This is a genomic window from Nocardia sp. NPDC059154 (genome assembly GCF_042755705.1).
Lineage (GTDB): Bacteria > Actinomycetota > Actinomycetes > Mycobacteriales > Mycobacteriaceae > Nocardia.
In genome coordinates this window covers 183745-239494 of the sequence record NZ_JBHZCS010000002.1, presented here as the reverse complement: position 1 = coordinate 239494, position 55750 = coordinate 183745, and the positions used below count along the sequence as shown (strand labels likewise).

The window sequence follows — 55750 nt, the reverse complement described above, 5'->3', positions numbered from 1 at the left end:
GGCGACCAGCGTGGTGGTGCCGCGGCGGCGATGGAAGTTCGCGGCAGCGGCCACGCCCCCGGGATCGGTTTCCGGGAAGCCGAATCCGCCGCCGCCGTGACAGTGCACGTCGATCAGCCCCGGCAGGATGATCGGCGGCTCGTCCGGTAGGTCCGGCAGGTCACCGCCGAATCCCGTTGCCGGGCCCACATAGTCGAGGCGTGCCCCGTCGAACGACACCACCCCGTCGGCGAGCTCGCCCGCCTCGGTGAGGGTGACGACCCGGCCGCGCAGGGTGGTCGTCACGTATCTCGCCCCAATGCCCGGCGCGCGGCCTGGTGCGCGTCGTCGGCGGTGCGGGCCGACAGCACCGCTGCCGCCGCCGCTCTGCACTGCTCCAGGGTGACCTCGCCGAGCTGGGCCCGGACGCCCGCGATCGATCGGGGCGCCATGGACAGGGTCTCGACGCCGAGACCCACCAGCACACAGGCGAATTCGGGATTCGACGCGGATTCGCCGCAGACGCCGACCTTGACGCCGCGCTTGCGTGCCCCGGTCACCGTCATGGCGACGGTCGCGGCCAGCGCGGGCTGCCACGGATTGTGCAGCGCCGCCAGCGACGATGCCATGCGGTCCGCGCCGAACAGGTACTGCGACAGGTCGTTGGTGCCGATGGAGAAGAAGTCCACCTCCGCGCCGAGCTGCTCCGAACACAGTGCGGCGGCGGGGATTTCGACCATGATGCCGCAGGTGCCGATCCCGGCGTCGCGGGCGCGGGCGGCGAAGTACCCCGCCTCCTCCGCGGTGGCGACCATCGGCGCCATCACCTGTACCGGCGTGCCGGTCTGCCTGGCCGCGGTGTCGATGGCCGTGAGCTGGTCGAGCAGCGTCCCCTCATCGACAGTGCTCAATCGCAGACCGCGCACGCCCAGCGCCGGGTTCTCCTCATCCGGCAGGTCGAGGAACGGCAGCGGCTTGTCGGATCCGGCATCGAGGGTGCGGACCGTGACGGGCCGGTCGCCCATGACTCGGAAGATCTCGGCGTATTGCTCGGTCTGCTCGGCCACCGTCGGGGCCGACTTGCGGTCCAGGAACAGGAATTCGGTCCGGAACAGGCCGACACCCTCGGCGCCGAGTTCGACCGCCAGCCGCGCATCGGCCGCGGAGCCGACATTGGCCAGCAGCGGTACGGCCTGCCCGTCGGCGGTCCGGCCGGGACCGGTCGGCGCGGCCGCCTGCCGGGCGCGCAGCGCGAGCACTTCCTCGCGACGCGCCGCGGTCGGCTCGACCTCGACCACGCCGGCCGTGCCGTCGAGCACGACTTCGGTGTCCTCGGCGATCCCGGCCGCGTCCGGTGCGGCGACCACGGCCGGAATACCCAGCGCCTTGGCCAGAATGGCGGTGTGCGAGGTCGGCCCGCCCGCCACCGTGAGCAGCCCGATGACCCGCTCCGGGTCCAGCGTCGCGGTATCGGCGGGCGCCAGATCCTGTGCGGCGAGCACGAAAGGCGTTGCACTGTCCGGGATCCCGGGCGGATCCACCCCGAGCAACTCGGCCACCACCCGCTGGCCCACATCGCGCAGATCCGAGGCCCGTTCGGCCATCATGCCGCCGAGTGCGGCCAGCTGCGCGCCGAAATGCGCCACCGCCTCGGTCACCGAGTGCGCGGTCGGCGTCCCGCCCCGGATCTCGGCGCGCACCTGATCCAGCAGTGCCGGATCCGCGGCCAGCGCCGAGGTCATGAACAGGATGTCCGCCGCCGGGCCCTGCGCGTCGAGGGCCTGCGCGGAATACCGGCCGGCGACCGTCTCGAAAGCGGCCTCCGCGCGGGCGATTTCGGCCTCGATGTCACTCCCGGGCGCGTCGTCCCGGCTGGTGACCGGCGCGGGCGCCAGCCACTTCACCGATCCGACGGCGATCCCGGGAGCGGCGGCGACACCGCGCACCTCACGCGTCAAGATCTGTCTCCAGCATCGCGACCAGCGTATCGAGGGCCGCATCGGCGCCGTCCTCGGCGTGCAGGGTGACGGTGTCGCCCTGCTTGACGCCCAGGGTCATCACCTGCAGCAGGCTGTTGGCGGCGACGGGGTCCTTGTCGCCGACCGAGATCTGGACGGGGACACCGGCTTCCCCGGCGGCCTTGGCGAACAGGGCAGCAGGACGGGCGTGCAGTCCGGTCTCGGACGCGACTACGGCGGTGCGGGTGATCATGCTGCGATGTTCTCCTTCTCGAACTCGGACTCGTCCGGTTCCCGGCCGGGTGTCGGCAGGTTCCAGCGCTTGATGATGAAGCTGAAGGTGACGTAGTACAGGGCCGCGTAGCCGAGTCCGATCGGAATCAGCAGCAGCGGATGGGTGGCCTTGCCGAAGTTCAGCAGATAGTCGATGGCACCGGCCGAGAAGGTGAACCCGTCGTGGATCCCGAGCGCATTGGTGAGCGCCAGCGAGGTGCCGGTGAAGAAGGCGTGGATCACCAGCAGCGGCCAGGCCACGAAGATGAACGAGAACTCCAGCGGCTCGGTGATGCCGGTCAGGAACGCGGTCAGACCGGTGGACAGCATGATGCCGCCGATCATCTTGCGGTGCTCGGGGCGGGCGTGGCGCCAGATGGCGATGGCCGCGGCGGGCAGGCCGAACATCATGATCGGGAAGAAGCCGGTCATGAAGGTGCCGGCCGAGGGGTCGCCGGCCAGGAAGCGCGGGATGTCGCCGTGCGCGCCGTGGTAGTCGCCGATGACGAACCAGACCACCGAGTTGATGATGTGGTGCAGGCCCAGCGGCAGCAGCATGCGGTTGGCGAAGCCGAAGATGCCGCCGCCCGCGACCGAGTTGTCGGCGACGGTGGTGCCCAGCCAGGTCAGCGCGGAGTTGAAGGCGGGGTAGATGAACGACATGAGCACGCCGATCACGACGGCCGCGCATGCGGTCAGGATCGGCACCAGTCGGCGGCCGGAGAAGAAGCCCAGGTAGTCGGGCAGCTGGGTGCGGTGGAAGCGCTGCCACAGCGTGGCCGCGGTCAGGCCCATCACGATGCCGCCGAGGACGCCGAAGTTGACGAGCTGTGCGGCCGGGGCCTTTGCGACGTCCACGACCGGGCAGTTCCAGTGCGCCGCCCGGAACAGCCAGCCCAGGACCGGGCCGCAGCTACCGTCCAGCACCACCGGTGACATGGCCTTGAGGACACCGGTGAAGGCGAGGTAGCCGACCACCGCCGCGAGCGCGGTGGAACCGTCGGCCTTCTTCGCCCAGCCGATGGCGATGCCGACCGCGAACAGCAGCGGCAGGTTGTCGATGAGGGTGCCGCCCGCACCGGCGAGTACGGCGGCGGCGGACCGCATCGGCGAGAACCGGCCGAGCATGTCGTCCTGTCCTAGCCGGAGCAACAGTCCGGCAGCGGGTAGCGTGGCGATCGGCAGCATCAAGCTGCGGCCGAGCTTCTGCAGTCCGGATAGATCGAGCTTCTTGCGGGAGCTCTCGACGGCATCGGCCATGGATGGTCCTCAGTCTGTGAATGGAGTCACGCGTACTGTTCACGATCAGCTAGCGTCACTGGTTATAACCAGACATATACTGGTTATAACCAGCTTTGTCTACTCGACACGCACGGAGGAAAAATGTCGAAAGTGGATCAGATCATCGCCGGACTGGGTGGCGCGGGCAACATCGTCGAGGTGGAGGGCTGCATCACCCGCCTGCGCTGCGAAGTGAAGGATGCGAACCTGGTCGACGAGAAGGCGCTGAAGGCCGCGGGCGCGCACGGCGTCGTCAAGATGGGTGACGCGGTTCAGGTCGTGGTCGGGCCGAGCGCCGACGCCCTGGCCGAAGACATCAACGACTTGATCTGACCGCCATGAGCACCGAGATTCTCGCGCCGCTCGACGGCCGCGCCATGCCCCTGTCCGAGGTCCCCGATCCGGTCTTCTCGGCCGAGATGGTGGGCGCGGGCGTGGCCATCGAACCCCTCGACACCGATGCCGCCACCACCGTGGTCGCCCCCGTCACCGGATCGCTCGTGAAGCTGCACCCGCACGCCGCGGTCATCGTCACCGACGACGGCGCCGGCGTGCTGCTGCACGTCGGCATCGACACCGTCGGCAAGCCGGACCTCTTCGAGGTGAAGGCCGCCGAGGGCGATCGGGTCACCGCGGGTGATCCGCTGATCTCCTTCTCCCCCAACGCCGTTCGCCGCCTCGGCCTGAGCGCGGCCGTGCCGGTGGTGGTCATGGACAGCAGCCCGGGATCGGCGCGGAACGCGCTCACCGGCCCGGTCACCGCGGGCTCGGTGCTGTTCTCCATGTGAGAAGGGAAGAACTCCGCCAGACCGGAAAAGAATTGAGCCGCTGCCCGATCGGGCGGCGGCTCATTCCTTGCCGGTAGGCCGGTCAGCTGTCCTCGGCCGAGACGGTCATGTAGACCTGGTACCGATCGGCCCGGTACCAGGACTGCGCGTGCTCCACGGCCCGGTCGCGCGAATACGAGATCCGGTCGAAAGCCAGTAGCGGCGAACCGGTTTCGGTGCCCAGCCAGCCCGCGTGCCGCTCGTCGGCGGCCACCGCGCGCACGCTCTGCTCGGCCCGGTCGATCGGGCAGTCGTACTCGCGGGAGAACAGCGCGTAGAGCGACTGCGTCAGTTCGTGATCCAGCAGTTCCGGCAGCAGATCGGCGCGGTACCAGCCGTCGTCGATGGACATGGGTAGCCCGTCGGCCAGCCGCAGCCGAACCAGGTGGTACGCCTTGGTATTCGCGGTCAGCCCCAGCGCCGTCGCCGAGGCCGGGGGCGGCACCGCATGATCGGTGTGCAGCACCACCGTGCTCGGGGTGCGGCCCAGCCGGCGCATGTCGTCGGTGAACGAGGCCATGTGCAGCCGGGAACGGGCCACCCGCTCGGCCACGAAGGTGCCCTTGCCGGGGACGCGCGTGATGACGCCTTCGGATTCGAGCTGACCCAGTACCTCGCGCACGGTCATGCGGCTGACCCGGTAGTCGTCGCACAACTGGCGTTCGCTGGGCAGCATTTCACCGGGACGCAGATTCGCGCACAGGGTGGTGAGCGCCGAACGCAGTTGCGCTTGCTTGGTCACGCGCCCTGACACGTCGATCCGGTCCTTTCCGCCCCCGCCGGCTGCGGGCGCGGTCACTTCTCGTTGCGCGCCTTGGGGAATCGCTTCTGGTGTGCGACCCAGCCTGCCATCTTGGCCCAGTGGCCCTTCGCCGGGGTGACCTTGGAGATGAGCTCGCGGTCCCACTCCTCGGTCTCGGACAGGCCGTTCACGGTCTCCACGAGGGACTTGGCGGCCGCCATGGACCCGACGACGCGGTCACCCAGGACGCCGTCGGCGCCGACCAGGGTGATGCGGACGCCGACGCGGCCGATGGGCTGCAGCACCGCGGTCGCGGAACCGCCATGCTCGGCGACGAATCCCTTCACAGAATCCACGACGGACGGCGACAGCTTCTCGGATGCCGGGGCGGTGGTAGCGCTCATGCGCTGCAGTTTACCCACGGGTAATTCAGCGTCCATGAACCGCCGCACATCTCACACTCCGTGAGCCGCCGCGCGCCGCGTGGCGGCGGCGATGTAAGACTGACTCCATGCGCGCCATCCAGGTTTCCGAGCACGGCGGTCCCGAAGTCCTGCGGTACGTGGAGGTGCCGGACCCGCAGGCCGGGCCCGGGCAGTTGCTGGTGCGGACGCAGGCGAGCGGAATCAACTTCATCGACACCTACATTCGGACCGGGCGGTACCCGCAGGCGGTGCCCTACATTCCGGGATCCGAGGGCAGCGGTGTGGTCACCGCGGTCGGGCCCGGCGTCACCGAGTTCCGGGTCGGGGATCGGGTGGCGTGGGCGGCCGCGCCGGCCAGTTACGCCGAGCGGGTGGTCGTGCCTGCGGCCGTGGCGATTCCGGTGCCGGACGGCGTGGACGCGCCGGTGGCGGCGTCGGCGCTGTTGCAGGGTATGACGGCGCACTATCTGATCGAGTCCATCTACAAGCCCGAGCCGGGCGAGAGCGTGCTGGTGCATGCCGGAGCCGGTGGTGTCGGGCTGATCCTGACGCAGCTGCTGGCGGCGCGCGGGGTCCGGGTGATCACCACGGTGTCGACCGACGACAAGGAGAAGCTGTCGCGGGACGCCGGGGCGGCCGAGGTGCTGCGCTATGACGAGGACATCGCGGCGCGGGCGCGGGAGCTGACCGACGGGGCGGGCGTCGCCGCGACCTACGACGGCGTGGGCGCCTCCACCTTCGAGTCCAGCCTGGCCGCCACCCGGATTCGCGGCATGGTGGCGCTGTTCGGCGCGGCCAGCGGGCCGGTGCCGCCGTTCGATCTGCAGCGGCTCAATCCGCTGGGCTCGCTGTTCGTGACCCGTCCCACGCTGGCGCACTACACCCGGGATCGGGCCGAATTGCTGTGGCGCGCAGGCGACATCATGAACGCCATCGCCGACGGCACGCTGCACATCCGGGTCGGCGGCAGCTATCCGCTGGCGCAGGCCGAGCAGGCGCACCGGGATCTGGAGGGACGCCGGACCACCGGTTCGATCGTGTTGGTGCCCTGAGGTTTTCGTCAGTCGAGATCGCGGCCGGTGAGGCCGCGATTAACGAATCGGGTGAGGGCGTCCACGGCCTGCTCGTCGGTGAGCGCCAGGCCGCCCTCCTCCACCGCCTACAACAGGCCGGTGGCCGCCATGACCATCATCGCTAGGCTGGCGTCGGCGGAGCCAGGTAGGCGCAGGCCGGGGGCGAAACCGTCGAGGTGATGGACCACCAGGAGAATCTCGAGCCCTCTGGCAGTCTGTGTCGTTTGGTGTTGTTCGATGCCGTTTCCTATGTGAATTTGTGAATGTCATTGGCGTGTCCTCTGTTTGGGTTACCGTGTCGCGGCCAGTTTGCCTAACCTCGAACACGTGAGCGAATCCGGGTCCGCGCCTATGCCGTCCAGTGAGACTGCGGGGACGACGGTGTCGGCCTACCGCTTCGTATTGGAGCCGACGTTCGACCAAGAGGAGGCGTTGCGGTCGCATTGTGGCGCAGCACGTTTCGCCTACAACTGGGGCATTCGCAAGGTTCTCGCCAATTGGAACCAGCGCCGCGCGGAGGCCTCCTACGGCATCCCCGACGACGAGTTGACTCCGTGGATCGACCTGTCTGCTTATGGTTTGCGCAAGGCTTGGAACGCGGAGAAGGAGCGTGTCGCGCCGTGGTGGCGTGAGAACAGCAAGGAAGCCTACGCATCCGGGCTGGCGCAGCTGGCCGACGCGTTCGCAAACCACCGCAAGTCCAAGCGGGGCACCCGATCCGGGCCGCCGATGGGCTTGCCCCGTCACAAGAAGAAGCATGCACGGCAATCGTTTACCGTCACCACCGGCTCCTACGGTCTCGACGACGGGTACCGTCGCGTGAAGATTCCCCGTATTGGGTCCGTCCGCACCGGCGAATCGACCCGGAAACTGGGGCTGCGCTTGGCGAACGAGACCGCGCGGCTGGGGTCGATGACGATCTCGTACTCCAGGGGACGCTGGTGGGTGTCGTTCACCGTGCGTCTGGTGCACTCCGACCGGCAACCGGTCCACCCCGATGCCCGGGTCGGAGTGGACTTGGGGCTGAAGTGCCTTGCAGTTACCTCACAGGAGGTGCCCGGTGTTACCGATGCAGAGGGCAGGGTCGCGAATTCGCGGCACTATCAGCGAGCGCAACGGCACCGATGTCGCCTGGCCCGCGCGTGTGCCCGTCGCCGCGGGCCCGACCATCAGCGCGGGGTGGCGCCGTCGAAGCGGTGGCTGAAGGCCAACGCCAAAGCTGCCCGGCTCGAACATCGGGTTGCGGCGATGCGTCGCGACGGTGTGCACAAACTCACGACCGCGCTGGCCTCCCGTTGCGGGGTCGTCGTCGTGGAAGACCTCAATGTGGCTGGCATGCTGAAGAATCGGCGTCTTGCCAAGCACATCGCCGACGCTGGGTTCGGTGAGCTGCGGCGCCAGCTGGGCTATAAGACCCGCCGCCACGGCGGCACACTGGTGGTGGCGGATCGGTTCTATCCCAGTTCCAAGACCTGCTCGTCGTGTGGGTTCGTGAAAGCCAAACTGACCCTGTCCGAGCGGATATTCGTCTGCGGTCGATGCGGACTCGTGCTCGATCGTGATCTCAACGCCGCCAGAAACCTGGCGAAGTTGGCGTCCACGCAGAGTTGCGGCGGGACGGTAAACATGCCCGATGGAAACCGTGTCAGACCCGGCTCGCCGGGCAGTGGTACCGCCACGGGAAGACCCGAAACCGCGGTTGCGGGCCGACCCTGCCTGAGCAATCAGGCAGGTCACGGGACACGACAATCCGTGAACGGCACCCACCAGCTCGACATCAGCTACCGGGACACCGGCGACGACGCGGCAGGGCTCCGGGCCGGCGATCGCGCCCCCGACGCACCCCTGGTCGATGCCAACGGAAAGACCGTGCGGTTGTTCGACCTGTTCCGCGGTCCCCACGCCACGCTGTTGCTGTTCGGCCCGGACACGACCGCCGATCAGGCCGGATCCCCCGCGACGGACCTGCGGACCGTGCGCGTGGTCCGGTCGGAATCCGCCTCCGGCAATGGTGAATTCACCGACGCCGCGGGGGACGCGCGGCGGGCCTACGATGCGGCCGACGGCAGTTGGGTGCTCGTCCGCCCCGACGGATATGTCGGATCCCGTAGCACGCCTACCGATCGGTAACTGCCGGAGTTCGCATTCCGGGCGTATCGGGGCGAAAGCCCCTGGGATCCCGAGTCCCGGGCCGACCGTGCAGAATGATCATGCTGCCGCGCAAGACGATTCGCTGAGACCGTACATTTTCGGCCACACGAGGGTGCCGCGACCCCGTAAGGTGGTCGCGGCGAGGGTTCGGGCGGCCGGCAGGTAGAGGCGCATCGGTCAGAGGTGGTTCTGGGATGTTGGTGAAGGTCCGTAACGACGATCCGTCGCGGCTGTCGAGCACCGAACGCACCGTGGTGAACTGGCTCAAATCCTGGAGCGGGCCGCACGCCGTGCCCGGTATCGCGGTCGTGCAGTGCCAGGACGCCGATGTGGTGGTGTGGACGCCGCAGACCTGCGTGGTGGTCGGCGTGCACGGTTTCACCGAGCGGGTGACCGGAACCCTGGCGTGCGCGCAGGATCAGCCGTGGACCGTGGACGGCAAGCCCGCACCCATCGACGGGGACGCCGATCCGCTGGAGCGGGTGCGCCGCCAGACCGTGGACCTCGCCGGGCAATTGCGCTCCGCACCGGGACGCGAGCATGTACCGGTCAGCGGGCTGGTGCTGCTGGTGCCGCAGCTGGGCAGTCGCGTGAAGCTGGAGAAGGGCGCGCTGCCCGCCGGTATCGACGTGCTGATCGGCGACGGGCCGTCGTCGCTGCGGGCCTATTTCACCACGCTGGCCGAGGGCGCCAGGGCGTCGTGGGATGCGGGACAGGTCGGGCAGGCGCTGGGGTCGCTCGGGTTCGCCGCCGCCGCAACCTATTCCGACCTGGTGTCGGAGGGATTCCCGGTGCCGGACTCGGCACGCGACGCTCCCCTGCCGTTCGCGAACCGGCCGACCGAGGTGATGGTGCCGTCGGTCCCGTCGGTGCCCGTCCATTCCGGCGAGGGCACGGGCGGGAGCGGCCCGGCCGAGCCGGGACCCGCTGCCGAATCTGCGAGCGGCGGTGATCGTCCTGTCGTACAGCAGGATCCGGCGCGCCGCACCGGCGGAGGCAGTGCCGCCGCGGCCGCGTTCGCGGGTGCCACCTCGGCGACTGCGGCCGAGCGGGCCTACCGCGCGCTGGCGGGCAGGTCCGAGCCGAAGGCGCCGAGCCGGGGCACGCCACCGCCTCCGACACCGATCCCGGGCGCGGCCCCGGCCGGGCGGCCGACGCAGTCCGCGCCGACCCAGCCCCTGCCCGCGCCGCCCGGTGCGCCGCAGTTCGGGCAACCGCCGCAGCCGCGTCAACCCGCGCCGCCGGGTTTCGGGCCGGGCCCCCAGTCCTGGCCGCAGCCCGGTCCTTCCGGTCCGTCGCAGGAGCGCGAGAGGTTCCCGCTGTGGAACGAGCGGCAGGCCACGAGCGGGACCGGGAAGAAGCGGCGCAAGGATCTGCCGATCATCGGCGGCCTGGTGCTGGCGGTGATCATCCTGGTCGTCGCCATCGCCTGCACGGGCCGGACCACGCCGTCGCCCAGCAAACAGCAGTCGCCGCACTCCACGGTCGTCCAGGCGACCACCTCGACGCACTCGGTGGACCCGACGCTGCCGTCGACGACCATCGCGCCCGCCTGTTTCCCGTTGCAGCCCTGCAACTGACCGCTCCCTGCGCCGGAATCCGGTGCGGGGCTACGGAAGCCGGAAGGTCTCCACGCCGGCCGTGGTGCCGAGGATGAGCACGCCGTTCCCGACCGCGGGGGTGGCGAAGTGCGGAACCGGCCCGGTTCCGTACTGGGCGAGCACCTTTCCGGTGGCCGGGTCGAGGGCGTAGAGCATGCCGGCGTGCCAATCGGTCGCCCAGACGCGCCCGGCGGCGACCACCGGCGGGCCGTTCGCGGGAGCGGTGGTGCGCCACAGCACCGTGGCAGCGCCCGGGGCGGTCACGCGAATCGCCATGGTGCCGTTGGCACACGGCAGGTAGGCCACATCACCCGCGGCCGCGGCCGGGCCGAAGGCGCGGCACCCGGTGAAAGCCGGTGCGGCCGAGGAGATTCCGCCCAGGTGTGCGGGATCGAGAACGTAGCCGTCGCCGGATTTCCCGGCCATGACCAGGCGGCCCTGGACCAGCACCGGGTTCATGCTGCCCAGATCGTGGTCGGCGGCATTGTCCTGGGCCCAGCCAGCGGGGGCGAAGAAGTCGGTCCGGCGCAGGTCGGGGGTCAGGCCGATGACCGAGTCGGTGTCGTCGTAGGCGTCTCCCGGTTCGGCGTCGCCATTGCCGACCGAGTAGTACAGGAGCCCATCGGCTTCGGCCGCCGCGCCGGGCGCCCAGATGCCGCCCCGGCCGGTCGTCGAGGCCCGGTACCACTCGACCGTGCTGGTCGAAACATCCACGGCGGCAACCGCTCCCGTATAAGTGCCGCAGTCGCCGTAGTTACCGCCGAAGGCGGCGTAGACCCGGCCGCCGCGCACCGTCAGGGCGGGACGTTGCAGCGTGGCGGGCGGATCGCTGAATGGCGGGTCGACGGGAACGCGGAGGGTGACCGCGCCGGTGCCGGAATCGAGGCCGTAGAGGGTCTTGTGCGCGCCCGCGGATTCGGCGACGACGTAAAGGCGGTGTGTCGCATCGTCGTACGCCGGCCGGCCGGTGATGCCGACCGGGTCGATGTCACCGCACGGGAGGTCCGAACCCGCGATCGGGTCGGCGAGGTGGGTGCGCCACCGGACGTCGCCGTTGGCGATCGCGTAGACCGAATCGTTCTCGGTGGCAGCGAAGACCGTGTCTCCGGCCACGATCGGCTGACCGTAGACGGCGCCGTCGAGGGTCATGGTGGTGCCCGCCGGGGGTGCGGTGGTCGCCGGGGGCTTCGTGGCCGAACCGCCACACGCGGTCGCCGACAGGAGCACTCCGCAGAGCCCGAGCGCTGTCATCGTGTTCCGAATTCCGTGCGCCATCATCACCGCTCATTCGTCGGCCCGGCTGTACTCCGCCATCGTGACACACCGCCGCGGAGCCACCGATGAATTCCGCCACGCGGTACCGTCCCTACCGATATGACCGAACACATCCTCGAAACACCCGAAGCCGATCTCGCCTACGACCTGCTGGGACCCGCGCCGTCCGCGAGCGCGCACCGGCCGCTCATGATGATCGGCCAGCCCATGACCGCCGACGGATTCGCCACGCTGGCTTCGTATTTCCCGGAGCGGACCGTGATCACCTACGACCCGCGCGGGCTCGGCCGCAGCGTCCGCAAGGACGGGCGCACCGACAATTCGCCGACCGTCCAGGCCGAGGATGTGCACGCGCTGATCACCGCGCTCGGCGTGGGCCCGGTGGACCTGTTCGCCAGCAGTGGCGGCGCGGTCACCGCGCTGGCCCTGGTCACCGCACATCCGGACGATGTGGCCACACTGGTGGCGCACGAGCCGCCGATGATCCCGGTGCTGCCCGACGCGGCGGCCGCCGAGCGCGCCCGCGCCGCGGTCCGCGACGCCTACCAGGCCAAGGGATCCTTCGCGGGCATGGCGGCGTTCATCGCCTGGACCTCATGGCAGGGCGAGCTCACCGACGCCTACTTCGCCCAGCCGCCGGCCGATCCGGCCATGTTCGGCATGCCCACCATCGACGACGGCACCCGCGACGACCCGCTGCTGTCGGAAGCCTCCTGGGCGGTGACCGACTATGCCCCCGATGTCGCGGCGCTGCAGGCGGCGAGCACGCGGGTGCTGATCGCCGTGGGCGAGGAGTCCAAGGGCGTCTTCACCGGCCGCACCGCCGAGGCCACCGCGGCCATCCTGGGCAGCAGCCCGATCGTGTTCCCCAGTCACCACGGCGGATTCACCGGTCCCGACGGCGGCTACCCGGGGCAGCCGGAGGCCTTCGCCGACCGACTGCGCGAGGTCCTCGACGAGAGCTGACGGGCTCAGGCATAGTCCGGTAGCGGATATTCGCCCTGCTTGCCGATCAGATGGGTGAGCAGGGCGCGCACCGGGTGCAACGGTCGCGACACCAGCACCCGCATCAGGATCTGCATGATCGCTACGCCGCGGCGGGTTTCGGGATGGCGGAGCCGCACCGATTTCTCGGTGCCCTTCTGCACCTCGGTCACCAGCGGCCGCAGGGTCTGCTCGTATCGCTCGAAGGCCCGCTCGAAATCCGCAGGCGCGCTGAGGAGTTCACCCGCGAGCAGGTACGCGCCGATCAGTGCGAGCGCGGTGCCCATACCGGTCATCGGCGATCCGCAGTAGGCGGCGTCGCCGAGCAGCACCACCCGGCCCTGCGACCAGCGCGGCATCCGGACCCGGGCCACCTCGTCGAAGTAGAAGTCGGGCGCCGCGGGCATGGCGTCCAGAATCGCCGGAATCACCCAGCCGTGACCGGTCAGCCGTTCGCGAATCAGGTACTGCTGCATCGTGATATCCCCGCGCAGTGCGGGATCGGCGGGTACCCGGGTGGAGAAGATGGCCATCGAGGTCGCCGGATCCGGATCGGGCCGCAGTGCGACCATGCTGCCCGGCACGGGCAGCAACCCGACCCAACCGGTTTCCAGACCGGTGCCCGGCGGCGTCCGAATGGTGAAGAAGGCGATGTAGGCCCCGAGATACTCGGAGTACCGCTCCTCCGGGCCGAACACCCGTTCCCGCAGGGCCGAATGCAGTCCGTCCGCGCCGATCACCACATCGAACTCGTCCGTCGCGCCGGAGGCGAACCGGACCTTCACCCGGTCGCCGTCCTGCTCCAGCTCCTCGACCCATTCCCCGTATCGATAGTCGAGTACCCCGGATTCCGCAGGCAGACCGGCGATCTCGTCGAGCAGCACCTGATTGAGCTCGCCGCGGGCGATCTCGATATCGGCGACGGGCCCCTCGCCGCCGAACATCTCCGCCGGCATCCGGGAGCGCTGCCGGCCCGCCTCGTCGACGAACACCATCCCCCGCTCGTCGAGCTGCCGCTTGCGGATCCCGGGCATCAGCCCCATCCGCTCGGCCACCTTGCGGCTGGGCCCGCGCAGGTCGACGGCCTGCCCACCCGGGCGCGGGACCGGCGCCCGCTCCACGACGGTGACGGCCGTCCCGCCCCGCAACAGCTGCAACGCGACCGCGTTCCCCGCGATCCCGCCGCCACACACCAGAATTCGAACCGGCCGAGACATGCCGAACCCTCCCTCGTAATTCGGTGAAGCCGACGTTCCAGGAGTCGAGCCAAGTCAGTGTTCCAGCGAATTCCGAATCGGATCAATCGATTATCCGCCGCTCCCCTCGCCACACCGGCGCCGGCCACCCCTCGGGCGTGCCTGTCTCCGCGGGCTGCTACTGGACTTCGGGCGACTCCCAGTGCCCAGGGCCAGGTGGGATGGTCGACGCGAAAAGCGAAGGGCTGCTATCGGTTACATGCTCAGCGAGTCGTCCGGGAGGCCATCCGTACGGTCGCCCGTCGCACCCTCCGGCGGGCGACCTCGGCGGTCAGCGGCTGGGGCGTGGGCCGATGATGGAGGCGCGCTCCATGATCCGCACCTGCGGCCAGTAGTCGCTGGCGGCGTAGTGCTGGACGGCACGGTTGTCCCAGAAGGCGACCGTGTGGGGCTCCCAGTGCAGGCGGACCTGGTGTTCGGGGGCGTCGGCGGTGCGGCACAGGCGATCGATGAGGGCGCGGCTCTCGTCGAGGTCGAGGCCGTGGATGTGGTCGGCGAAAACGCGGTTGACGTAGAGGTGTTTGCGACCGGTGACCGCGTGTGTGCAGACCACGGGGTGGCGGACCGCCGGATGCTCCGCGCGCATCTTCTCCCGCTGTTCGTCGTTGAGCGTGTGGCCGAAGGCGCGAGTGAAATCGTGGACGGCGTCGAGGGTTTCGATGCGTGCGCGGGTCTCGGCGTCGAGTGCGTCGTAGGCGGCGTACATGTCGGCGAACAGGGTGTCGCCGCCGATCGCGGGAACCGAGATCGCGTGCAGGACAGCGCCCATCGAGGGCTGCTCGCGCCAGGTGACGTCGTGATGCCAGGCATTCTCGAATCCGCTGACCTGAGCGCTCTTCTCGAAGCGGACGAGCTCGGGGCAGCTGGTGTTGGAGGGGATGAAGGGGTGGACCTCGAGCTCGCCGAAGCGGCGCGCGAAGGCCACGTGCTGCTGCGGGGTGAGCGGCTGGTCACGGAAGAACAGCACCTTGTACTCGTGCAGCGCCCGCCGCACCTCGGCGATCACCGCGTCCGGTTGCTCGCGGGTCAGATCGACGCCGGAGATCTCGGCGCCCAGCGTGGCACCCACCGGGCGGACGTCGAAACTCTGCCAGCGCAGCCCGGCCAGCCGGTCGCGTTCGGCGGCGAGGTGGGTGAACGGGCCCGACCACACCGGATATCCAGGGAGCTGAACGGTTCGGGGCGCGAAATCGGCGGCGGGGTCTTTGTCGGCGATCACAGTCATGACGGTCTTCCTTCGCTGATCGAATGGACTGTAGTCAATTGACTACACCTGATGTGCGCTACTGTAGTCGCATGACTACACCCGCCGCAAGGACTTCCTCGGACGAAGGCGGACCGCTCGGGCGCGACGCCGTCGTCTCGGCCGTGCTCACCCACGCCGCCGACCTGTTCGCCGAGCGCGGCCCGGCCGCGACCTCCATCCGCGATATCGCCGACCGGGCCGGGGTCAACCACGGATTGGTCTTCCGCCACCTCGGCGCCAAGGACAAAGTGGTGACGGCCGTGCTCGATCACCTGGCCGCCGAAACCGCGGCACTGGCCGCGGCGGGCGCGCTCTCACCGGACGACCCGCGCCTGCGCCGGCACTGGAGTGTGCTGGCCCGTGCGATCCTCGACGGCTACCCGGTCGGGCAGATGCAGAGCCGGTTCCCTGTCATCGAATCCCTGATCGATCAGGCTCGGACGCAGCACGCCGACGACCGGGACGCCGCCATGGCCGTCGCGAATGTGGCCGCGTTCATGCTCGGCTGGCAGCTGTTCGAACCGTTCCTGCGCAATGCCGCCGGACTCGACGACATGCCGACCGAGCAACTGCGACGAGCCGTCGGCACCGAGGCGGCGGCGATCCTGCGCGGTCCGCTCCCCCGCCCCGGCACCGCGAGTGAATGAGCCGGTGCGCGAACAGGCCCTGCGCGCCCGCGCCTATTGCCTGGTGAACCAGAGGTGGGTGACGGCCCTGGTACTGATCAGGTCCGACAGGCGGTAACCGGGCAGGGTGCCGAGGTCCTGGAACAGCCGTTCGCCGGACCCGAGCAGGATCGGGACCTGCACCACGTGCAGTTCGTCGATCAGGCCCGCCGCCAGGAACTGGCGTATTGTGCCCGCGCCGCCGCCCAGGCGGACATCCTGACCTCCGGCCGCCTCGCAAGCCTGCTTCAGGACGGCTTCGGGGGTGTCGGAGACGAAGTGGAAGGTGGTGCCGCCCTGCATCGGAAGCGCAGGGCGGGGGTGATGGGTCATGACGAAGGTGTCGTGGTGATATGGCGGATTGTCGCCCCACCAGCCGGTCCAGGAGTGGTCGGGCCAGTCGCCGCGGATCGGGCCGAACATGTTGCGGCCCATGATGGTGGCCCCGATACCGCGGTCTCCCGCGGCGAGGAGATCGTTGTCGGCGCCGAGGTCGCCGCCGCTCTCGCCGATCATCTCGCGGCCGTATCGGGTCCGGAAGACCCAGTCGTGCAGGCGTTCACCGCCGATCCCCAGCGGGGCGTCGGGGCCCTGCTCGGGTCCGGCGGCGAAACCGTCCAGGGAGACGGCGAAATTGTGGACGCGAAGTTTCGGCATGACGCGGTCCTCTCGGGTGAGTGGGCGGCGGTTCCGCCCCTACCCTGTCATCGAACGGCCGGGAGCCGGATCGACACGCGCGTCGGGATCAGCCGAAGAGGGTGTGGCCGATGGTGTGCCAGCCGAGCACCGAGTCGACGGCCAGGCCGCAGAACACGACGGCCAGATAGTTGTTGGACTGCAGGAACAGTCGCAGGGGCTTGACCGATTCGCCCTTGCGCACACCGGAGTACAGCTGGTGGGCCATGAGCAGGAACCAGGCGCCGGCCACCAGCGCGACGGCGGCGTAGATCACACCGGCGGCGGGGACCAGGGCGAGGGTGGCCAGGACGGTCAGCCAGGTGTAGATGACGATCTGCTTGGTGACCGTCTGCTCGGTGGCGACGACCGGGAGCATCGGCACGCCCGCGGCCTTGTAGTCCTCCTTGTACCGCATGGCGAGCGCCCAGGTGTGCGGCGGCGTCCAGAAGAAGATCACCAGGAACAGCACGATGGCGGGCCAGCCGATGTTTCCGGTCACCGCGGACCAGCCGACCAGGGCGGGCATGCAGCCGGCGGCCCCGCCCCACACCACGTTCTGCGAGGTCCGGCGCTTGAGGCCGAGGGTGTAGACGAAGACGTAGAACAGGATGGTCGCCACGACCAGCGCGCCCGAGAGCAGATTGGCCTGCCACCACAGCCAGGCGAAGGAGGCCAGGCCGAGGGTGACGCCGAAGACGAAGGCATTGCGGGTGGGTACGGCCTCGCGGGCCAGCGGACGCTTGGAGGTCCGCTTCATCACCTTGTCGATGTCGGCGTCGGCGACGCAGTTGAGGGTGTTGGCGCTGGCCGCGCCCATCCAGCCGCCGAACAGGGTGACCAGGATGAGCCGGATGTCGACGTGGCCGCGGTCGGCCAGCAGCATGGTGGGAATCGTTGCGACGAGCAGCAATTCGATGACCCGGGGCTTGGTCAGCGCGATGTAGGCGAGCACCCGCCTGGCCGCCGCCGACAGCGGGCCGCTGCCCGTGACACGGTCGGCGAGCACCGCCCCGGAGGAGCCGTGAGCGCCACCCGGCTGTTGCCCAATCCCCACTGTTTCTCCTCGCACGCCGTGCATTATCCGATCCGGTCTGGAACTAGCAGCGCGCTCTGCCGATCTCCAGACACAGCCCAGTGCGGCGCGGCCACTACTACAGAGCATGGTAGACCCACGGCGACCATGCTCCCGACCAGGTCCACCCCGGCGCGGCCCGAGACCGGTTCGCGATGCGTACACCGGGCAGTCACGAACAGGTCCGGGAAACGCCACGAACCAGAGACGCGGCGGGCAGTGATTGCGGGTTCCCGTATGACCACGAAACGCCGCCCTTTAGGGTGGTTGTAGATCGGTGCGGCCGCGTCGCACCCGGATCGAACGCAGCGAATCCCCCGCCGCCCACAACCGCATCGTTTGACGAGAAGGTCAGGAGAACCTCGGTCGTGTCAGTCACAGACGACATCCGCGCGCTCACTCAGCCGAACCACCCCACCGACTGGACCGATCTGGATACCAGAGCCGTCGATACGGCGCGGGTCCTCGCCGCCGATGCGGTCCAGAACACCGGCAACGGCCATCCGGGCACCGCGATGAGCCTGGCCCCGCTGGCCTACACGCTGTTCCAGCGTGTGATGCGGCTGGATCCGAGTGATCCGGCCTGGGCGGGCCGCGACCGTTTCGTGCTCTCCTGCGGTCACTCCAGCCTCACCCTGTACATCCAGCTGTACCTGGCGGGCATGGGTCTCGAGCTGACCGACCTCGAGCACCTGCGCAAGTGGGGTTCACTGACCCCGGGTCACCCGGAGTACCGCCACACCGACCATGTCGAGATCACCACCGGCCCGCTGGGCCAGGGCCTGGCGTCGGCGGTCGGCATGGCGATGGCGGCGCGGCGCGAGCGCGGGCTGTTCGATCCCGAAGCGGCACAGGGCAAGTCGCCGTTCGACCACTTCATCTACGTGGTGGCCTCCGACGGTGACATGGAGGAGGGCGTCACCTCCGAGGCGTCCTCGCTGGCGGGCACCCAGCAGCTGGGCAACCTGATCGTCTTCTACGACGACAACAAGATCTCCATCGAGGACGACACCCGCATCGCCTTCACCGAGGACACCGCCGCGCGCTACCGCGCCTACGGCTGGCACGTGCAGACCGTCGAGGGCGGCGAGGACGTGACCGGCATCGAGGCGGCCATCGCCGCGGCGCAGGCCGTGACCGACAAGCCGTCGATCATTCTGCTGCGCACCATCATCGGCTACCCGGCCCCGAACAAGATGAACACCGGCTCCTCGCACGGCGCCGCGCTGGGCGCCGAGGAGGTCGCGGCCACCAAGAAGATCCTGGGCTTCGACCCGGAGAAGAGCTTCGACGTGGACGGCGCGGTCATCGCGCACTCGCGCGGCAATGTCGCCGACCGCGCCAAGGCCGTGCGTGCCGTCTGGCAGGAGCAGTACGACGCCTGGGCCGCCGCCAACCCGGAGAACAAGGCGCTGTTCGACCGCCTGCAGGAGCGCCGTCTGCCCGAGGGCTGGGCCGAGACCCTGCCGACCTACGAGGCGGACCCGAAGGGCATGGCCACCCGCAAGGCTTCCGGCAAGGTGCTCGCCGCGCTGGCGCCGGTGCTGCCGGAGCTGTGGGGCGGTTCGGCCGACCTGGCCGAGTCCAACAACACCACCATGCCGGGTGTGCCGTCGTTCGGCCCGGAGTCCATCTCCACCGGTGCGTGGAAGGCCAACCCGTACGGCCGCACCCTGCACTTCGGTGTGCGTGAGCACGCGATGGGCTCGATCCTGAACGGCATCGCGCTGCACGGACCGACCCGTCCGTACGGTGGCACCTTCCTGGTGTTCTCCGACTACATGCGCCCGGCCGTGCGCCTGGGCGCGCTCATGCGCACCCCGGTCACCTACGTGTGGACCCACGACTCCATCGGCCTCGGCGAGGACGGCCCGACCCACCAGCCGATCGAGCACCTCGCCGCGCTGCGCGCCATCCCGGGCCTGAACGTGGTCCGCCCCGGCGACGCCAACGAGACCACCTACGCCTGGCGCACCATCCTGGAACGCGATAGCGCCGAACGGCATTCGCACTTCCTGGTCTCCGAGCCGCCGCACCAGGACGGCCCGTCCGCGCTGGCCCTGACCCGCCAGGACCTGCCGATCCAGGAGGGCACCAGCTACGAGGGCGTCCGCAAGGGCGGCTACATCCTGGCCGAATCCTCCACCGCCGCACCGCAGGTAATCCTGATCGCCACCGGTTCGGAACTGCAGCTCGCCGTCGAGGCGCGCGCTACGCTCGAGGCACAGGGCGTCGGCACCCGCGTGGTGTCCATGCCGTGTGTGGAGTGGTTCGACGCGCAGGAGCAGTCCTACCGCGACGAGGTCCTCCCGCCGTCGGTGCGGGCCCGCGTCTCGGTGGAGGCCGGTATCGCGATGCCGTGGCACCGTTTCACCGGTGACGCCGGTGAGAACGTGTCCATCGAGCACTTCGGTGCCTCGGCCGACTACAAGACGTTGTTCCGCGAGTTCGGCATCACCGCCGATGCCGTCGCCGCCGCTGCCACCCGCTCGCTTGCCAAGGTGAAGGGATAGTCCTCATGACCCAGAACGCGAACACCGCGGCCCTGTCGGCCGCCGGGGTTTCGGTGTGGCTGGACGACCTGTCGCGTGATCGCATCAAGTCCGGAAACCTCCAGGGCCTGATCGACTCTCGCAATGTCGTCGGTGTCACCACCAACCCGACCATTTTCCAGGGCGCGCTCTCCAAGGGCCACGCCTACGACGAGCAGGTCACCGAGCTCGCCGCCCGCGGGGCCGATGTGGATTCGGCCATCCGCACCATCACCACCGATGATGTGCGGGCCGCCTGCGACGTGTTCGCCGAGGTCTTCGCCGCGAGCAACGGCGTCGACGGCCGGGTTTCGATCGAGGTCGACCCGCGCCTGGCCTTCGACACCGACGGCACGGTGGCCCAGGCCATCGAGCTGTGGAAGATCGTGGACCGGCCCAACCTGTTCATCAAGATTCCTGCCACCGAGGCCGGTCTCCCGGCCATCACCCGGGTGATCTCCGAGGGCATCAGCGTGAACGTGACGCTGATCTTCTCGGTGCAGCGCTACATCTCGGTGATGGGCGCCTACCTCGACGGTCTGCGCAATGCCGCGACCGCCGGGCACGACATCGCCAAGATCCAGTCCGTCGCCTCGTTCTTCGTCTCCCGCGTGGACACCGAGATCGACAAGCGTCTGGAAGCCATCGGCACCCCGGAGGCGCTGGCATTGCGCGGCAAGGCCGGAATCGCCAACGCGCAGTTGGCCTATGCGGCCTACCAGGATGTGTTCGACGGCGGCAAGCACACCGACGTCTACGCCAAGCTGGCGTCGGCGGGCGGCAACAAGCAGCGCGCGCTGTGGGCCTCGACCGGTGTGAAGAACCCGGAATACCCGGACACCATGTACGTCACCGACCTGGTCGCCCCCGACACGGTGAACACGCTCCCGGAGAAGACACTCGAGGCAGTCGCCGACCACGCCGAGATCGTGCCGAAGGCGGCCGTCGGCAAGGCGGCCGAGGCGCAGGCGATCTTCGATCAGCTGGTCGCGGTCGGTGTCGACCTGGACGACGTGTTCGGTGTGCTCGAGACCGAGGGCGTCGACAAGTTCGTCGCCTCCTGGCAGGAACTGCTCGCGGCCACCACCGAAAAACTGCAGGTCGCGGGAGGAAACTGACGGTGGCAGGCGCGGCGACGACGGTCGCGACGCCGAACCCGCTGCGCGATTCACGCGACAGCCGGGTTCCGCGCATCGCTGGACCGTGCAACGTGGTGATATTCGGCGCAACCGGCGACCTGTCGCGCCGCAAAGTGCTGCCGGCCATCTATGACCTGGCGAACCGGGGGCTGCTGCCCCCGGGCTTCTCGCTGGTCGGCTTCGCGCGCCGGGACTGGACCGATGAGGACTTCGCGAACCTGGTTCACGAGTCGGTGTCCTCCTCGGCGCGCACTCCCTTCCGGGAGGAGGTGTGGCAGCAGCTGAAGGCGGGTCTGCGTTTCGTTCGCGGCACGTTCGAGGACGACGCGGCCTTCCACAAGCTGGCCACCACCCTCAAGGATCTGGACCGGGATCGCGGGACGGGCGGCAATACCGCCTTCTACCTGTCGATCCCGCCCAGTGACTTCCCGATCGTGCTCGAACAGCTGTCGAAGAACGGACTGGCCAAGCCCTCGGATTCGCCTGCGGGACAGCCCGATCCGTGGCGGCGGGTGGTGATCGAGAAGCCCTTCGGGCACGACCTGAAGAGCGCCCAGGAGCTCAATGCCCTGGTGAACACGGTGTTCCCGGAGCGGTCGGTGTTCCGCATCGACCACTACCTGGGCAAGGAGACGGTGCAGAACATTCTGGCGCTGCGCTTCGCCAACCAGCTGTGGGATCCCATCTGGAACGCCAACTACGTGGACCATGTGCAGATCACCATGGCCGAGGACATCGGCCTGGGTGGTCGCGCCGGCTACTACGACGGCATCGGCGCGGCCCGCGACGTCATCCAGAACCACCTGCTGCAGCTGCTGGCGCTGACGGCCATGGAAGAGCCCGTGAGCTTCCAGCCCAAGCAGCTGCAGATCGAGAAGATCAAGGTGCTCTCGGCGACGAAACTCGTCGAGCCGCTCGACGAGACGACGGCGCGCGGCCAGTACACCGCGGGCTGGCAGGGCAGTGAGCCGGTGGTGGGCCTGCTGCAGGAGGAGGGTTTCGACCCCAACTCCCGCACCGAGACCTACGCGGCCATCACCCTGGCCGTGGAGACCCGCCGGTGGGCGGGCGTGCCGTTCTATCTGCGCACCGGAAAACGGCTGGGCCGCCGCGTCACCGAGATCGCGGTGGTGTTCAAGCGGGCACCGCACCTGCCGTTCGACCAGACCATGACCGAGGAGCTCGGCCAGAACGCGCTGGTCATCCGGGTGCAGCCGGATGAGGGCATCACCATGCGATTCGGGTCCAAGGTGCCCGGGTCGTCGATGGAGGTGCGCGACGTGAACATGGACTTCAGCTACGGCGAGGCCTTCACCGAGGACTCCCCCGAGGCCTACGAGCGGCTCATCCTGGACGTGCTGCTCGGGGTGCCGTCGCTGTTCCCGGTCAACGAGGAGGTCGAATTGTCCTGGCGCATCCTCGATCCCGCGCTCGTGCACTGGGCCGAGACCGGCAAGCCCGACCCGTACGAGGCGGGCGGCTGGGGCCCGGAATCCGCCGACGAGATGCTCGCGCGCAGCGGGCGGGAATGGCGGCGGCCGTGATCATCGACATGCCCGACACCGACACCCGCGAGGTGTCGAAACGTCTTGTGCAGCTGCGGGAATCCAATGGCGTGGTGACCATGGGGCGGGTACTCACCCTGGTGGTGTGCACGCTGGACAGCTCCGAGGCCGAGGACGCCATCGACGCCGCCAACGACGCCAGCCGGGAGCACCCGTGCCGGGTGATCGTGCTGGCGCGCGGTGACCGCATGGCTCCGACCCGGCTGGATGCGCAGATCCGCGTCGGCGGGGACGCCGGGGCGGCCGAGGTGATAGTGCTTCGGCTGCAAGGGGATCTGGTGCCGCACGAGTCGAGTGTGGTGATCCCGTTCCTGCTGCCCGACACCCCCGTGGTGGCGTGGTGGCCGCGGGGCGCGCCGGAGTTCCCGTCCAAGGATTCGGTGGGCCGCCTGGCGACCCGCCGCATCACCGACGCGACCTTCGCCTCGGATCCGCAGGAGACCATCAAGGGCCGGCGGCAGTCCTACGCGCCCGGCGACACCGATCTGGCCTGGAGCCGGGTCACCTACTGGCGGGCGCTGCTGGCGGCGGCGCTGGACGAGGCTCCGTTCGAACCCGTCGAGTCCGTGACGATTTCGGGCCTGCAGGAAGAGCCGGCGCTCGACATGCTGGCGGGCTGGCTGGCCGCGCGGCTGGACTGCCCGGTATTGCGGCGCACCGGCGAGCTCAAGGTGGAGATGCACCGGCCCACGGTGTCGATCTCCATTGCGCGTCCACAGCACGGCCGCACCGCGACGCTCACCCGGACCGGGGAACCCGACCAGAGTTTCGCGCTGGCCCGTCGCGAGACCAAGGACTGCCTGGCCGAGGAACTGCGCCACCTCGACGCGGACGACATCTACGCCGAGGCCCTCACCGGAATCGAAAGGGTGACCTATGAGTAAGCCCGCCGTCGAAACCTTCGCCACCACCGACGAACTCGTCCAGGCTGCGGCCGCGAAGTTCGTCGCCCAGGTGGTGGAGGCGCAGCGTCTGCGCGGCTCCGCCTCGGTGGTCCTGACCGGTGGTGGCACCGGTATCGCCCTGCTGGAATGGGTCCGCAAGGCCCCCGGCGACATCGACTGGTCCAAACTCGACGTCTTCTGGGGCGACGAGCGTTTCGTCCCCACCGGCGACGCCGAACGCAACGAACTCCAGGCCCGCCGGGCCCTGCTGGACCACGTCCCGGTCGACCCGGCCCGCGTCCACCCCACCGAGACCTCCAGCGGCGACTACCCCGACCCGCTCGAGGCTGCCGGCGAGTACTCGGCCACCGTCCACGCCCACCTGGCCGAACACGGCGCCTTCGACCTGCACCTGCTGGGCATGGGCGGTGAGGGCCACATCAATTCGCTGTTCCCCCACACCCCCGCCACCCGCGAGGAACACGAACTGGTTGTGGCCGAAACCAATTCGCCCAAGCCACCCGCGGTCCGCATCACCCTGACCCTCCCCGCCATCCGCAAGTCCCGTCACGTGATGCTCATCGTCTCCGGCGAGGCCAAAGCCGCCGCGGTTGCCGCCGCCCTCAACGGCGCCTCCCCCCTAGACATCCCCGCCGCCGGCGCCATCGGCACCGAATCCACCACCTGGCTCCTCGACGAATCCGCCGCCGCAGATCTAACGAGCTGAACAGGCACTGGCCAACGAAAGGGGCGGACTCGCAACGAGAGTCCGCCCCTTTCGTCTTGTCACCGGTCTCGCCCGGATAAGAGCAGCCCGGCGCCGCTCCTCGATCGCCGGAGAAGCTGCTCAATCGTCGGTGAATTCGACGATGCTCACCGGGAACGGCAACCGCCGCTCGACCTCGGACCATCGCGACCGGTCGCTGGTGATGATCTCTCCAGCCAGGTAGCGAGCGACCGCGACAGTCCGCGCAGGTGCGAGGCGTGTAGGGCGCGCGGATTCGGGTAGTCCTGTACTCGCGATCTCGAACTGGCGCAGTCATAGCGTGGAGGCTCGGAGGCCGAAGGGTTCGGCGCGAGGGGAATGACATGATCGACATCATTACTCTGCGGGGTACCGGGGAGCAGCGGAACAGCGATGGGACGCCGGCGGGCATGCTGCACGATGTCGCCAAGCTGCTGGATACGGGGAAGTTCCGGTGTTTCGAGCCGGATTGGCCGGCTTCGATCGGGCCGGATCCGGATACGTGGGGGCCGTCGCTGGATACCTCGGTGCGCCTGGGGGTGGCGGCGGGGGTCAAGGCGTTGCAGGATTCGCCGAATGTGTGTGGGCTGATGAGTTATTCGCTGGGTGGGATCGTGGCGAGCACGATTCTGCAGGGCGTGCGCGCGGGTATCTACACCAATGTCGACGGGTCGCCGTTGGAGATCGCGTTCGTGGTGAATATCGCCAATCCGATGCGGCGGGCGGGGCAGTCGGTCGGGAATCTGTGCCCGGCAACGACGTACGGGCTGCACGGGCAGCGGGGGGCGTGGCCGCTGGGGATGGATGTGCGGGAGTACGCGAATCCCGGCGACATCATCACCGCCTCCCCCGCCGATTCGCCGCTCCGGGCCATCGATACCGCGATTTCGCCGTTCTCGCTGGTCGAGGGGGCGCGGATCGGAAATCTCACGCCGGTGATCTTCCACGAGCTGCTGGAGTTCCTGATGCAGAATCCGGTGGCGAACCTGGATCGGTACGAGGCGGCGGTGCGGGGGCTGATCGGGTATCTGACGCCGTGGCCGGACGGGCAGCACGTGCTGTATTCCGGGCACAATATGCCGGGCACGGGCATGCTGTGGACGACCCATGCGGCGGAGTACCTCAACGCGAACTTCTGAGACGTCTCAGCCGACAGCTGGCGTCCACTTGCCGGGCGCCGGTGATAGATTGCCGGTTCTCAGTGCGAATCACCCTGTGCCGGTGCAGTTTCCCGCCAGATGTCGGGCGGCACCACAATACGGGAGCGGCCGTGGCGGTCGAGGATGCGGCCGAGTAGTTTCTCGTGCCGCAGGGTGATGGTGCGTTCGGTCACGACGAGCTCGGGATGCAGTGTGGCGATCTGGTTTTCGAAGCGGGTGACCTCGGCGACCGAGTGCAGTCCGGCCTGCAGCACCAGATTGTGGGTGCCGCTGATGGCGGCGCAGTTGCGGGTCTGCGGGAGCCGGATGAGCCCGTAGCCGATCTCGGGCAGCGCGGCGGTGGGCGCGGTCGCCCAGAAGGTGACCGCGACCGGCCAGCCGCCCAGCGGGCGCGCGAAATCGCAACGGAAGCTGAGCAGTCCGAGCCGGGTGAGCTCGTCGATGCGGCGTTTGACGGTGGAGGCGCTGGTGCCGAGGCCGGCGGCGAGGACGCTGTGCGCGGCACGGCCGTCGCGGGCCAGTGCGCCGATGAGGGCCCGGTCCAGCGGGGTGACGCGGCGGCCGCGGTCGGCCCCGGCCGGGGCGGGCGGGGTGCGCAGCTGGTCGCGCTGGCCGGGGGCGAGGGCGTCGATGCGCCAGCTGCCGCCCTCGGCGAACCAGTGGGTCACGATGCGGGTGCGCACGGCCGCGATGTGCGGGACGGCCGGCAGCACGTCGAGGGTGTAGCGCGACATCTGCCCGAAATCGCCGGTGGCGACGGTGGCGAGAATGCGGTTACTGCCGCCCGCGCGTTCCAGGGTGAGCATGTGCGGGTGCACGGCCAGGGTGGCGACCACCGCGTCGGTCTGCCCTGCGGCGCAATCGATGTCGACGAAGGCGGCGCACAGCAGATCGAACACCGCCGGGCCGGGTGAGACGCTGATCCAGGCCTCGCCGCGGTCACTGAGCCGTTGCCAGCGGCGGGCCACGGTCACCGGGTCCGCGCCGAGCACCCGTCCCAGGTCGGTCCAGGAGGCGCGGGGCCGCAGCTGCAGGGCGTGGATGAGCGCCAGCTCCTCCTCGGTCAGCAATCTGACGTCATCCTGCACGGTCCGGCACCCTCTGCTCGTATCCTGCGATTCACCCGTGTCCGATGCCAAGTCTCGCACAATCGCAGTGTCGCTTTCGGCAGAGACGGAACTGGAGAGTGCGTCGTGGCATTCGGTGATTTTCAGAACGAGATCTACTTCAACGGGTTACGCGGGGTGGTGCCGGCGCTGCCGGTGAGCTTCGCGGAGCTGGCCGAGCGGGCGCAGGCGGCGCTGCCGCCGTCGGTGTGGTCGTATGTGGCGGGCGGCGCGGGCGACGAGCGCACCCAGCGGGCCAATGTGGCGGCGTTCGATCGGTGGGGCGTGATTCCGCGCATGTTCGTGGGCGCGAAGCAGCGTGACCTGTCGGTGGAACTGTTCGGAAGCACCTGGCCCGCAGCGGTTTTCATGGCGCCGGTGGGTGTGATCGGCCTGTGCGCGCAGGACGGGCACGGTGATCTGGCGACCGCGCGGGCCGCGGCGCGCACCGGCGTCCCCATGGTGGCGTCCACGCTGAGCGTGGATCCGATGGAGGACGTGGCGGCCGAATTCGGTGACACCCCCGGCTTTTTCCAGCTCTACACGCCCACCGACCGGGATCTGGCCGCCAGCCTGGTGGAGCGGGCCGAGCAGGCGGGGTTCAAGGGCATCGTGGTCACCCTCGACACCTGGGTGACCGGCTGGCGGCCGCGCGATCTGTCCACCGGTAATTTCCCGCAGCTGCGCGGGCACTGCCTGGCCAACTATTTCACCGATCCGGTGTTCCGGGCGAGCCTGGCGCAATCGCCGGAGCAGGATCCGCAGTCGGCCGTCCTGCGCTGGATCCAGGTCTTCGGCAATCCGCTGACCTGGGCGGATCTGCCGTGGCTGCGCTCGCTGACCAAGCTGCCGCTGATCGTGAAGGGCATCTGCCACCCCGAGGACGCGCGTCGCGCCCGGGATCTGGGCGTGGATGGCATCTACTGCTCCAATCACGGTGGCCGCCAGGCCAATGGCGGGCTCCCGGCGCTGGACATGCTGCCCGAGGTGGTGGCCGCCGCCGAGGGGCTGCCGGTGCTGTTCGATTCCGGGGTGCGCTCGGGCGCGGACATCATCAAGGCGCTGGCGCTGGGCGCGTCCGCGGTCGGCATCGGCCGCCCCTACGCCTACGGGCTGGCGCTGGGCGGCGCGGGCGGCATCGTGCACGTGCTGCGGACGCTGCTGGCGGAGGCGGATCTGATCATGGCGGTGGACGGGTATCCGGCGCTGAAGGATCTGACGCCCGAGGCGTTGCGCGCGGTCTCGGTCTAGTTCGTCACTGCTCGATGCGGCGGAAGGGGTGGGCCGATTCGAGGGCGTAGGCGAGTTCGAGCAGGGTGCGTTCGTCGCCGTGGAGGGCGGAGAACATCACCCCGATGGGGAGACCGGACTCGGATGCGCCCATCGGGAGCGAAAGGGCCGGGGCCCCGGTCACATTCGCGAACGGTGTGTAGGTGACATAGTCCAGCAGGCGGCGGAACACCTCGTCGAAGGGCTGACCGGGGCTCAGGTAGCCCAGGCGGGGTGTGAGGCTCGCCAGCACCGGGGACACCACGAGTTCGACGTCGTGGAAGGAGGCCGCGTAGGCGCGGCGGAGGCGCGAAAGCCGGTACAGCACAGCGGGTGAGCGCAGGGCGGAGCCGCGGAAGCGGGCGGCCAGGCCACGGGTGAAGGGATCGAGGCGGGCGGGGTCGAAGGACCAGCCGAAGCTCAGTTTGCCGGTGTGGCTGCCCAGGAAGGCCAGCATCGCCCAGTAGGTGGCGAAATCCTCGGCGAAGCCCCGGTCCACCGGGTAGGGGATGGGCCGCACCTCGTGGCCGAGGCCCTCCAGCAGCGCGACGGTCTCTTCGAGGACCGTGCGAATCTCCGGGTCCAGGGTTGCCCCGGTGATGGGATCGCTGAGGAGGCCGATACGCAGCCGCCGCTGGGCGGGCCCCTCGACGAGCCCGATCGGCGGCAGCGCGGGATTGCGCCAGAAGCGTTCGGCCGCCGCGAAATAGGTGGCGGTATCGCGGACCGTGCGGGTGAGCACGCCCTCGGAGACCAGGTTGATCGGCATGGAACGAGCCTGCGGGCCGTCGATGTGCCGGCCACGCGTCGGCTTCAGGCCGACCAGCCCGCAACAGGCGGCAGGAATCCTAATGGAACCGCCACCGTCATTACCGTGCGCGATCGGCACCGCACCCGCCGCGACGAGGGCGGCCGAACCACCCGACGAGGCGCCCGAGGAGAACCCGGTGTCCCACGGATTGGGGGTCGGTTCGGCATCGACGAATTCGGTGGTGGCGTTCAACCCGAACTCGGGCAGGGTGCTCTTCCCGAGCACGGTCAGACCGGTGCCCAGGAACTGTTTCGCGAAGGGTCCGTGCGCCTTCGCCGGCCGGGCCCGCCAGGCCGCACTGCCGTGCTGGGTCGGCAGCCCGGCCACGTCGGTGTTGTCCTTCACGAAGGTCGGCACGCCGTACAGCAGCGCCTCCCGATCCCCCGAGACCAGCGGCGTATCCGCCTCCACCACAACCGCGTGCAACACCGGATCCACCTGGGCAACTCGCTCGCGGGCCGCCTTGGCAACTTCGGCCGCACTCAACTCACCGCTGCGGATCAGCGCGGCAATGGCCACTCCGTCATGCTCGCCGAGCGCGTCATTGCCGAAAGCGTGAACTCGAACTGCCATGAACCGGGCCTCCTGATAGACAACACCCGATATCTGCCTGACGGTACGCCCCTCACTGGACGCACGAACAGCAGGATCCTCGAATCGGCCGGTGACCGGGCAGGGTGTCCCGGGCCACCGGTCGAGTCGGTTACGCCGGGAGGCCGAGGCTCTTCAGGGCATCGGTGAGGAAGGTGTTGACCGCGTCGGGGCGCTCGAGCTGGACCAGGTGGCCCGCGGCCGGGACCTCGACGACCTCGCGGAGGTCGGGGACGTTGGCGCGCAGGGTGGCCAGGGGGTCGCGGCCGCTGAAGCCCTCCATGTCGGGGTCGTTCTGGCCGTAGAGGAAGAAGGTGGGGACTTCGACCTTGGCGTCGGCATAGGCGGCGGTGAGTTCCCAGTTGCGATCAAGGTTGCGGTACCAGTTGAGGCCGCCGGTGAAGCCGGTGCGCTCGAAATCCTGGACCAGGGTGTCGAATTCGGCTTCCGAGAGCCACGGCCAGGGCAGGGCGGGCGCCTGCGGGAGGACGTCGAGGTAGCCGAGGCCGGGCGGGTTCTTCCAGGTGTCGAGGTAGTGGTAGTCGCCGGAGAGCGAGTAGTAGACGCGGGCCAGGAAGCCGCGCGGGTCCGCGGCGAGTTCGGCGTCGGCGATGCCGGGGGTCTGGAAGTAGGACAGGTGCAGGAAGTGGCGTTCGGCCGCCTTCGTCCAGAAGGCCGACGGGGCGCGCGGCGGGCGCGGGGCGAACGGGTTGTTCAGGACCATGGCGGCGGCCACCCGCTCGGGGGCGCGCAGGCTCAGCTCCCACACCAGCTGCGCGCCGAAGTCGAGGCCGACGAAGACCGCCCGCTCCGCGCCGATGTCGTCGAGCAGGGCCATGAGGTCGCCGATGACGGCGGCGTTGGTGTAGGCCTCCGGGTCGGCGGGCGCCTCGGTGCGGCCGTATCCGCGCAGGTCGGGGGCGAGGGCACGGTAGCCGGCCGCGGCGACGGCGTCGAGCTGGTGGTGCCACATGAACCAGGTGTGCGGAAACCCGTGACAGAAGACGACCGGGAAGCCCTCGCCCTGATCCGCGACGTGCATGCGGACCTCCCCGGTGTCGATCGTCCGATGCGTCAGTTCCACTCCGCCTCCAATTTCTAGAACACGTTCCTATTTCAAGGTAATGTCCAGAGGTCGTGAGCGAAATACCCAAGATTCTCGCCGGAAAGGTCGCGGTGGTGACCGGCGCCAGCCGCGGCATCGGCAAGGGCATCGCCCTGGAGCTGGGCGCGGCCGGGGCGACCGTGTACGTCACCGGGCGCACCGTCACGGCCGGGCACCTGCCGGGCACCGTGGCCGGGACCGCCGCCGAGATCGACGCCCTGGGCGGGATCGGGGTGCCGGTGGTCTGCGACCACCGCGACGACGCGGCCGTGGAGAAACTGTTCGCGCAGGTCCGCGACGAGCAGGGCCGGCTCGACGTGCTGGTCAACAATGTCTACAACTCCCCCGCGTCGGCACGCTGGATCGGCCGCAAGTTCTGGGAGGTACCGCCGAAGGCATGGGACGAGGGCTTCAATATCGGCGTCCGATCCCATTACGTGGCAAGCGTTTTCGCCGCGCCGCTGCTCATCGAGTCGCAGGGCCTGATCGTGAGCGTGTCCTCCCCCGGCGCGATCCGCCAGATGCACAACGCGGTCTACGGCGTCGGCAAGGCCGCCGTGGACCGGCTCACCGCCGACATGGCGCACGACCTCGACGGCACCGGCGCGACCGCGGTCTCGATCTGGCCGGGCATCGTGAACACCGAACTGCTGCAAATGGTTCCGGCCGATGCGCAGGGCCGCCGCCTGGTCACCCTGCCCGGCGAGGGCACCTTCGATCTCGACCAGGCCGAGACCCCGCACTTCGCCGGCCGCGCCGTGGTCGCCCTGGCCGCGGATCCGGATCGCCTGGCGCGCACCGGAAAAGCCTGGAAGGTCGCCGACCTGGCCGAGGCCTACGGCTTCACCGACCTCGACGGCCGCGTCCCGCGCGCCGACTAGACATCACGAATTACGTTCCCGAAGAACAGGAGTGGACAACCCTATGCGACGCGTTTTCGTCGTCGGCGTGAACATGACGCCGTTCGTCAAGATCGGTTCCCGCGAGTGGACCTACCCGGAGATGGTCGCCGAGGCCGTGAACGGCGCGCTGAAGGACGCGGGCGTCACCTACGACCAGGTGCAGCGCGCCGCGGTCGGCTACGTCTTCCAGCCCTCGGCCGCCGGCCAGCGCGCCCTCTACGACATCGGCCTGACCGGCATCCCGATCGTCAATGTGAACAACAACTGCGCCACCGGTTCCACCGCGCTCATGTTCGCCCGCGAGTGGGTGGCCGCCGGCATCACCGATGTGGCCCTGGCCGTCGGCTTCGAGCAGATGACCAAGGAGGCCATGGCCGGCCCGGCCACCAAGCCCAAGGTCACCACCGTCGACGCGCACCTGAAGGTGAACAGGGAGCACTTCGAGTTCTCCGCCGCGCCGATCACCACCCAGTTCTTCGGCAATGCCGCCATCGAGCACATGAAGCGCTACGGCACCACCCCCGAGCAGCTCGCGGCGGTCGCGGTCAAGAACCACGAGCACTCCACCCGGAACCCGCTGGCGCAGTTCCAGGATGCCTACACCCTCGAGCAGGTCCTCGGCGACAAGCCGGTGCACGGCCCGCTGACCCGCTCGCAGTGCTCGCCCATGTCCGACGGCGCGGCCGCCGCGGTCGTGGTGAGCGAGGAGTTCGTCAAGGCCAACGGCCTCGAGGGACAGGCCATCGAGATCCTGGCCCAGGAGCTGGCCACCGACGACGGCACCTCCTTCTCCACCGGTTCCATGATCGACGTGGTGGGCGCGCCCATGACCCGCGCGGCGGCCTCGAAGGTGTTCTCCCGCGCCGGAATCGGCGTCGCCGACGTCGATGTGATCGAGCTGCACGACTGCTTCTCCATCAACGAGCTCATCACCTACGAGGCGCTGGGGCTGTGCGGGGAAGGCGAGTCGGGCGCGCTGATCGAGTCCGGCGCCACCACCTACGGCGGCACCTGGGTGGTCAACCCGTCGGGCGGCCTGATCTCCAAGGGCCACCCGCTCGGCGCCACCGGCCTGGCCCAGTGCACCGAATTGAGCTGGCAGCTGCGCGGACTCGCGGGCGAGCGGCAGGTCGCCGGCGCGCGCACCGCGCTGGCGCACAATCTGGGCCTGGGCGGCGCGGTGGTCGTCACCCTGTACGCGGCCCACACGGCGTGACCATCGGACGGAGTTGAGAATCCCATGACCACACTCGATCCCGACACCATGCTGCGGCTGCCGGTGCACAACGGCCACGCCCTGGTGGCCGGGCTGAAGCGGCACCGCAACCGCCCGGTGCTCACCCTCGGCGACCACGTCCTCACCGGCGGTGAGGTGCTCGACGGCATGAGCCGCTACATCGACGCCTTCGCCGAGCACGGCGTCACCACCGGCACCCCGGTCGGCGTGCTCGCGCTGAACCGGCCCGAGGTGCTGTTCACCATCGGCGCGGGCCAGATCGTGGGCTCGCGGCGCACCGCCCTGCACCCCATCGGCGGCCTCGACGATCACGCGTATGTGCTTGCCGACGCAGGCATTTCGACGCTCATCCTGGATCCGGTGCCCGCGTTCGTGCAGCGCGCCCGGGAACTGGTCGACATGGTGCCGACGCTGACCAAGATCCTGGTGCTGGGCCCGGTGCCCGAACTGCTCGCCGATGTCGGCGTGGACCTGCTGGCGACCGCCGACAAGTACGAGCCGCGTCCGGTGGAGGCGGTGGAGCTGCTGCCCTCCGACGTCATCTCCATCAGCTACACCGGCGGCACCACCGGCAAGCCCAAGGGCGTGATCGGCACCGCGCTGACCATGAACACCATGACGCAGATCCAGCTCTCGGAGTGGGAATGGCCCAAGCGGCCCAAGTTCCTGATCTGCACGCCGCTCTCGCACGCGGGCGCGGCGTTCTTCCTGCCGGTCGTGCTGCTGGGCGGGCAGTGCGTGGTGCTGCCGCGCTTCGACGCCGGAGAAGTGCTGCGCGCCATCGAGGAGCACAGGATCTCGGCGACCATGCTGGTGCCGTCCATGCTGTACGCGCTGCTCGATCACCCGGATTCCAAGACCCGGGACCTGTCCTCGCTGGAGACGGTGTACTACGGGGCCTCGGCCATCGACCCGAATCGGTTGCAGGAGGCCATCGATCGCTTCGGGCCGATCTTCGCCCAGTACTTCGGGCAGTCCGAGGCGCCGATGGCGATCAGCTACCTGGGCAAGGACGAGCACGACAAGGAGCGGCTCACCTCGTGCGGGCGGCCCTCGGTCGCGGTCCGGGTGGCGCTCCTCGACGGCGAGGACAAGCCGGTTCCGCAGGGTGAGGTCGGCGAGATCTGTGTCTCCGGGCCGCTGCTCGCCGCCGGCTACCTGAATCTGCCGGAGGTCACGGCCGATACGTTCAAGAACGGCTGGCTGCGCACCGGCGATCTGGCCCGCCAGGACGAGGACGGATTCCTGTTCATCGTCGGGCGTTCCAAGGACATGGTCGTCACCGGCGGGTTCAATGTGTTCCCGCGCGAGGTGGAAGACGTTGTCTCCGAACACCCGAAGGTGGTCACCGTCGCGGTGGTCGGTGTGCCGGACGCACATTGGGGCGAGGCCGTGACCGCCGTGCTGGTCCTCGACCCCGCCACCGCGGCCGATCCGGCCGCGATCGAGGTGGTCACCGCCGAGATCCAGGCCGCGGTCAAGCAGCGCAAGGGTTCGGTGCAGGTGCCCAAGCACGTGGTGGTGATCGAGGAGCTGCCGCTGACCGGGCTGGGCAAGCCGGACAAGAAGGCGATCCGCGTGCTGGCCCAGGAGCGGCTGGGCATCGCCTGATTTCCCCGTGGGCGCTCGGCTAGGCGAACTTCCGGGTTCGGATCAGCCGGGCGCCCCGGCGGGCGCTGTCGATGCCCGCCTCCACCACGGCCCGGGTCACGAAGTGCCCCAGGGCCGTTGCCACGAACATGGCCGCGATGAGCACCGGCGCCCAGTTCCAGCTCAGCGCCAGCATCATGCGATCGAAGGTGCCGCGCGGCTGCACCACCGGCTCCCAGCTGTTCAATCGCACCCAGCGGCCCAGGAAAACGCCTACCGCGCACAGCAAATGGATCGCGAGCGTCACCGGGGTGCGCCACGCGCCCAGCCCGCGCGCCTCCAGGAAGCGGCCCAGCTCGGCCAGCACCAGGTAGTAGGCGACGAAACCGGAGGCGATGAACGCGCCGTAGACCGGCAGGATCGTCGTCACCACCGGGCCGTTGCCGGCCGCGCGGATGTCGTCGCGCAGGTGCACCAGATCGGTCACCACATACGGCGCATTGGGCAGGAACAGCAGCAACAGCACCAATCCGCCCCACCACACCGGCGAAATCGGTAGTTGCCGTTCGTCATCGCGCGCGCCGCGGAACACCAGTAGCGCCAAAGCCACCGGGATCCAGGCCAATACGGTGTTCCACACCATCCAGAACAGATTCCGGTCCAGCACCCCCGCAAGGCTCGGCGCGACCGTCTTCACCGGGTCCATTCGTTCATGATGCCGATCTCGGCGCGGCGCGTCATGCGAGTTGGCAACACCCTTTGGCAACACTCCTGCCACCGACCCGCCCGTGCTGTCGGCGACAGGCTGGTCGACAGGTGGCGACCAGCTGTTTTACGATCGTATTATGCGGCCGTGGGATATGAGATTCCCGAGTGGGCCCTCGACGTCGCGGCCCGGCTCGGCATCGCACCCGAGGAGATCATGCGGGTCCTGACCGGCCCGGGCCGGCGCTGGCCGCGACCGGTGCGCGGGACGGGCGGGCTGCCCGCTCTCATGATCATCGGCCGCACCGGCGCGGGGCAGCCGCTGGCGGTGGTGGTGCGTCCGCTGTCGCAGTGGGACCAGCAGGTCGTCGGCGTCCGGCCGGTGACCGGAAGGCTTCTCGCCCAGTTCGAACAATGGGAGGCGGACCATGACTGACTATCCGGACAAGGGCTACCCGCACACGGCCGACGAAGCCCGCGACTTCCTCGACAGCCTCACCTTCGACGAGGACGCCCCCGAACCCGACCTCCCCGGCCCCGACACCCCCGTCACGGTGCTGCGCACGGTCCGGCTCCCCTACGCCATGGATCAGCGCATCCGCGCCGAGGCCGACCATCGCGGGGTGAGCATGTCCGACCTGATCCGCGACTTCCTCACCATCGAACTGGCCGCCCTCGACGACGACACCCCCATCAGCCGCGCCGACGCCCGCCGGGCCCTCAGCGCCGCCCTCGCGAATCTGTCACCCGTGCAACGTCATCCGCGGTGACGCTGCCGCACACGACGAACCCTGCGCGCACGACGAATCGCCCGGGCACCGATGTGGTGCCCGGGCGATTTCAGGAGCTTGGGGTTAGGAGAACTTGATTTCGAGGCCGATGCCGAGAATGGAGATCAGCCAGATCAACCCGAGGAAGATCGTGATGCGATCGAGGTTCTTCTCGACAACAGTGGACCCCGACAAGCTCGACTGCACACCACCACCGAAGAGGCTGGACAGACCTCCGCCCTTGGCCCGGTGCAGCAGCACCAGCAGCACCAGCAGCACGCTGGTGATAACGAGGAGGATATCCAGGAACATCCGCATTTCAGGGAGTATAGGCGGTCGTCAGGGGTGCTTTTGACCAACCCCCTGGTGAGGGGCACGTCCGAGCGACGTGTCCCGGACCGTCCCGGAGTGTCCCGCACTGTCCCGCGAAATTGTGGCACAGGATCTGACACTTCCAGTCCCGCGATGTCCCGACGCTTGAGGCGCAGACCAAGATCATTTACTGCCCTTGTGTCTCGATGTGGACACAGTCCAGACCCCAAGACGGCAACCGTGCAGCAATTGGACAGGACCGGTCAACAAGGCGCTATCATCGCACGCATGTTCGAACACTGGCCGGATGAACTGGTGCCATCACTGAGGCGCGAGGTCCACCCACCTACCCCAGTGACGATCGACCTCGGCGCCGCAATCCCCACCGATGGCACCAAGTTCGGCGCCAACGAACTCCCCCTCCGCGTCCGAGCCGGCGGCCTCGAACTCACCGGACGCGTCGCTGGACTCCTTCACGCATGGGCACGCAGCCGCGACGGAGACTGGATCGCACTCGTATCCCTGACCGTCAAGACCAGTAACGGGCGTGGGTCGATAGAGATCCAGCAGTGGTGTTCCAAACGCGCTCTTCAGCCGAGAGAGGCGGACAAGGCGATATGAATGACGAACGCATCGTCACAATCGCAGCCCTGGTCCTCACCGCGCTCACTGACGAAGGCCACGACAGCGAGTTCGCCGCCTCCGACCTATGGCCGGCGGTCCGGCACAGCATCGACCCAAGCCCGAGCGTCGCCGAGATCAACCAAGCCCTGCAACTGCTTCAGCACCCGGACATCCAGGGCGTGATCGAAACCGCGGCAGGTCTCTACCGCCCCGCTCCAGACATCGATGACGCGATGGTGCGGCTGTACGACGACGAAGAGGACGACGTCGACGACTACGACCCGCGCTTCAGGACGACGTTTGCCGACGACCGCTACTGACTACGACCCTCACGATCTGCAATCGCCTTCCGGATCAGCATCCGAGCAGCGTCTCCCATAACAGACTGGGCCGCCAGAATGTCGAAGGCCCGCCCGTACAAAGCGATCTCACGAGGTTGGGTGATCGTGAGCTCAGCAGTGGCGCCCTCGACCTTGACCAGGCGATTGTCAAAGAGCACGAAGTTCTCGACCGCCGCACGCGCCTCCGCATCCATCGGAACGATCCCGAGGCTCACTCGCGACATCCCGATGATCGAATACAGACGGTCAAGCTGCCCGATCATGATGTCGTCGTTCCCAACAGTTGTGTGAAGTGCCTGCTCTGCAACAAGAAAGTGGAACCTGCGGCCCGCCCGGTACAGAATCTGTTGACGCTCCATACGCTTCGCCACGCCCGCGTCGACATCGTCAGGGAGGTGGTAAAACTCGACCGCGTACGCCAAGATCGACGCCGCGTAATCAGCGGTCTGAAGCAGTCCAGGAATGACTTGAGGTTGCCAGTTGCGAATCTGCCTGGCTGCCTTCTCGAGCTTGACGGAATGCTGCTGCCTCGAGCTGGTGCCGGTAGCAAGAAGACGTCGCCACTCAAGGTATGCGCCATCCAAATTGCGCAAGCTCGCGCGGAGTTCGGGAAGTTGATCTTCGGCTCCCGCGTGAGCACAGTAGGCCCTGAGGTCAGCCTCCGATGGCTTGGTCTTGCCGTACTCGATCTTCGAGACCTTCGACTCATGCCATCCTTCTCGGCGAGCAAGCTCTCGGCCAGTGACGCCCGCAGCGCGCCGCATCTCGCGCAGCCTCTGACCGAGCGCTTCTCGCTGCGCCTGAACAGAATCAGCCACTACACCGCAGAATCGATGTATTCAGCGAACGGTACAGCCAGCGGCCACAGGCGATCCTTCGCCGCCTTGCAGACAGCCGCTATCTGACGGTCGGTAGTGACGCCGGCTCCCGCTGGCCGTCCTTGCTCATCGACGAGGTTGAACGCCACCGTCGAGTCATCGAACAGCCACCAGTCATCGGCCGGCACGAGGTCCGCATCGACGAGATGCCGTGGCAGGTAACGGATGTCTTCACCCGACTGGATGTTGTCCTCGGTCTCGGTCAGCAGCCACCGCTGGTAGTCGCTGTGCGGAACAGTAACCACACGAACCCTCGTAACAGCAACTCCGCGACCGGCAACTTCCCGGATCAGTCCGTCCCATGCTGCCCACGACTCATCGTTCGGTAGCCGCGGCTCACCATTCAGAAACCGACGCACGGCTTCCATCTCGCCAGGAACCCCGTAGGTGTCTCGGACTTCCATGTGGAACGCGGACTTCGTTGCCTGACGAAAGAGTTCAGGCCAGACGCTACTCTGTCTCAGTTCCACCGTAGTAAGTCCTCCGAAGCTGCGGTACCTCGATCGCGGTCTCGTAGTCAGCCAGTGTCAACTTCGCCAGGGTGTCCGGCTCGGCGACTGGGCGACCCGAGAGCCGGAAGGTACCACGACCGGTGTCGATCATGGTTGCACCGATATATGTATCCGGTTCGGCGTAACCGAGTAGAACGTGTGGAATCTCGATCGTTTCCGGGGTGCCGGTCTTCCACCCCTGGACCAGATACGAGCTCTGGTCTGTGGCATACAGCGTTGGGCAGTCTCCGGACTTCGATCCGTTCTTGCCAAGAAAGCGGAGTTCCATTGTCCCTATCCTCCCGTCACGGGTGTGCGCTCCCTTGCCCACCCGAGCCCAGTATCGCTCGAACAGCACACTTTTGGAGGGAGTATTCAGCGGTTTGAGCAAGTACGAGCAAGTTCGTAGCCGATGCGGATTGCCCACTCGTAACTTCGAGACAGGCGCTCGGGGCTGGTGATCCTCGTCCCGGTCCTGAGCCGCCGACCAAGACGAGGACGACGAGGAACGACGAGGAGCAAAACGATGGCGCTCTCCGAATCAGAAGCGAAAGTGCTTGGGGCACTGTCCGCCCTGGGTTCACTCGAAACGCTCACAGTCCGACAGATCTGCCACGCAACGAAACTGACCGAGACGACGATCCATCGCGCCTTGCTGCGGCTGTCTCGCACCGGTCTCGTCGTGAGCGCACCGCATGGACCGACCAGGTGGCGGCAGACAGACCGCGGTCGAGTCGCGATCCACCAACCCCGGTACCGCGAGTTCGTAGGGGTGCAACCATGAGAAGGCAGGCCATCGGGTTCCTGCGCCGAGACGTCTCCGGTGCGAACTGGCAGAACGATGAGGCGGCGATTCACGCTATCGCCGAGGAGTGCGACACGTCCGTTGCGCTTGTCGTCCTTGCCGATTCGGATCGCTGGGGTGACCGTCTGGTCAACCATCTGTTCAACCTCACCTACAGCGAGGACGCGGACGATCTGATCGTGCCGACGATCGACCATCTCGACGACAGCGAGCTGCGCGCGCTGGTGAAGATGGCCGATGTGATCTGCGTGGATACACGCAAGCGGTACACCGTCGCTTTGAAGGGCGAGGACGGGTACGACCTGGAGCAAGTTGTGGTCCACGACGCGGTCCCCCAGCAAGAGGTCTCACCGCTGGGGCAGTGACCCACAAATGAATCGAAAGGGGGTGATGAAGTGCAGATTCTCGAACCCGGGCCGAACGGAAACAGCCACGACAACTGGAACGTTGACCCGAACGCCGAAGAGGCCAGCAAGCAAGACACAGACGGCCGGAACAAGCGGTAGAAGCAACCGCGGGTCATCAGGTGCGCCACCCCATGCCCTCGACGCGCCTGATGACCGAATCCTAGAAGGAGGAACATGAGCAGCGACCAGCCCAGTGGCGGCCGACCAGAACCTCTCCCCCCTCAGCCGACCACAGAGATCGTCGGCCCCTCTTCTGAATTGCAGTCGGTGTTTGCTGCGGCTGCTGCAGTCGCCAAGGGCGCGGGCAGGAAGAGGGTTGGCGTCGAGGATGTCATTTTGGCCCTGATCGACCACCCTGAACTGTGGCCTCGTACGTAGCTGTCCGCGTTGGGGTTTTCTCCCCGGAAGGTCGCTGATGCGCTTGTCACGAAAGTGATCCTGCGCGCACAGGACTGAAATGGCACGCTCTGTCAGCGACACCGACGTCCCGACCAGCTAGGCTCCCCCACGCGCTTGCAAAGAAGCAGCAAATACCCGCGCACCGCTGAACGCTGAAAACGCTTACAAGCCAGGGGAACTCGTGACCTACCCGCCACCACCGCAGGGACCACAACAGCCGTACTATCAGCCCGGCTACCCCGTGCAGCCGTATCCCATGCAACCACCGCCGAAGAAGAGCTCGAAATGGCTTTGGATAGTGCTTGCGACATTCATCCTGGCCTGCGGCGGCTGCAGCGGACTACTGGCCGTCGCAGGCAACAGCGGCGACAAGAGTAAAGCTGGATCCACAACCGCCGCAGCAGTCCAGCCAGCGGGCGCACCAGCAGCATCATCGGCTCCAGCAGCCACGTCGGCCCCGGCGAAACCCAAGAGCAACATCGCGCCGGCGGGAACTGCTGTGCGGGACGGGCAGTTCGAGTTCGTTGTCACCCAGTTCACGCAGGGAGACAAAGAGCTGGGGTCGGGTATGAGCCATGTGACTGCCCAAGGCGAATTCGCCCTCGTACACATCAAAGTCACGAACACCGGCAAGGCACAGCGTACCTACGACGCCGACAACCAGAAGGTCCTCGACGACCAAGGCCGCGAGTTCGGCCCAACGACAAGCGCTTTCGATCCCATACCGAACAACGGGAACTCATTCGGCGACGACCTCAACCCCGGATTCACTGTAGAACGCGTGATCGTGTTCGACGTTCCGGTTGGCACAATCCTCACGACTGCCGTTCTCCACGACTCAATGTTCTCCGGCGGAGCCAAAGCCGCACTGCGGTAGGAAAACCGACCCAACCCTGGAGACGACGAAATCTGCCCCGACCCAGAAGGGTCGGGGCAGACTTCTTTGTGGCTCAGGTGATCGTCACGTAGCTGCCTGTGCCGGTGTTGACTTGGAGAACGGGGGAGGCGGTGCCAGCGAATACCTGAACAGTGACAATGTCACCGTTCGCGACATCGGCCGTTCCGGTGAGGTCGACGTTCTGCGTCGCGGTGCTGCCGATGGTTTGGGCGGTTCCGGTCACCTTGGTCACCCCATTGACCAGCAATTTCACCGTGATCGTGTTCGTCCCGAATGCGGTGTTTGTGATCGACAGCCTCGTCGTGAGGGTGGCGCCGGTCTTCGAACCCTGCGCTACGACGCCATCGCTGGACACCGTCGACCCCGGGTAAGTGGTCGTGTTAGCGGTCCAGGCTGGCACGGTCGTGTAGCTGGTCGGAACGGGGTTGTAGTTGCCGTTCTTGGTCATCCCGGACGGCTTGAACGTCGTCGCAGTCGCCGACAGGGTGCCAACTCCCGTGAATAGCGCTGCCGCTGAAGGGGTTCCGGCCGCGACGAGCGTGCCAGCACCGGAGAACGCCGCTGTCGCACTAGCGATACCCTGCGCGGACAGCGTCCCAGCACCGGTGAAAGGCGCTGTTGCAACAGCGACAGCGGTCGCAGACAGGCTTCCAGCTCCCGCGAAGACGCCGGCGCCTTTGTTCGTAGGCACGATCAGAGTTCCGTCGCCCGTGAATGCCGCGGTAGCAACTGCGGCTCCCAAAGCAGCGAGGAGGCCAGATCCAGTGAATATCGCGACAGCCTGAGGAACCGCGACCGCGGACAACGTGCCAGCGCCGGTGAACTGGACGAGCGGGGGTGGCACGTACAGCATGTCGTGTGTGAGAACGGATCTGGACCGGGTGGGCAGTACGGATGAGGTGGAGCCGCGGGCTGGGAATGACGCGCGCCAGCCTGGGCGGCGTGGCAACTCGCTCATCGGCTCAGCTCAGCGCGAACTGCGGCGTGACCTTGATCGTGCCCGCTGCGTTGATCGTGATATTCGGGGACAGGCCGCACTTGTCATAGAAGGTTCCGGAGGTCGACGCCGACCACAGGCCAACGTGCGTGTACGTGCCGGCGGGAGCAGTGAAGCTCAGTTCCGCCATGGTGAGAGCACCGCCAGTGCCGGAGGTCCAGGTGCCCTGAATGCGTACGTAGCCGCCGCCGGTGGCCTCATTGTTGCCCACAGTGGTCGGGTCCGAAGTGTGCAGTGACACCCAGACCGTGGATGCGCCGGACAGGGTCTTGTAGGCGTCAGCCAGTACCTGGCGAGTCGTCGCAATAGCAATGGACATGGTTACTCCTGGCGCGCCACTTGCCCGCGGTACCAGCAGAAGTCGGCGCCGTCGTTGTAGCGGAAGTAGATGCGGAAATCCGCTGGGAGAGGGATGGTGTCGGCGACCGTCGAGGAGACCGTCCAGCTGGCCGCGGATGCAGATACCGAAGCGGACCAGGTTGCGAGGACGGCTCGGCTGCCGGTGGCGTAGAAGATGAGGTCGACAGTCGTGCCTGGCGGGATACTCGCACCGTCAGGTGGGTAGATGTCGTGGATGAAATCCTGGCCGGGAACCAGCACAAGGGTTTCGATGATCGGTTCGTGGCCGATAGTCATAGGCGCCGCCTTGAGCGAATGAGAATTGGTGCGCGGCGGGCGTTTTCGCGGCTACACCGTGTGCCTTTTGATCAGCCGAGGCCGGAATAGATCTGAACGTCATTCCACGAGGCGGAGTCATTGCCCGATCGGCGGGTCACCCGGAGTCCGGCATACTGATTGGTCGCCGGGACGTCGGCATGGACATTGCCGATATACAGCTTCGGAACGCCGTTGATCTCGATCCAGCCGATTCCGTTGTAGACCGACACCGCAATACGGTCGCCGGAATTTATCGCGATGCCGTAGTCGATCATCCGATAATCAGTGAAGGCTGGCTGGTCGTCGGACAGCGCCGATGTGAACCTCGACATGTAGATCTTGTTCTGGAAGATGTTCGCGGCGATCCCCTGCGTACCGGTCGCGTTCGAGCAGAGTACGAGGCCGTTGTCGGAAGCGGTGCTGGGCGCTAGGTTTCCGCCGATCGTGGCCTCGACACGGACGCGCCCGGAGGTGAGCCCGGTGTCTCGGATCAGGCCCTTGCCGCCGTTGGTTGTGCCGGTCGTGGACCACGAGTTGGAAACAATCCCCGCGTTCGTGCCTACTTGGGTCCAGCCGTTGCCGACCGCGCCATCAGCCCGATTGAAGTCGTCGCTGAATATCTGGTTCCAGACATTCTTCGACGGGATGGACGACGGCCGGTCGTAGTGGTCAACCCATCTCAGCCAGACATCACACAGGGCTGCGTCCAGGAATCGGACACACCTGCGGGTCGGGCCGAACGTGAAACCTGGGCTGACCTGCGCGGAACCAACATAGTTTCCGTTGATCCAAACCCGGACCCATTCGTCGTTGTCCACCCAAATGCTCAAAGTCACCCACTGCCCGTAATAGGTGACCGGGGACGACCAGAGTATGTTGTTGCCGACTACCGACCAAGGGCTGTCGAACTGGGCATACTGCACCATCTCGCCGCCAGCGGCGGGCTGGTGGATAAGCCTGATCCCCGCGCAGTTTTGGAAAGTCGCGCCGATCTTGGACCATGAATCAGTGAAGTACACGGAGAAAACTTGGGCCGCCAAACCCTCCACCGGGAACCAGATTTCGGTTTCGAAACCCCAGTTCGGCGTGAACGGCTGATACTCGTAGCTCTCGCCGCCGGCATTGGTCGATCCCGCGTTGCTCGGGATGTGTAGCCAGTTTTCGGCAGTGAAGTTGCCGGGTGTGCCGTCGCCGAGGTGCACCCACGGCTGCACAACGGATTGGACCCCGTACTTGGTGAAGTTGTCGTACCAGCCGCCCCACGCGAGCGGGAGATTGCGGCGGAGCAGGAACATTACGGCTCGACCAGTCCGCTCACGGTCGCGTCCGGGAACGTCACCAGCAGGCCGCGCATCGAGTCCAGCATCTGCCGGATATGCCGCAGCCCCAGTCCATCGTCCGAAGTCAGCAGCGCCCGATACTTCTCTGGGTCGGCCTGAAGCTTCTGTTTCGCCTCATCGATCACGGCCACAACCGAATTGGCGGTAGCCATGTCGAGGACGGGACCGAACAGGCTCGCGACGGCCGCCTCGTACGGGGCGGGCACCTGGATGTGATCGGCCATCACGCCGCCGTTGGAGATGATCTCGAACTCTTTCACAGTGGATTCCCTATGGAGTTTGAATGGCCGGGTCGTACAGGACGCCGAACAGAAGAATCTGAAGAACGACAGGCGCGACCGAACCGGTCACCGACGTCACGTTGACGTAGAACCGTTCACGGTTGAAAGCCTCAACCCCGCCGACGATTTGCCAGTTAGCGCGGGTCTGACCCGCAGTCAGGGGGTATGTGGCGACCAAGCTGTCGGCGGTGCCGGCTGCGTTCCATTTCCGCAACTCGAAGGTCATGCCATTCGGCTGCGTCAGGAGGGCGACATGAATATCAGTCGCCTTCCGCACGAGCCCAGTGGGGACGTTCTGACACAAACCGATGAGCAGTTCGTTGACGCCGAGAACCACTGCCGCAGAGGCGGATACGAACTCCGCCTCCCAATACGACGCCGCCTTATAGGCGTTCGCGGCCGTCGCTTCAGCCGTGGCAGCAGTGTTCGCTGCCGCCTGGGCCGTAGTTACAGCGACATCCGCACTACCTTGCACCGCCTGAATCGGCTCGCGGATCTCAGTGCCGACCTTGGATTGAGCGCCACCGAACGCGCCGAGAACGCCAGACGTAGACGCCGTCTTGGCATCTGCTTCTGTCGCGGTCTGGAACGCCCTGAACGCGCCCGGGTTGATAGCGCCATCGGGATCCGGCTGATTGGGAGCAGTCACCAGCGATCACCCCCAATGTTCAGATGTCGTTAGAGATTTCGGGCGGGATGGGCGGAGGCGGCGGCGACGGAACATGCTCCCGGATGAACGTCAGCAGATCCTTGACGTAGTCGACGAGAACATCGATGCGCCGCTGGTCCTTGTAATGCTGTGCGACGTCGTCAACATGCTGTGTCTCAAGGGTTTTCACGCGCGACCGCAGGTCCTTGAGCTCTTCGCTCAAGGGCGCGAGTACGACCTTGAAGTCCTCACGCTGCGAATCCAGCGAGCGCGACCTCGGCGCCAGATAGCCGAGGACCGCACCAAGAATCCCACCAGCCGCCCCGAAGACGGCTTCCCACACTGGGGTTAGCCGATGCTCGGGGTCTTGGCCGCAGCCACACCCAGACCCAGCACCGCGGACACGACAGCCACAACAGCAGCGACCTGAGAATCAGTCGCGACGCCATAGGCGATAAGCACAGGCTGCGCGGCGCCGATGATGCCGTACAGCCAGGTCCGCCAGGTCGCAGTCGAGTTCGCGCCAGCGATGGTGAAGCCCAGAAGCGCGGTCACGACCGAAGCCCACAAGGCAACGTTCACGTTGTCCAGCAGACCGAACGCCACCAGCAGAACCTGCACAGGCGCGAGGACCGCGTAGATACGGCCGCGAATGTCCGCGGAAAGGTCACGGAGAGTGTCAAAAGACATAGAGATACCTCGAAATTGGTCGAGAAATGAAATCAGGCAGCCTTGGGTGCCTGCTTGTCCGCGGCACCGTCGACACCAGCCTTGGCGGCGGTGGCGGCGGAGAGGTCGTAGAGGGTGCGGCCGCCACCCTGTTCCCAACCGGGGAAGGTCACTGCGGGCCGGGCGTCCTTCTCGTTAGCCAGGAAAGCCGCCGCGGCGCCCTTGCCGGCGAACTGCTCCAGGACGAGCGCGAGGGCGTACTTGATCTGGTTGATGTGCAGGTCCAGGTAGGCGATCATCTCGCCTGCGTTGATGTCCTGACCGGCCTTGTTCTTGATGGTTTCGTTGGCGAAAGACAAGTCGTCGTCTCCTTGAGTGCCGGCGTATTGGGCGACGTAGCCGGAGAACACGTCCCACGGGAAGCCGTCGCCGCAATCCGAATGGGTGCCGACGCCAAGGCAATCGGTCACATAGCGGTGGTCGGAAATGCCCGCGCCGCGCCGGTAAGGCGGTGCGATCACAGTGAGTGGGATGCCGTACTTGCGGCAGTCCTGCACTGCGATCCAGGCAGCGATGCGAAGGTCGTTGTCGCGGGTAAGCCACTGCGCGCGAGACCAACTCGCGCGGCTGCCCGCAAAGCAGAGGTTGATGCTGTATGGGTTCGCATCGAGGACAGACCAGCTCGCGCTGTCAGTGTCGACCACGTCGCAGACGACACCGTCACGCACCGTGTAGTGGTAGCTGGCGTCATTGCCCGGATTGTTCAGGTAGGCGGCCAGGCTTTCGGCGCTGGAATTGCCTTCCTCCGTGTGAAGGAGGAACAGGGTGACCCCTGCACCGCCTCGGCTGTTGGAGGAGTTCCCCATCCGATCCAGTTCGGTGAAGTCAGGTTTGGCCATAGACGGGCTCCTTGAAGGCGTTTCGGCGCCAGGGCTACCAGCGCCGGTGAAGTACGGGGCGGGATCGACAGCCTGGCCACCGACGCGGCCTGGCGAAGTCCACACCTCGATGTGCGCATGCGGGCCGGTCGATTCACCGTGGGTGTTGACGTAGCCGAGCAGCTGGCCCGCGTGCACACGGTCGCCTCCGCGCACTGCAGGATCCCCGTGGCCGATGATGATGTCGACGCCGGCGGAATCCTGAGCGTCGAGCCACACCCACTTACCGAACCCGCTGACGCCATCCCGCTCGGCACCTTCGACGATCACCCCGGCGACCGGCGCGTAGAACGGGGTACCGAGTGGTGCGGCGAAATCCATGCCGTAGTGGAAGCCGCCATCGCGAGGCCCGAAAGGCGAAGAGACCGTATAGGTTCCGGGTTTGAGCGGAAGGTACTTGAAGGCCATCGCGGTTATCCCTGGGGCTCGTAGCGCTTCAAAATGCCGCGGCGCGCGCTGCCGAGGAAGCGCTCAATGTCCAGGACGCGGCCGCGTTCCTCGTCATCCACGTCGCGCAGGTAGGCCAGTACTTCGGTGACTGTCCTGTGGATTGGGTCGAACGGCAGCGGCTCATTCGTGACGGACGCACCATCACGCGACGGCCGGCCGTAGCGTCGTTCCGGCTTTGGCGCCTCGAAGCTTTCGGCGAGGCGGTCGTCCTCGGGGACCGCGGCCAGTGGGTCGAAGCCGAGCGCTTCGGCCAACTGCCGCTTCGCGTCCTGCGGCAGCGATTGGACGAACTCTTTGATGTCGAGCTGGTTCCGGTCCGGCTCGTTGATGTCGACCCACACGCCAGGGCTGGTGAGCCAGTGCGGGTTCGAGGTCTGAGGCCGCTGGTACTTGATGATCCGTTCCGGCGGAACGACTGAGCCCATCGGTCGTGCGCCGCAGTCCCATTGGCGTCGCGAGACCATCTTCAGGTACTCGACCGGGAACGGCAGTGGTGCGCCGTTCATGCCAGGCAGGCCCCCGTAGGTGTGGAGGAATGCCTCCTCCGGGCAGTTTGGATTCGTGTTGTCCAGGGTTGGGAATCCGCCTTCGGGCAGCCACGGTGAGGTATCAACCTCTACTAGTTCGTCACTCAAAGTGGTTGTGCTCCTGGGCTATTTGCCGGTCACGCCGAGCTGGCGGACGACGCTGTAGAGGTCGCTGATCAAACCGAGAGCTCGCGCACCCCGGTCTTTGTTCTTTTCCTTCTCGCCGATCGTGCATTTCCACTCAGCGAACGAGTCCCGATCCCATGCGAGGGTGAGCTCGCGGACCTGGTCGACGTAGATCGTGTAGTCGGCGAACCCGTACTGTGCTGCGAAGTCACCGAGAACCTGTGCACCGATGCGGTCACCGATGAAGAAGTGGCCTTTGCCGTTGTCGCCGATATACCAAGGGGCACCGTCGCGGATCATGACCTCGTGGCTGAACCAGCTACGAGTGTCGTGGAGGCCCTTGCGAACGGACAGAAGTGCTTCGAGCGTGTACGCGCGGTCGCCTGACGATGCGATGTATTCATATAGTCGCGCCCATCCTGAATGGGTTGCGCGCGCTTGAGATTTCGCGTGGTTCCAGGCGGCGATGGTGTCCCAGTAAAATGGCTGAAGCACAGCATCAGTGGCGCCACCAACCGGCGGGATACCGATGATCATCGCGATGAGATCGCCCGCAGTCTGAATTCCTGCCGATATCAGCTCATTGACGAACGGCATCGAATGACCGCCCGTAACAATCTGAATCGCAGTCGAGGGCGTATACAAGAACTTCGACGACTCGATGCCGGTCTCTTCGCCCTCCAGGAACACGACGTACGGGCACGTCTTGTCGGTGAGCTTCTGCCCCGGAACGCCATAGGAGGCGGGAACCGCTGGGTCGACCACGGCGTCTTGGAAGTCGTCGAGGAAATCGTCGCTGAACTTGGCGAAGGTGCGTTTCAAACCGAGGAACGGGTCGCCACCGTTGGACGTGTCGCTGTAGTAGCCGGACTTGTCGACGATGTCGACTACGAGGCACCCGTTGCGCAGCGTTTGACCGTCGATCGGCTGCTCGTCGTCGTCAGTCAAAAACCGGCGGCAGATAATCGAGAGCTCGGCATCCAGGAGGATGTCCTTGCTCATCTCCGTCCAGTACTTGAAACGCGAGTTCGGAACAGACCACAGCGTTCCCGCGTTCATGTCGTCAAGGAACGTGGTCGGTTTGACGACGACAGACCAGTTGCTCATGTTGGGTGCGGAACTGCCCTGGTTCATCGGGTCGTCAGGAAGCTCCCAAAGGCTGGCCTGTTCACGCATTACGTTCAGAAAAAGCGCGGTCTTCAGCGTGAAAATCGAGGGACCGGCCAAAAAGAAAATTCGCGGAAATTGTACGAAGTCCGGCAAAAATGGATTGCACCACACGAGATAGTGCGACAGGAAGAAAAGGTCGTGCATCCAGCGCACGACCAAAACCCTTGTGCCGTCTTCTCTTTTTTCAATCGCGTGATCGAACAGGACGCCGCTCCAACGGGCGCCGTCCTTGTCTACAGTGATGAAGACGTTGCGGCGCTCGCCGTTGTCGATTCGGTCCTTGACCTGCCATATCCACTTGGCGATCGGGTCCCAGAGGGGGATCTCGGTGAGGCCGGTGCCGATATCGTTGTCGATCCAAGTGAACTCGGCTGTGTACTCGGTGTTGAGGACGCCAGCCAGGTCCCAATCGCCAGTCCAGATGCGAACTTTCGGTGGCTCGAGGCGCGATCGCGCTTCGGCCTCTTCGCGTGCCGTGGTGGCAGCCCAAATAGCCTCACACTGTTGTTCCAGGGTGAGGGTGCTTAGATCAGTCATCTAGTGAAGCCCCCAAGCACGGCCCCATCTGCGTGGGCAGTAGATTTCGACCCGCGCTCCCCCGGTTGGCGCGTTCTCAACGTGTACAGGCAGTTCGGTTTCCGGGGTGTAGGGCGGGATTTTGTGCATCCACCAGATGCCGTTCATGCGGCCGATGAGGTTGGTGTCGGAATAGTCGCGGATTTGCAGCTTCATCGGGTCGAGGTCGATGCGTGCGCCGCCTTCAACACTGGTCAACAACGGGAGGGTGATCTTCCGGTTCGGCCACGCCCCGCCGGGCACCCGGTGGTACCGCTTGCCTGTCCAAGAGAAGTCCGGAAGCGTCCACTTACCGCGCGTGACAACCCATTTCAAATACATGGGCTGGTCGGTTGGGTTGTAGACAGTCACGAACCCATCGGAGGTGCCCGCGGAGCCTGTCTGGAAATAGTCGTAAGGGTCGTTTTCCCATTTGTCTTCGAACCAGAATGGTTGCGCCGCAGTGGCAGCCATCGGAACAACGGACGATACGGTAAGGTGCGGATCGTGTTTCGATTCGAACGCGACCGACTCCGACAGCGCCAAATACAGTGAGCGGGTGCCGGATCGGTCGGTGGTGATGCTCATCTTGGTGAGCGTCGATGCCGGGTCCCACGGGTCGGGTTCGAAATCCCAGGCGGACCGCCATCGGGAGTCGAGATCTTCCCAATCCTCGGGCGTTTGGCCCTTCAGATTGACAGCGAAGGTCAAGTCTCGCTGCTGGACTTTCTTGCCCTGATACGTGGATCCACGTTGGTACGCAGACGACTTGTACTTTGTGGTGACCGGCGTGTCGTAGATACCCTTGACATCTGTTGCCAGATACATGCGGGTCGACACGCCGGGACCATTGATGACGTGATGCGAGTCGTCTACACCAAAGATTTCCACCTTGGCGGACTGGCGCAATAGAACTCAGTTCCCTCGTGCGGTCTTGGTCAGCGCACGCAAATCAGCGATTTGCTGGGCCTTCCGATAACCCTCGGTGACGTCAGCCGGGTAAATGTTGATCGTCGTCGATTGGTCATTGCTGATTTGCTGCCCAGCGGGCGTGGCCGAAGTCGCCTGATCCGCAGCGCCGGTAACGTTTTGGCCGGCGTTGTAATAGCCGGAGTCGGTCAACGCCTGCGATGCTTGCGCCGCGGCGGCTTTCTTCTTCTGCCACTCGTCCCAGGTGTCCTTGTAGGACGTCGCCTGCTTGTAGAGCGGGATGTTGCGCGGGTCGTCGATCCCCAGCGCCCCGAGGTTCGAGTCGATGAGGTCGGTGAGCCCGGTGTCCCACACTGACTGGAAGCGCTCTTTTGTCTTGGTGCCGAGCGTCTTCCAGGTGTCGAGGCCGACCTTCTCGTTGCTATTGACGCTCTCGCTGAGCAACGGATCGTTCGATACCTGCGTCGAGTCGGGCAGCGTCTGCCCTTCCACGGTTGTACCCGGGTTCGGTGTGGGAGTCGAGTCCTTCTGGAGGATCCCGAGCCCTTGGCCGAAGTCCCGCAGCGCTTTCCACTGCGGGTTGGTGAGCACCGCCTCAGGCAAGCCCGTGGTGTTCCAGCCGAACGTCATGTTGGGCCAGATGCCGCCCTGGTCGTAGCCATGGCCTTGGAACCCTTGATCCAGCGACCCGTGTGCGTGGATCGCCCAGTTGATGCCGGCGCGGATGTTCGACTCGGGATCCCAAATGTCCGAGTTGTATCCGGGGTCCGCGTAGGCGGCGAAGGTCGGATCGATCACCTGCATCAAGCCCTTGGACGGCGTGCCCTTCTTGGCGTTGTCGTCGGTGAGGTTGATCGCCTTCGGGTTGCCGCTCGACTCGGACTGCATTTGCATCAGAACCCGGTCGGTGTAGCTCTCCGAAAGACCCTTGGCCTTCAGAATGCTGACGACGAGGCTGCGCCACTGCTCCACGCCCGCGGACGGGGTGTAGTTCGCGGAGCCACTGCCCGCGCCGACGCTGCCCTTCAGCGTGGTGAGGACGGTGTCGACGATCTTGTTGGCGAATTCCTTTGGGATGCTCCCGAAGTCGCCAAGGCCGTTGAAGGTGGGGACGCTGTCCGCCATCGCCCGCAGGGGCTTCTCGACAAGGTTGTCGACCATGAGGTTGCGGCCGCCGCCCACGATGGCACCGACGCTGCTCTTGATGCGATCCCACAGGCTCTTCTGCTGATCGCCGCTGAGATTCGCCAGAGGCGCGACATTCGCCCAGTGGACATGGGAGTAGTGACCGGCCAGGTCACCCGCGTAGATGCCTTGCAGTTCAGCCTGATTCGATGGATCTGCGTGGTAGCCGCGGGCGTTGTAGAGCAGCGGGCCAGGTCCGTAGATCAGCTGAGTCGACTCGGGGTAGGCCGAGTAAATCCAGTTCGCGATCTGCTGCATCGGGCCGACGATGTCGATCGCCTGACCAGTGCGGTGGAAGCCCGTCTCATTAGGCCGAAGGGCGCTGGTCACCGTGGCGTTCGAGAATGCCTGCTGGATGACATCGGCCATCCAACGGTCTGCGTCCGAGCCGAAGGTGACGTCGCCGCCGATGGCGAAGTTGCCGTCCGTGGACTGCTTTCCGCCGCTGGCGAGAACCGACTTCCGCATCCGGTACATGGCCTGATGGCCACCCGCAGCCTGCACCTCCGCGGCGGTCCACATGTGTTCGCCGGCCGATGCCATGACCGGCACCTTGTCTTCAGTGGGTCCGCCTGGTCCGTAGATCGGGCCGCCGGTGGCGCGATGGAGTGGGCTGCCTGATCGGCCTCCGGTGTCGCCGCCTTCGCCGATCCGTGGGATGTCGGTCCACTTCTTGTCGGAGCCAAGCAAATTGGCGACCGCGTTCCAGGCGCCGCCGAGTCCCGAGTTCAGAAGGTCGATGAGCGTGTTGAGCGGGCCTTTGATCTTGTCGCCCAGCCCGGACCAGCTGACGCCGAGCTTGTCGGCGATTCCGCCGAAGAAGCCAGGCAGGTCAGTGAAGGCTTTCTTGATCTTGTCGAGTCCGTCGCTGCCGGTCAGGAAGGTGGCCAGACCGGACATGCCGCCTTTGAGCTTCTCGAAACCGTTGTCGCCCAGAATGTCTGTGATGACACCGGGGAGCAGGTTCTTCAGGCCATCGAGTGATCCGGCGATGCCATTGCCGCCCAGGAGGTTGTCGAAGGCACCGGACCCGAGGCTGCCGAAGTCCCTCTTCAGGTCGGTGAACCACTTGGCGACCGTCGGGATCTTCTCGGCAACCTTCTGCTGCAAGCCGTCGAGCTGATTACCGATCCATCCGGAGATGTCGTCGGAGATTGGTCCGATGTCGCCGCTCAGCAGTTTGCTGATGTCGAAGGCGCCGTTGCCGATCTTGCTGAACAGGCCGACTTTGCGATCGAGCCAGTCGAATGCGCGAAGCACCTTGTCGGCGTCTTCGCCAATTTTCTTCATGGTTTCGCGCAGTTCATTGAAGAAGTCTTTGATGCGCTGCTGGCCTTCAGGGCTGCCCAGGTAGTCGGCGAGTTTCTTCGCGCCGTCTACCAGGCTGTCCATCCAGGACTTTCCGGTGTCGTCGGAGCCCTTGAAGATGGAGCCGATGATCCGGACGACTTGCTTCCCGAGGGACATGAATCGGTTGAACGCGTCGATCGAGTCTTGAATGAATTGCTTGAATTTGGCCTTGCCCTCGTCGGATTCGGCCCACTTGCGGAACTTTTCGGTGAAGCCGAGGAAGCCTTGCGACATGTCCGGGAAGAACCCGGAGCCGACCTCCGAGAGCGACAGGAAGCCTTGGATCAGGTTGTCGATCCCGTCGAGGATGGGTCCGATCGAATTCTTGACGTTGTCGAAGACGGTCGACAGCTTCGAGCGGGTCGCGTCGGTGTCCAGGTCGGCGAAGGCGCGGCGGAGGCCGCCGTTGATCTGCTCAGCGATCCCGCCCAAACCGCTCTTCAGGGTGGGAATCCAGTTGTTGACAAGGCTCTTCGCAGAGTCGCCCAGCTTGTCGAAGAAGTTCTCCTGGACCGCGAGCTTCAGGTCCTTCAGGCCCGACTTGACGTCGAGCATCTTGTTGACGAAGTCCTGCGTGGCCGGCGACAGGTTGCCCATCGCCTTCTCGAATGCCTTGACCGAATCGCTCGGTTCGGTCAGCGCGGTTTGGAGATCCTTCGACGCATCGGCCAGCGACTGCTGCGACTTCGCCAGGGTCTTGTAGGCGTCCGACAAGTTCTGCTGCGCGGTCTCTTCAGCCTCAGCAGCTGAGGTGACCTTGTCCTTGGCGGATACGACAGCGTCTGCGCCTTCGACGCCCTTCTGATTGGCTTCGGCGGCGTCTTCTGCTGTGCGCTTGGACTTTTCGAGTACGTCCTGCTGGTCAGCGAGCGCTTCCTTGACCTGAAGCTGTGCCTTGGCCTTGTCGATGGCGGTGGAGTTGGTGTCAGAGAAGACGTCGTAGAGGTTCTTGTACGCTTCAGCGACGCTGATGGCCGCGGACTCTTCGTTCAGCTTCGTGCGAGCCAACGCCCGGTTGAGGTCGTCGATGTCCCGCTTCGCAGTCTTGCGGGCGGTGTTGAGATCCTTCTGCGCCTGCAGCGAATTCTTTTGTGCGTCACGGACAGAACGCTCAGCGCTGATAATCCCGCGCTCGGCAGACTCGACACTGTCAGCGGCCGAAGCCTGCTGTTTCTGGGCGGTCTCGATCTTCTTGGCCCGCGCCTCCGCATCATCGGCGGCATTGTCGGAGACCTTCTTCGCGGCTGCGAACGCCTCACTGACACCGCCGAGCGCTACCTTCAGCGTCGCGAAGACACTGACAGCGCCAGTGATCGCGGCAGGTAGCAGCGCGACCACGCCGAGGGCCTGCACGAGCTGACCGATCAGCGGCACGAGGCTGACAGCAGCGAGCCCGATCAAAGCGACCTTCGCGATGCCTAGGAGGTTGCTGAAGCTGAAGAGTTGGCCGAGTGCGTTCGACAGTCCGTCGGCGATGGCCGATCGCAGTCCGCGGAATGCTGCTCCCAGCAGGCGGGTGGTCGAGTTCTGGTTGCTGTGTGCGCGGCCGAGGTTGTCGGAGGCTGTGGCTTCTCGCCCCATCAGGTCGAGGACATCGCCTGTCGCGCGGCCCAGTTCGCGGTTTGCGCGTGTTAGCGCTTGCCTGGCTGAGGTGCGTCGGGATTCGCTCGAACTCGAGCGGTTCATCACCTCGTCGTAGCGTTGCTGCGCGAGGGTGACCGCATCCTGCGCGTCGGACTGCCTCTGGCGTGCAGCGCTCAATCGAGCTGCGACGCTGGCGACTTCGGCTTCAGCGCGCGCGACCGAGGAGCGGTCGATTTCGATCTGCAGGCGCACCGCCTGCAAAGGGCGAGTGAAGATGTTGCCGGTCAGTCTTTGGGGGCTGCGGCCCGTGCCGGTCCCGAGATCGCGGAACTGATTGTTGATCGCGCCAGCCAAGGCACGCAGCGACAGCAGATGCGCGGTTGCAGCGGCAGTGTCGATATTGACGTTCAGGGTGAGCGGGATGGCGTGCTGGGCGGCACGGAAAGCCTCGAGCTGCGCGGTTGCGTGTGTGACGTCGGCGTCGACCTTCGCGGTGAGCTTGACATCGATACCGCCGCTGGCCGCAGCCAGTTTCGTGCGCAGTGCGGTTTTGAAGCCCCGCAGATCCGGATCGACCGGGACCTTGATCGTCACGCCAGCGGCGGCGGTATTCACCGCTTGCCGCAGGGCAGTCTTCAGGCCGGCGGTCCGCAGGTTGACCGGTACGTTGACCGAAACGCCTTGGGCGGCGACCTTCACCTTGTCGGTGACGTCGCGTTTGAAGCCCGTCGTGGACGCCTCGACAGGGACATTGATCTTGACGCCCGCGGAGGCGGTCTTGACCTTCTCCTTCAGGTCGGCCTTAAAGCCCGCCGTGAGAGTCGGTTTCGCCTCAATAGAGACGGCTACCCCCGCTGACGCGGCATCGACCTTCGATTTCAGGTCGGTCTTGAAGCTCTTCGCCAGCGCTGGCTGGACAGTGACCTCAAACGACTGGGTAATCGGCTTCAGCAGCGTGGCGACTTGGGCTTTGAAGTCATCAGGAAGCTTTGGGCGAAGCAAGAGCCGCGCGGATCCGGCGGTGTACGAGCCCCATTCGGCCACGGCGGCCCCCTGTGTAGTTAGTCGTAGATGCCGAGCTCTTTCAGCGCGTTGTGGACTTCGATCTGGTCCATGCGATTCCGGAGCCGCTGATAGGCGGTTTGCGGGCGAGGCTCGGGTGGGAAGGGAGGCGGGAGTTTGCCGCTGAAGCTGGCGGGAATGACGCGCATCAGCTCTTTCAGCAGGTCAATCTGCTTGAGCGCGAGCAACACTTCGAGGCTGTAGCCACGTGGGGAGATCGGCGGAATCTCCTGCGGCTCATCGCCTTCGGCATCATCTACTTGGATGCGTTGCCAGGCGAGTTCGTCATCCATGGCTAGCGCCGACTGGTAGCGAGACTCGATCGGCAGTTGCCGAAGAAAGCGATACAACTGCTGCCAGGGATGGCGACCGCGGAAGAAGTCGAGCAGGTCCCAGCCGTGCCCGTACTCCCACAGGTCGCCTTCGATTTCCTCCCCGTACTCCTCAAGCAGGAGTACGAGGGCTACTCTCCCCCCGGCAGTTCATCAGCCTCGCCGTCAGCGGGGACAGCACCGAAATGTGCATTCAT

At 66.6% G+C, this 55750-nt stretch carries 59 protein-coding genes (2 of these 59 running past the window's edge); 25 read left to right on the top strand and 34 right to left on the bottom strand.

What is annotated here, in order from left to right:
- The 4 genes in view from ACFXN1_RS03185 to ACFXN1_RS03170 are tightly spaced (each overlapping or abutting the next) and all read right to left on the bottom strand, a layout consistent with a single transcriptional unit that may run on beyond the window.
- Window positions 1-285, bottom strand: partial view of an N-acetylglucosamine-6-phosphate deacetylase gene (locus tag ACFXN1_RS03185; RefSeq protein WP_379436030.1) — the start only. Its footprint begins 882 nt before the window's first position; only the first 285 of its 1167 coding nucleotides appear in the window; it begins with the start codon at window positions 283-285; the stop codon falls past the left edge of the window.
- Window positions 282-1937, bottom strand: a complete 1656-nt coding sequence (gene ptsP, locus ACFXN1_RS03180) for a phosphoenolpyruvate--protein phosphotransferase (RefSeq protein ID WP_379436031.1) — start codon at window positions 1935-1937, stop codon at window positions 282-284. Before ptsP ends, ACFXN1_RS03185 begins: the two co-directional genes overlap by 4 nt.
- Window positions 1927-2190 (bottom strand): HPr family phosphocarrier protein, encoded by a 264-nt coding sequence (locus tag ACFXN1_RS03175; protein WP_364612775.1) that lies wholly within the window; start codon window positions 2188-2190, stop codon window positions 1927-1929. The genes ptsP and ACFXN1_RS03175 overlap by 11 nt, the downstream gene beginning before the upstream one ends.
- Window positions 2187-3470, bottom strand: a complete 1284-nt coding sequence (locus ACFXN1_RS03170) for a PTS transporter subunit EIIC (RefSeq protein WP_379387210.1) — start codon at window positions 3468-3470, stop codon at window positions 2187-2189. The genes ACFXN1_RS03175 and ACFXN1_RS03170 overlap by 4 nt, the downstream gene beginning before the upstream one ends.
- A 123-nt stretch (window positions 3471-3593) precedes the next feature.
- Between ACFXN1_RS03170 and ACFXN1_RS03165 the strand changes: the two genes are divergently transcribed.
- Window positions 3594-3824 carry a glucose PTS transporter subunit EIIB gene (locus ACFXN1_RS03165; protein ID WP_379387209.1) on the top strand — a complete coding sequence of 77 codons (231 nt, stop codon included), beginning with the start codon at window positions 3594-3596 and terminating at the stop codon, window positions 3822-3824.
- A gap of 5 nt (window positions 3825-3829) precedes the next feature.
- On the top strand, window positions 3830-4279 hold the full coding sequence (locus tag ACFXN1_RS03160) for a PTS glucose transporter subunit IIA (RefSeq protein ID WP_379436032.1): 450 nt from the start codon (window positions 3830-3832) through the stop codon (window positions 4277-4279).
- Window positions 4280-4361: 82 nt separating this feature from the next.
- Here ACFXN1_RS03160 and ACFXN1_RS03155 read toward each other — a convergent pair whose 3' ends face one another.
- Together ACFXN1_RS03155 and ACFXN1_RS03150 are read right to left on the bottom strand one after the other, a co-directional pair.
- Window positions 4362-5117, bottom strand: a complete 756-nt coding sequence (locus tag ACFXN1_RS03155) for a GntR family transcriptional regulator (RefSeq protein ID WP_379401876.1) — start codon at window positions 5115-5117, stop codon at window positions 4362-4364.
- Window positions 5114-5464 (bottom strand): hypothetical protein, encoded by a 351-nt coding sequence (locus ACFXN1_RS03150; RefSeq protein WP_379387206.1) that lies wholly within the window; start codon window positions 5462-5464, stop codon window positions 5114-5116. Before ACFXN1_RS03150 ends, ACFXN1_RS03155 begins: the two co-directional genes overlap by 4 nt.
- Window positions 5465-5571: 107 nt before the next feature.
- Here ACFXN1_RS03150 and ACFXN1_RS03145 point away from each other — a divergent pair, with 107 nt between their 5' ends.
- The 3 genes from ACFXN1_RS03145 to ACFXN1_RS03135 all read left to right on the top strand — a co-directional run bounded on the left by ACFXN1_RS03145 (window position 5572) and on the right by ACFXN1_RS03135 (window position 10289).
- Entirely contained in the window at window positions 5572-6537 is a 966-nt protein-coding gene (locus ACFXN1_RS03145) for a quinone oxidoreductase family protein (RefSeq protein ID WP_379436033.1), read from the top strand.
- Between the two features lie 348 nt (window positions 6538-6885).
- A complete protein-coding gene (gene tnpB / locus ACFXN1_RS03140) occupies window positions 6886-8688 on the top strand; it encodes an IS607 family element RNA-guided endonuclease TnpB (RefSeq protein ID WP_379436034.1) in 1803 nt (600 codons plus the stop codon).
- Window positions 8689-8903: 215 nt separating this feature from the next.
- Window positions 8904-10289, top strand: a complete 1386-nt coding sequence (locus ACFXN1_RS03135; RefSeq protein WP_379436035.1) for a hypothetical protein — start codon at window positions 8904-8906, stop codon at window positions 10287-10289.
- Between the two features lie 30 nt (window positions 10290-10319).
- On the opposite strand, the gene ACFXN1_RS03130 is transcribed toward ACFXN1_RS03135, so the two are convergent.
- Window positions 10320-11561, bottom strand: a complete 1242-nt coding sequence (locus tag ACFXN1_RS03130) for a PQQ-binding-like beta-propeller repeat protein (protein ID WP_379436037.1) — start codon at window positions 11559-11561, stop codon at window positions 10320-10322.
- Window positions 11562-11684: 123 nt separating this feature from the next.
- Between ACFXN1_RS03130 and ACFXN1_RS03125 the strand changes: the two genes are divergently transcribed.
- On the top strand, window positions 11685-12551 hold the full coding sequence (locus tag ACFXN1_RS03125) for an alpha/beta fold hydrolase (RefSeq protein WP_379436038.1): 867 nt from the start codon (window positions 11685-11687) through the stop codon (window positions 12549-12551).
- A 5-nt stretch (window positions 12552-12556) separates the two neighbouring features.
- Here the strand turns inward: ACFXN1_RS03125 and ACFXN1_RS03120 are convergent, their stop codons facing one another.
- Both ACFXN1_RS03120 and ACFXN1_RS03115 read right to left on the bottom strand, forming a co-directional pair.
- The gene (locus ACFXN1_RS03120) at window positions 12557-13786 is read right to left on the bottom strand and encodes an FAD-dependent monooxygenase (RefSeq protein WP_379436040.1); all 1230 of its coding nucleotides are present in this window, start codon (window positions 13784-13786) and stop codon (window positions 12557-12559) included.
- A 310-nt stretch (window positions 13787-14096) separates the two neighbouring features.
- Window positions 14097-15050 carry a TauD/TfdA dioxygenase family protein gene (locus ACFXN1_RS03115; RefSeq protein ID WP_379436041.1) on the bottom strand — a complete coding sequence of 318 codons (954 nt, stop codon included), beginning with the start codon at window positions 15048-15050 and terminating at the stop codon, window positions 14097-14099.
- A 71-nt stretch (window positions 15051-15121) separates the two neighbouring features.
- Between ACFXN1_RS03115 and ACFXN1_RS03110 the strand changes: the two genes are divergently transcribed.
- Window positions 15122-15718: a helix-turn-helix domain-containing protein gene (locus ACFXN1_RS03110; RefSeq protein ID WP_379401867.1), complete on the top strand. Its 597-nt coding sequence runs from the start codon at window positions 15122-15124 to the stop codon at window positions 15716-15718.
- A gap of 33 nt (window positions 15719-15751) precedes the next feature.
- Here the strand turns inward: ACFXN1_RS03110 and ACFXN1_RS03105 are convergent, their stop codons facing one another.
- On the bottom strand, window positions 15752-16393 hold the full coding sequence (locus ACFXN1_RS03105) for a dihydrofolate reductase family protein (protein WP_379401866.1): 642 nt from the start codon (window positions 16391-16393) through the stop codon (window positions 15752-15754).
- Between the two features lie 88 nt (window positions 16394-16481).
- Window positions 16482-17468, bottom strand: a complete 987-nt coding sequence (locus ACFXN1_RS03100) for a heme o synthase (protein WP_379463473.1) — start codon at window positions 17466-17468, stop codon at window positions 16482-16484.
- Window positions 17469-17854: 386 nt separating this feature from the next.
- Between ACFXN1_RS03100 and tkt the strand changes: the two genes are divergently transcribed.
- The 6 genes from tkt (at window position 17855) to ACFXN1_RS03070 (ending at window position 25489) form a co-directional block, all read left to right on the top strand.
- The gene (tkt, locus tag ACFXN1_RS03095; protein ID WP_379436043.1) at window positions 17855-19999 is read left to right on the top strand and encodes a transketolase; all 2145 of its coding nucleotides are present in this window, start codon (window positions 17855-17857) and stop codon (window positions 19997-19999) included.
- Window positions 20000-20004: 5 nt separating this feature from the next.
- Window positions 20005-21135 (top strand): transaldolase, encoded by a 1131-nt coding sequence (tal, locus tag ACFXN1_RS03090; protein WP_379436044.1) that lies wholly within the window; start codon window positions 20005-20007, stop codon window positions 21133-21135.
- A 2-nt stretch (window positions 21136-21137) separates the two neighbouring features.
- On the top strand, window positions 21138-22700 hold the full coding sequence (gene zwf / locus ACFXN1_RS03085) for a glucose-6-phosphate dehydrogenase (protein ID WP_379436046.1): 1563 nt from the start codon (window positions 21138-21140) through the stop codon (window positions 22698-22700).
- On the top strand, window positions 22697-23605 hold the full coding sequence (gene opcA / locus ACFXN1_RS03080; protein ID WP_379401861.1) for a glucose-6-phosphate dehydrogenase assembly protein OpcA: 909 nt from the start codon (window positions 22697-22699) through the stop codon (window positions 23603-23605). The genes zwf and opcA overlap by 4 nt, the downstream gene beginning before the upstream one ends.
- Window positions 23598-24332 carry a 6-phosphogluconolactonase gene (gene pgl / locus ACFXN1_RS03075; RefSeq protein ID WP_379436047.1) on the top strand — a complete coding sequence of 245 codons (735 nt, stop codon included), beginning with the start codon at window positions 23598-23600 and terminating at the stop codon, window positions 24330-24332. The genes opcA and pgl overlap by 8 nt, the downstream gene beginning before the upstream one ends.
- 362 nt (window positions 24333-24694) lie before the next feature.
- Complete coding sequence (locus tag ACFXN1_RS03070) at window positions 24695-25489, top strand: hypothetical protein (RefSeq protein WP_379436049.1); 795 nt, start codon at window positions 24695-24697, stop codon at window positions 25487-25489.
- Between the two features lie 59 nt (window positions 25490-25548).
- Here ACFXN1_RS03070 and ACFXN1_RS03065 read toward each other — a convergent pair whose 3' ends face one another.
- The gene (locus ACFXN1_RS03065; RefSeq protein ID WP_379436051.1) at window positions 25549-26598 is read right to left on the bottom strand and encodes an Lrp/AsnC family transcriptional regulator; all 1050 of its coding nucleotides are present in this window, start codon (window positions 26596-26598) and stop codon (window positions 25549-25551) included.
- A 105-nt stretch (window positions 26599-26703) separates the two neighbouring features.
- Between ACFXN1_RS03065 and ACFXN1_RS03060 the strand changes: the two genes are divergently transcribed.
- The gene (locus ACFXN1_RS03060) at window positions 26704-27867 is read left to right on the top strand and encodes an alpha-hydroxy-acid oxidizing protein (protein WP_379436052.1); all 1164 of its coding nucleotides are present in this window, start codon (window positions 26704-26706) and stop codon (window positions 27865-27867) included.
- A 4-nt stretch (window positions 27868-27871) separates the two neighbouring features.
- Here ACFXN1_RS03060 and ACFXN1_RS03055 read toward each other — a convergent pair whose 3' ends face one another.
- Both ACFXN1_RS03055 and ACFXN1_RS03050 read right to left on the bottom strand, forming a co-directional pair.
- Window positions 27872-29269, bottom strand: a complete 1398-nt coding sequence (locus ACFXN1_RS03055; protein WP_379436054.1) for an amidase — start codon at window positions 29267-29269, stop codon at window positions 27872-27874.
- 130 nt (window positions 29270-29399) lie between these two features.
- Complete coding sequence (locus tag ACFXN1_RS03050) at window positions 29400-30371, bottom strand: alpha/beta fold hydrolase (protein WP_379436055.1); 972 nt, start codon at window positions 30369-30371, stop codon at window positions 29400-29402.
- A 53-nt stretch (window positions 30372-30424) separates the two neighbouring features.
- Between ACFXN1_RS03050 and ACFXN1_RS03045 the strand changes: the two genes are divergently transcribed.
- The 3 genes from ACFXN1_RS03045 to fadD8 are packed head-to-tail and all read left to right on the top strand — an operon-like array spanning window position 30425 to window position 34142.
- The gene (locus tag ACFXN1_RS03045; RefSeq protein ID WP_379436057.1) at window positions 30425-31273 is read left to right on the top strand and encodes an SDR family NAD(P)-dependent oxidoreductase; all 849 of its coding nucleotides are present in this window, start codon (window positions 30425-30427) and stop codon (window positions 31271-31273) included.
- 43 nt (window positions 31274-31316) lie between these two features.
- The gene (locus ACFXN1_RS03040; protein ID WP_379400249.1) at window positions 31317-32510 is read left to right on the top strand and encodes a Nonspecific lipid-transfer protein; all 1194 of its coding nucleotides are present in this window, start codon (window positions 31317-31319) and stop codon (window positions 32508-32510) included.
- Between the two features lie 24 nt (window positions 32511-32534).
- Window positions 32535-34142, top strand: a complete 1608-nt coding sequence (gene fadD8 / locus ACFXN1_RS03035) for a fatty-acid--CoA ligase FadD8 (protein WP_379400250.1) — start codon at window positions 32535-32537, stop codon at window positions 34140-34142.
- 19 nt (window positions 34143-34161) lie between these two features.
- Here fadD8 and ACFXN1_RS03030 read toward each other — a convergent pair whose 3' ends face one another.
- Window positions 34162-34827 carry a DUF1361 domain-containing protein gene (locus ACFXN1_RS03030; RefSeq protein WP_379436059.1) on the bottom strand — a complete coding sequence of 222 codons (666 nt, stop codon included), beginning with the start codon at window positions 34825-34827 and terminating at the stop codon, window positions 34162-34164.
- 147 nt (window positions 34828-34974) lie between these two features.
- Here ACFXN1_RS03030 and ACFXN1_RS03025 point away from each other — a divergent pair, with 147 nt between their 5' ends.
- The gene (locus tag ACFXN1_RS03025) at window positions 34975-35262 is read left to right on the top strand and encodes a hypothetical protein (RefSeq protein ID WP_354846545.1); all 288 of its coding nucleotides are present in this window, start codon (window positions 34975-34977) and stop codon (window positions 35260-35262) included.
- Window positions 35255-35596, top strand: coding sequence for a hypothetical protein (locus tag ACFXN1_RS03020; protein ID WP_354846543.1), 342 nt, complete (start codon window positions 35255-35257; stop codon window positions 35594-35596). The genes ACFXN1_RS03025 and ACFXN1_RS03020 overlap by 8 nt, the downstream gene beginning before the upstream one ends.
- Before the next feature lie 84 nt (window positions 35597-35680).
- Here the strand turns inward: ACFXN1_RS03020 and secG are convergent, their stop codons facing one another.
- Window positions 35681-35914: a preprotein translocase subunit SecG gene (gene secG / locus ACFXN1_RS03015; RefSeq protein ID WP_040858416.1), complete on the bottom strand. Its 234-nt coding sequence runs from the start codon at window positions 35912-35914 to the stop codon at window positions 35681-35683.
- 282 nt (window positions 35915-36196) lie between these two features.
- Between secG and ACFXN1_RS03010 the strand changes: the two genes are divergently transcribed.
- Together ACFXN1_RS03010 and ACFXN1_RS03005 are read left to right on the top strand one after the other, a co-directional pair.
- On the top strand, window positions 36197-36529 hold the full coding sequence (locus ACFXN1_RS03010; RefSeq protein ID WP_379400253.1) for a hypothetical protein: 333 nt from the start codon (window positions 36197-36199) through the stop codon (window positions 36527-36529).
- Window positions 36526-36852 carry a hypothetical protein gene (locus tag ACFXN1_RS03005; RefSeq protein WP_379400254.1) on the top strand — a complete coding sequence of 109 codons (327 nt, stop codon included), beginning with the start codon at window positions 36526-36528 and terminating at the stop codon, window positions 36850-36852. Before ACFXN1_RS03010 ends, ACFXN1_RS03005 begins: the two co-directional genes overlap by 4 nt.
- Here ACFXN1_RS03005 and ACFXN1_RS03000 read toward each other — a convergent pair.
- The 3 genes from ACFXN1_RS03000 to ACFXN1_RS02990 are packed head-to-tail and all read right to left on the bottom strand — an operon-like array spanning window position 36846 to window position 38531.
- Entirely contained in the window at window positions 36846-37691 is an 846-nt protein-coding gene (locus ACFXN1_RS03000; RefSeq protein ID WP_379436061.1) for a helix-turn-helix domain-containing protein, read from the bottom strand. The genes ACFXN1_RS03005 and ACFXN1_RS03000 overlap by 7 nt on opposite strands.
- On the bottom strand, window positions 37691-38221 hold the full coding sequence (locus ACFXN1_RS02995) for a DUF6879 family protein (protein WP_379400256.1): 531 nt from the start codon (window positions 38219-38221) through the stop codon (window positions 37691-37693). The genes ACFXN1_RS03000 and ACFXN1_RS02995 overlap by 1 nt, the downstream gene beginning before the upstream one ends.
- Window positions 38202-38531 carry a hypothetical protein gene (locus tag ACFXN1_RS02990; RefSeq protein WP_379400257.1) on the bottom strand — a complete coding sequence of 110 codons (330 nt, stop codon included), beginning with the start codon at window positions 38529-38531 and terminating at the stop codon, window positions 38202-38204. The genes ACFXN1_RS02995 and ACFXN1_RS02990 overlap by 20 nt, the downstream gene beginning before the upstream one ends.
- 237 nt (window positions 38532-38768) lie before the next feature.
- On the opposite strand from ACFXN1_RS02990, the gene ACFXN1_RS02985 reads away from it, so the two are divergent.
- The 4 genes from ACFXN1_RS02985 (at window position 38769) to ACFXN1_RS02970 (ending at window position 40730) form a co-directional block, all read left to right on the top strand.
- Window positions 38769-39026 carry a helix-turn-helix domain-containing protein gene (locus ACFXN1_RS02985; protein ID WP_379400258.1) on the top strand — a complete coding sequence of 86 codons (258 nt, stop codon included), beginning with the start codon at window positions 38769-38771 and terminating at the stop codon, window positions 39024-39026.
- Window positions 39023-39412 (top strand): hypothetical protein, encoded by a 390-nt coding sequence (locus ACFXN1_RS02980; RefSeq protein WP_379436063.1) that lies wholly within the window; start codon window positions 39023-39025, stop codon window positions 39410-39412. The genes ACFXN1_RS02985 and ACFXN1_RS02980 overlap by 4 nt, the downstream gene beginning before the upstream one ends.
- Before the next feature lie 216 nt (window positions 39413-39628).
- Window positions 39629-39832 (top strand): hypothetical protein, encoded by a 204-nt coding sequence (locus tag ACFXN1_RS02975; RefSeq protein WP_379436064.1) that lies wholly within the window; start codon window positions 39629-39631, stop codon window positions 39830-39832.
- 202 nt (window positions 39833-40034) lie between these two features.
- Complete coding sequence (locus ACFXN1_RS02970; RefSeq protein ID WP_379400261.1) at window positions 40035-40730, top strand: DUF4352 domain-containing protein; 696 nt, start codon at window positions 40035-40037, stop codon at window positions 40728-40730.
- Window positions 40731-40803: 73 nt separating this feature from the next.
- Here ACFXN1_RS02970 and ACFXN1_RS02965 read toward each other — a convergent pair whose 3' ends face one another.
- The 15 genes from ACFXN1_RS02965 to ACFXN1_RS02895 form a co-directional block, all read right to left on the bottom strand.
- Window positions 40804-41442 carry a hypothetical protein gene (locus tag ACFXN1_RS02965; protein ID WP_379436066.1) on the bottom strand — a complete coding sequence of 213 codons (639 nt, stop codon included), beginning with the start codon at window positions 41440-41442 and terminating at the stop codon, window positions 40804-40806.
- A 271-nt stretch (window positions 41443-41713) separates the two neighbouring features.
- A complete protein-coding gene (locus ACFXN1_RS02960) occupies window positions 41714-42067 on the bottom strand; it encodes a hypothetical protein (protein ID WP_379436067.1) in 354 nt (117 codons plus the stop codon).
- Between the two features lie 2 nt (window positions 42068-42069).
- Complete coding sequence (locus tag ACFXN1_RS02955) at window positions 42070-42384, bottom strand: hypothetical protein (RefSeq protein WP_379400264.1); 315 nt, start codon at window positions 42382-42384, stop codon at window positions 42070-42072.
- 71 nt (window positions 42385-42455) lie between these two features.
- Window positions 42456-43700 carry a hypothetical protein gene (locus ACFXN1_RS02950; protein WP_379436069.1) on the bottom strand — a complete coding sequence of 415 codons (1245 nt, stop codon included), beginning with the start codon at window positions 43698-43700 and terminating at the stop codon, window positions 42456-42458.
- Window positions 43700-44005 carry a hypothetical protein gene (locus tag ACFXN1_RS02945; protein ID WP_379436070.1) on the bottom strand — a complete coding sequence of 102 codons (306 nt, stop codon included), beginning with the start codon at window positions 44003-44005 and terminating at the stop codon, window positions 43700-43702. The genes ACFXN1_RS02950 and ACFXN1_RS02945 overlap by 1 nt, the downstream gene beginning before the upstream one ends.
- A gap of 10 nt (window positions 44006-44015) precedes the next feature.
- Window positions 44016-44675, bottom strand: a complete 660-nt coding sequence (locus ACFXN1_RS02940; protein WP_379436072.1) for a hypothetical protein — start codon at window positions 44673-44675, stop codon at window positions 44016-44018.
- Window positions 44676-44694: 19 nt separating this feature from the next.
- A complete protein-coding gene (locus ACFXN1_RS02935; protein ID WP_379436073.1) occupies window positions 44695-45018 on the bottom strand; it encodes a hypothetical protein in 324 nt (107 codons plus the stop codon).
- Window positions 45019-45023: 5 nt separating this feature from the next.
- Window positions 45024-45365, bottom strand: coding sequence for a hypothetical protein (locus ACFXN1_RS02930; protein WP_379436075.1), 342 nt, complete (start codon window positions 45363-45365; stop codon window positions 45024-45026).
- A gap of 32 nt (window positions 45366-45397) precedes the next feature.
- Complete coding sequence (locus ACFXN1_RS02925; RefSeq protein WP_379436077.1) at window positions 45398-46690, bottom strand: peptidoglycan DD-metalloendopeptidase family protein; 1293 nt, start codon at window positions 46688-46690, stop codon at window positions 45398-45400.
- A 5-nt stretch (window positions 46691-46695) separates the two neighbouring features.
- Complete coding sequence (locus ACFXN1_RS02920; protein ID WP_379436078.1) at window positions 46696-47367, bottom strand: DUF2744 domain-containing protein; 672 nt, start codon at window positions 47365-47367, stop codon at window positions 46696-46698.
- Between the two features lie 18 nt (window positions 47368-47385).
- Window positions 47386-49092 (bottom strand): phage tail protein, encoded by a 1707-nt coding sequence (locus tag ACFXN1_RS02915; RefSeq protein ID WP_379436080.1) that lies wholly within the window; start codon window positions 49090-49092, stop codon window positions 47386-47388.
- Window positions 49093-50019, bottom strand: coding sequence for a hypothetical protein (locus tag ACFXN1_RS02910; protein ID WP_379436081.1), 927 nt, complete (start codon window positions 50017-50019; stop codon window positions 49093-49095).
- 6 nt (window positions 50020-50025) lie between these two features.
- Window positions 50026-55203 carry a transglycosylase SLT domain-containing protein gene (locus ACFXN1_RS02905; protein WP_379436083.1) on the bottom strand — a complete coding sequence of 1726 codons (5178 nt, stop codon included), beginning with the start codon at window positions 55201-55203 and terminating at the stop codon, window positions 50026-50028.
- 17 nt (window positions 55204-55220) lie between these two features.
- Complete coding sequence (locus ACFXN1_RS02900; protein WP_379436084.1) at window positions 55221-55514, bottom strand: hypothetical protein; 294 nt, start codon at window positions 55512-55514, stop codon at window positions 55221-55223.
- A 170-nt stretch (window positions 55515-55684) separates the two neighbouring features.
- Window positions 55685-55750, bottom strand: the 3' portion of a protein-coding gene (locus ACFXN1_RS02895) for a hypothetical protein (protein WP_379436086.1). Its footprint extends 318 nt past the window's final position; the window shows 66 of its 384 coding nt (coding positions 319-384); its start codon lies beyond the right edge, outside the window; the stop codon is at window positions 55685-55687.

Excerpts from the sequence above, each read along its gene's own strand:
- ACFXN1_RS03175 (WP_364612775.1), bottom strand. The coding sequence starts at position 2,190 with ATGATCACCCGCACCGCCGTAGTCGCGTCCGAGACCGGACTGCACGCC.
- ACFXN1_RS03170 (WP_379387210.1), bottom strand. The coding sequence starts at position 3,470 with ATGGCCGATGCCGTCGAGAGCTCCCGCAAGAAGCTCGATCTATCCGGA.
- ACFXN1_RS03165 (WP_379387209.1), top strand. The coding sequence starts at position 3,594 with ATGTCGAAAGTGGATCAGATCATCGCCGGACTGGGTGGCGCGGGCAAC.
- ACFXN1_RS03160 (WP_379436032.1), top strand. The coding sequence starts at position 3,830 with ATGAGCACCGAGATTCTCGCGCCGCTCGACGGCCGCGCCATGCCCCTG.
- ACFXN1_RS03150 (WP_379387206.1), bottom strand. The coding sequence starts at position 5,464 with ATGAGCGCTACCACCGCCCCGGCATCCGAGAAGCTGTCGCCGTCCGTC.
- ACFXN1_RS03145 (WP_379436033.1), top strand. The coding sequence starts at position 5,572 with ATGCGCGCCATCCAGGTTTCCGAGCACGGCGGTCCCGAAGTCCTGCGG.
- ACFXN1_RS03135 (WP_379436035.1), top strand. The coding sequence starts at position 8,904 with ATGTTGGTGAAGGTCCGTAACGACGATCCGTCGCGGCTGTCGAGCACC.
- ACFXN1_RS03130 (WP_379436037.1), bottom strand. The coding sequence starts at position 11,561 with ATGACAGCGCTCGGGCTCTGCGGAGTGCTCCTGTCGGCGACCGCGTGT.
- ACFXN1_RS03125 (WP_379436038.1), top strand. The coding sequence starts at position 11,685 with ATGACCGAACACATCCTCGAAACACCCGAAGCCGATCTCGCCTACGAC.
- ACFXN1_RS03120 (WP_379436040.1), bottom strand. The coding sequence starts at position 13,786 with ATGTCTCGGCCGGTTCGAATTCTGGTGTGTGGCGGCGGGATCGCGGGG.
- ACFXN1_RS03115 (WP_379436041.1), bottom strand. The coding sequence starts at position 15,050 with ATGACTGTGATCGCCGACAAAGACCCCGCCGCCGATTTCGCGCCCCGA.
- ACFXN1_RS03110 (WP_379401867.1), top strand. The coding sequence starts at position 15,122 with ATGACTACACCCGCCGCAAGGACTTCCTCGGACGAAGGCGGACCGCTC.
- ACFXN1_RS03105 (WP_379401866.1), bottom strand. The coding sequence starts at position 16,393 with ATGCCGAAACTTCGCGTCCACAATTTCGCCGTCTCCCTGGACGGTTTC.
- tal (WP_379436044.1), top strand. The coding sequence starts at position 20,005 with ATGACCCAGAACGCGAACACCGCGGCCCTGTCGGCCGCCGGGGTTTCG.
- pgl (WP_379436047.1), top strand. The coding sequence starts at position 23,598 with ATGAGTAAGCCCGCCGTCGAAACCTTCGCCACCACCGACGAACTCGTC.
- ACFXN1_RS03070 (WP_379436049.1), top strand. The coding sequence starts at position 24,695 with ATGATCGACATCATTACTCTGCGGGGTACCGGGGAGCAGCGGAACAGC.
- ACFXN1_RS03055 (WP_379436054.1), bottom strand. The coding sequence starts at position 29,269 with ATGGCAGTTCGAGTTCACGCTTTCGGCAATGACGCGCTCGGCGAGCAT.
- ACFXN1_RS03040 (WP_379400249.1), top strand. The coding sequence starts at position 31,317 with ATGCGACGCGTTTTCGTCGTCGGCGTGAACATGACGCCGTTCGTCAAG.
- fadD8 (WP_379400250.1), top strand. The coding sequence starts at position 32,535 with ATGACCACACTCGATCCCGACACCATGCTGCGGCTGCCGGTGCACAAC.
- ACFXN1_RS03030 (WP_379436059.1), bottom strand. The coding sequence starts at position 34,827 with ATGGACCCGGTGAAGACGGTCGCGCCGAGCCTTGCGGGGGTGCTGGAC.
- ACFXN1_RS03020 (WP_354846543.1), top strand. The coding sequence starts at position 35,255 with ATGACTGACTATCCGGACAAGGGCTACCCGCACACGGCCGACGAAGCC.
- secG (WP_040858416.1), bottom strand. The coding sequence starts at position 35,914 with ATGCGGATGTTCCTGGATATCCTCCTCGTTATCACCAGCGTGCTGCTG.
- ACFXN1_RS03010 (WP_379400253.1), top strand. The coding sequence starts at position 36,197 with ATGTTCGAACACTGGCCGGATGAACTGGTGCCATCACTGAGGCGCGAG.
- ACFXN1_RS03005 (WP_379400254.1), top strand. The coding sequence starts at position 36,526 with ATGAATGACGAACGCATCGTCACAATCGCAGCCCTGGTCCTCACCGCG.
- ACFXN1_RS02990 (WP_379400257.1), bottom strand. The coding sequence starts at position 38,531 with ATGGAACTCCGCTTTCTTGGCAAGAACGGATCGAAGTCCGGAGACTGC.
- ACFXN1_RS02985 (WP_379400258.1), top strand. The coding sequence starts at position 38,769 with ATGGCGCTCTCCGAATCAGAAGCGAAAGTGCTTGGGGCACTGTCCGCC.
- ACFXN1_RS02980 (WP_379436063.1), top strand. The coding sequence starts at position 39,023 with ATGAGAAGGCAGGCCATCGGGTTCCTGCGCCGAGACGTCTCCGGTGCG.
- ACFXN1_RS02975 (WP_379436064.1), top strand. The coding sequence starts at position 39,629 with ATGAGCAGCGACCAGCCCAGTGGCGGCCGACCAGAACCTCTCCCCCCT.
- ACFXN1_RS02960 (WP_379436067.1), bottom strand. The coding sequence starts at position 42,067 with ATGTCCATTGCTATTGCGACGACTCGCCAGGTACTGGCTGACGCCTAC.
- ACFXN1_RS02955 (WP_379400264.1), bottom strand. The coding sequence starts at position 42,384 with ATGACTATCGGCCACGAACCGATCATCGAAACCCTTGTGCTGGTTCCC.
- ACFXN1_RS02950 (WP_379436069.1), bottom strand. The coding sequence starts at position 43,700 with ATGTTCCTGCTCCGCCGCAATCTCCCGCTCGCGTGGGGCGGCTGGTAC.
- ACFXN1_RS02930 (WP_379436075.1), bottom strand. The coding sequence starts at position 45,365 with ATGTCTTTTGACACTCTCCGTGACCTTTCCGCGGACATTCGCGGCCGT.
- ACFXN1_RS02925 (WP_379436077.1), bottom strand. The coding sequence starts at position 46,690 with ATGGCCTTCAAGTACCTTCCGCTCAAACCCGGAACCTATACGGTCTCT.
- ACFXN1_RS02915 (WP_379436080.1), bottom strand. The coding sequence starts at position 49,092 with ATGACTGATCTAAGCACCCTCACCCTGGAACAACAGTGTGAGGCTATT.
- ACFXN1_RS02900 (WP_379436084.1), bottom strand. The coding sequence starts at position 55,514 with ATGGATGACGAACTCGCCTGGCAACGCATCCAAGTAGATGATGCCGAA.